Source organism: Paenibacillus cookii (genome assembly GCF_018333375.1).
Taxonomy (GTDB): domain Bacteria; phylum Bacillota; class Bacilli; order Paenibacillales; family Paenibacillaceae; genus Paenibacillus_AQ; species Paenibacillus_AQ cookii.
Genome location: NZ_BORW01000012.1, coordinates 1 through 55,890 on the forward strand (window position 1 = coordinate 1; position 55,890 = coordinate 55,890).

63 protein-coding genes (1 of these 63 only partly in view) are annotated in these 55,890 nt (G+C 53.2%); 47 read left to right on the top strand and 16 right to left on the bottom strand.

The window, feature by feature from the left end; all coding sequences use genetic code 11:
• The first annotated feature begins 320 nt into the window (after nucleotides 1-320).
• From KI367_RS12960 to KI367_RS13005, 10 genes are all read left to right on the top strand, one after another.
• Nucleotides 321-4,004, top strand: coding sequence for a nitrate reductase subunit alpha (locus KI367_RS12960; RefSeq protein WP_212950132.1), 3,684 nt, complete (start codon nucleotides 321-323; stop codon nucleotides 4,002-4,004).
• On the top strand, nucleotides 3,994-5,529 hold the full coding sequence (gene narH / locus KI367_RS12965; RefSeq protein ID WP_212950134.1) for a nitrate reductase subunit beta: 1,536 nt from the start codon (nucleotides 3,994-3,996) through the stop codon (nucleotides 5,527-5,529). Before KI367_RS12960 ends, narH begins: the two co-directional genes overlap by 11 nt.
• The gene (gene narJ, locus KI367_RS12970; RefSeq protein ID WP_036714605.1) at nucleotides 5,522-6,091 is read left to right on the top strand and encodes a nitrate reductase molybdenum cofactor assembly chaperone; all 570 of its coding nucleotides are present in this window, start codon (nucleotides 5,522-5,524) and stop codon (nucleotides 6,089-6,091) included. The genes narH and narJ overlap by 8 nt, the downstream gene beginning before the upstream one ends.
• Nucleotides 6,088-6,777: a respiratory nitrate reductase subunit gamma gene (gene narI, locus KI367_RS12975; RefSeq protein ID WP_036714607.1), complete on the top strand. Its 690-nt coding sequence runs from the start codon at nucleotides 6,088-6,090 to the stop codon at nucleotides 6,775-6,777. Before narJ ends, narI begins: the two co-directional genes overlap by 4 nt.
• A gap of 75 nt (nucleotides 6,778-6,852) precedes the next feature.
• Nucleotides 6,853-7,317, top strand: coding sequence for a GAF domain-containing protein (locus KI367_RS12980; protein ID WP_036714609.1), 465 nt, complete (start codon nucleotides 6,853-6,855; stop codon nucleotides 7,315-7,317).
• Nucleotides 7,314-8,390: a sensor histidine kinase gene (locus KI367_RS12985; protein ID WP_246536887.1), complete on the top strand. Its 1,077-nt coding sequence runs from the start codon at nucleotides 7,314-7,316 to the stop codon at nucleotides 8,388-8,390. Before KI367_RS12980 ends, KI367_RS12985 begins: the two co-directional genes overlap by 4 nt.
• Nucleotides 8,387-9,034, top strand: a complete 648-nt coding sequence (locus tag KI367_RS12990; RefSeq protein WP_036714615.1) for a response regulator transcription factor — start codon at nucleotides 8,387-8,389, stop codon at nucleotides 9,032-9,034. Before KI367_RS12985 ends, KI367_RS12990 begins: the two co-directional genes overlap by 4 nt.
• Nucleotides 9,035-9,240: 206 nt before the next feature.
• Nucleotides 9,241-10,791, top strand: coding sequence for a nitrate/nitrite transporter (locus tag KI367_RS12995; RefSeq protein WP_246536888.1), 1,551 nt, complete (start codon nucleotides 9,241-9,243; stop codon nucleotides 10,789-10,791).
• 32 nt (nucleotides 10,792-10,823) lie between these two features.
• On the top strand, nucleotides 10,824-11,840 hold the full coding sequence (gene moaA, locus KI367_RS13000; RefSeq protein ID WP_212950136.1) for a GTP 3',8-cyclase MoaA: 1,017 nt from the start codon (nucleotides 10,824-10,826) through the stop codon (nucleotides 11,838-11,840).
• Between the two features lie 6 nt (nucleotides 11,841-11,846).
• Nucleotides 11,847-12,572: a YwiC-like family protein gene (locus tag KI367_RS13005; protein ID WP_212950138.1), complete on the top strand. Its 726-nt coding sequence runs from the start codon at nucleotides 11,847-11,849 to the stop codon at nucleotides 12,570-12,572.
• A gap of 69 nt (nucleotides 12,573-12,641) precedes the next feature.
• On the opposite strand, the gene clpP is transcribed toward KI367_RS13005, so the two are convergent.
• Together clpP and KI367_RS13015 are read right to left on the bottom strand one after the other, a co-directional pair.
• On the bottom strand, nucleotides 12,642-13,229 hold the full coding sequence (gene clpP, locus KI367_RS13010; RefSeq protein WP_036715762.1) for an ATP-dependent Clp endopeptidase proteolytic subunit ClpP: 588 nt from the start codon (nucleotides 13,227-13,229) through the stop codon (nucleotides 12,642-12,644).
• 45 nt (nucleotides 13,230-13,274) lie between these two features.
• Entirely contained in the window at nucleotides 13,275-13,943 is a 669-nt protein-coding gene (locus KI367_RS13015) for an RNA polymerase sigma factor (protein ID WP_052147484.1), read from the bottom strand.
• 306 nt (nucleotides 13,944-14,249) lie between these two features.
• Here KI367_RS13015 and yunB point away from each other — a divergent pair, with 306 nt between their 5' ends.
• Nucleotides 14,250-15,104: a sporulation protein YunB gene (gene yunB / locus KI367_RS13020; protein ID WP_212950140.1), complete on the top strand. Its 855-nt coding sequence runs from the start codon at nucleotides 14,250-14,252 to the stop codon at nucleotides 15,102-15,104.
• 71 nt (nucleotides 15,105-15,175) lie between these two features.
• On the opposite strand, the gene KI367_RS13025 is transcribed toward yunB, so the two are convergent.
• Entirely contained in the window at nucleotides 15,176-16,261 is a 1,086-nt protein-coding gene (locus KI367_RS13025; RefSeq protein WP_036708947.1) for a M23 family metallopeptidase, read from the bottom strand.
• A 154-nt stretch (nucleotides 16,262-16,415) separates the two neighbouring features.
• Here KI367_RS13025 and lipA point away from each other — a divergent pair, with 154 nt between their 5' ends.
• Nucleotides 16,416-17,321, top strand: a complete 906-nt coding sequence (gene lipA, locus KI367_RS13030; RefSeq protein ID WP_052146915.1) for a lipoyl synthase — start codon at nucleotides 16,416-16,418, stop codon at nucleotides 17,319-17,321.
• 44 nt (nucleotides 17,322-17,365) lie between these two features.
• Nucleotides 17,366-17,704: a YutD family protein gene (locus tag KI367_RS13035; protein ID WP_036708952.1), complete on the top strand. Its 339-nt coding sequence runs from the start codon at nucleotides 17,366-17,368 to the stop codon at nucleotides 17,702-17,704.
• A gap of 59 nt (nucleotides 17,705-17,763) precedes the next feature.
• Here KI367_RS13035 and KI367_RS13040 read toward each other — a convergent pair whose 3' ends face one another.
• Together KI367_RS13040 and spoVV are read right to left on the bottom strand one after the other, a co-directional pair.
• On the bottom strand, nucleotides 17,764-18,567 hold the full coding sequence (locus tag KI367_RS13040; RefSeq protein ID WP_212950142.1) for an NAD kinase: 804 nt from the start codon (nucleotides 18,565-18,567) through the stop codon (nucleotides 17,764-17,766).
• Between the two features lie 69 nt (nucleotides 18,568-18,636).
• Entirely contained in the window at nucleotides 18,637-19,884 is a 1,248-nt protein-coding gene (gene spoVV, locus KI367_RS13045; RefSeq protein WP_212950144.1) for a dipicolinic acid transporter SpoVV, read from the bottom strand.
• Between the two features lie 458 nt (nucleotides 19,885-20,342).
• Here spoVV and KI367_RS13050 point away from each other — a divergent pair, with 458 nt between their 5' ends.
• Nucleotides 20,343-21,044 carry a DUF2225 domain-containing protein gene (locus KI367_RS13050; protein ID WP_036708959.1) on the top strand — a complete coding sequence of 234 codons (702 nt, stop codon included), beginning with the start codon at nucleotides 20,343-20,345 and terminating at the stop codon, nucleotides 21,042-21,044.
• A 48-nt stretch (nucleotides 21,045-21,092) separates the two neighbouring features.
• Here KI367_RS13050 and KI367_RS13055 read toward each other — a convergent pair whose 3' ends face one another.
• Nucleotides 21,093-21,323, bottom strand: a complete 231-nt coding sequence (locus tag KI367_RS13055) for a hypothetical protein (protein WP_036708961.1) — start codon at nucleotides 21,321-21,323, stop codon at nucleotides 21,093-21,095.
• Entirely contained in the window at nucleotides 21,320-21,490 is a 171-nt protein-coding gene (locus tag KI367_RS13060; protein ID WP_212950146.1) for a YycC family protein, read from the bottom strand. Before KI367_RS13060 ends, KI367_RS13055 begins: the two co-directional genes overlap by 4 nt.
• A gap of 130 nt (nucleotides 21,491-21,620) precedes the next feature.
• Between KI367_RS13060 and KI367_RS13065 the strand changes: the two genes are divergently transcribed.
• Nucleotides 21,621-23,420: a M3 family oligoendopeptidase gene (locus tag KI367_RS13065; protein ID WP_212950148.1), complete on the top strand. Its 1,800-nt coding sequence runs from the start codon at nucleotides 21,621-21,623 to the stop codon at nucleotides 23,418-23,420.
• A 275-nt stretch (nucleotides 23,421-23,695) separates the two neighbouring features.
• Nucleotides 23,696-24,103 carry a hypothetical protein gene (locus tag KI367_RS13070; protein ID WP_036708964.1) on the top strand — a complete coding sequence of 136 codons (408 nt, stop codon included), beginning with the start codon at nucleotides 23,696-23,698 and terminating at the stop codon, nucleotides 24,101-24,103.
• 144 nt (nucleotides 24,104-24,247) lie between these two features.
• Here the strand turns inward: KI367_RS13070 and KI367_RS13075 are convergent, their stop codons facing one another.
• The gene (locus KI367_RS13075) at nucleotides 24,248-24,487 is read right to left on the bottom strand and encodes an alpha/beta-type small acid-soluble spore protein (RefSeq protein ID WP_036708966.1); all 240 of its coding nucleotides are present in this window, start codon (nucleotides 24,485-24,487) and stop codon (nucleotides 24,248-24,250) included.
• Between the two features lie 246 nt (nucleotides 24,488-24,733).
• A complete protein-coding gene (locus KI367_RS13080) occupies nucleotides 24,734-25,711 on the bottom strand; it encodes an aldose 1-epimerase (protein WP_212950150.1) in 978 nt (325 codons plus the stop codon).
• Nucleotides 25,712-26,189: 478 nt separating this feature from the next.
• On the opposite strand from KI367_RS13080, the gene trpS reads away from it, so the two are divergent.
• A complete protein-coding gene (trpS, locus tag KI367_RS13085) occupies nucleotides 26,190-27,179 on the top strand; it encodes a tryptophan--tRNA ligase (protein WP_212950152.1) in 990 nt (329 codons plus the stop codon).
• 6 nt (nucleotides 27,180-27,185) lie between these two features.
• Here trpS and KI367_RS13090 read toward each other — a convergent pair whose 3' ends face one another.
• A complete protein-coding gene (locus tag KI367_RS13090) occupies nucleotides 27,186-27,362 on the bottom strand; it encodes a hypothetical protein (protein WP_197069942.1) in 177 nt (58 codons plus the stop codon).
• A 235-nt stretch (nucleotides 27,363-27,597) separates the two neighbouring features.
• On the opposite strand from KI367_RS13090, the gene KI367_RS13095 reads away from it, so the two are divergent.
• Nucleotides 27,598-27,810, top strand: a complete 213-nt coding sequence (locus KI367_RS13095) for an alpha/beta-type small acid-soluble spore protein (protein WP_036708971.1) — start codon at nucleotides 27,598-27,600, stop codon at nucleotides 27,808-27,810.
• 231 nt (nucleotides 27,811-28,041) lie between these two features.
• On the opposite strand, the gene KI367_RS13100 is transcribed toward KI367_RS13095, so the two are convergent.
• Nucleotides 28,042-29,025, bottom strand: coding sequence for a metal-dependent hydrolase (locus KI367_RS13100; protein ID WP_212950154.1), 984 nt, complete (start codon nucleotides 29,023-29,025; stop codon nucleotides 28,042-28,044).
• Nucleotides 29,026-29,330: 305 nt separating this feature from the next.
• Between KI367_RS13100 and cyoE the strand changes: the two genes are divergently transcribed.
• The gene (gene cyoE, locus KI367_RS13105) at nucleotides 29,331-30,266 is read left to right on the top strand and encodes a heme o synthase (protein ID WP_212950156.1); all 936 of its coding nucleotides are present in this window, start codon (nucleotides 29,331-29,333) and stop codon (nucleotides 30,264-30,266) included.
• Nucleotides 30,267-30,475: 209 nt separating this feature from the next.
• Nucleotides 30,476-31,087 (top strand): SCO family protein, encoded by a 612-nt coding sequence (locus KI367_RS13110; protein WP_212950157.1) that lies wholly within the window; start codon nucleotides 30,476-30,478, stop codon nucleotides 31,085-31,087.
• 99 nt (nucleotides 31,088-31,186) lie between these two features.
• Here the strand turns inward: KI367_RS13110 and KI367_RS13115 are convergent, their stop codons facing one another.
• From KI367_RS13115 to KI367_RS13125, 3 genes are all read right to left on the bottom strand, one after another.
• Nucleotides 31,187-31,537, bottom strand: a complete 351-nt coding sequence (locus KI367_RS13115) for a toprim domain-containing protein (protein WP_212950159.1) — start codon at nucleotides 31,535-31,537, stop codon at nucleotides 31,187-31,189.
• A gap of 174 nt (nucleotides 31,538-31,711) precedes the next feature.
• Complete coding sequence (locus KI367_RS13120) at nucleotides 31,712-31,870, bottom strand: hypothetical protein (protein WP_156124547.1); 159 nt, start codon at nucleotides 31,868-31,870, stop codon at nucleotides 31,712-31,714.
• A gap of 123 nt (nucleotides 31,871-31,993) precedes the next feature.
• Nucleotides 31,994-33,166, bottom strand: a complete 1,173-nt coding sequence (locus tag KI367_RS13125; protein ID WP_212950161.1) for an MFS transporter — start codon at nucleotides 33,164-33,166, stop codon at nucleotides 31,994-31,996.
• A gap of 212 nt (nucleotides 33,167-33,378) precedes the next feature.
• On the opposite strand from KI367_RS13125, the gene KI367_RS13130 reads away from it, so the two are divergent.
• Nucleotides 33,379-33,831 (top strand): hypothetical protein, encoded by a 453-nt coding sequence (locus KI367_RS13130; RefSeq protein ID WP_212950162.1) that lies wholly within the window; start codon nucleotides 33,379-33,381, stop codon nucleotides 33,829-33,831.
• 51 nt (nucleotides 33,832-33,882) lie between these two features.
• On the top strand, nucleotides 33,883-35,037 hold the full coding sequence (locus tag KI367_RS13135; RefSeq protein ID WP_212950164.1) for a transglutaminase domain-containing protein: 1,155 nt from the start codon (nucleotides 33,883-33,885) through the stop codon (nucleotides 35,035-35,037).
• Between the two features lie 113 nt (nucleotides 35,038-35,150).
• On the opposite strand, the gene KI367_RS13140 is transcribed toward KI367_RS13135, so the two are convergent.
• The gene (locus KI367_RS13140; RefSeq protein WP_197069946.1) at nucleotides 35,151-35,576 is read right to left on the bottom strand and encodes an ImmA/IrrE family metallo-endopeptidase; all 426 of its coding nucleotides are present in this window, start codon (nucleotides 35,574-35,576) and stop codon (nucleotides 35,151-35,153) included.
• A 51-nt stretch (nucleotides 35,577-35,627) separates the two neighbouring features.
• Nucleotides 35,628-36,056, bottom strand: coding sequence for a helix-turn-helix domain-containing protein (locus tag KI367_RS13145; RefSeq protein WP_212950265.1), 429 nt, complete (start codon nucleotides 36,054-36,056; stop codon nucleotides 35,628-35,630).
• 330 nt (nucleotides 36,057-36,386) lie between these two features.
• Here KI367_RS13145 and KI367_RS13150 point away from each other — a divergent pair, with 330 nt between their 5' ends.
• The 25 genes from KI367_RS13150 to KI367_RS13270 form a co-directional block, all read left to right on the top strand.
• Nucleotides 36,387-36,857 (top strand): ArpU family phage packaging/lysis transcriptional regulator, encoded by a 471-nt coding sequence (locus KI367_RS13150; RefSeq protein ID WP_212950166.1) that lies wholly within the window; start codon nucleotides 36,387-36,389, stop codon nucleotides 36,855-36,857.
• A 1,062-nt stretch (nucleotides 36,858-37,919) separates the two neighbouring features.
• Nucleotides 37,920-38,759 (top strand): hypothetical protein, encoded by an 840-nt coding sequence (locus KI367_RS13155; RefSeq protein ID WP_212950168.1) that lies wholly within the window; start codon nucleotides 37,920-37,922, stop codon nucleotides 38,757-38,759.
• Nucleotides 38,760-38,769: 10 nt separating this feature from the next.
• Complete coding sequence (locus KI367_RS13160) at nucleotides 38,770-38,976, top strand: YqzN/YkzM domain-containing protein (RefSeq protein WP_212950169.1); 207 nt, start codon at nucleotides 38,770-38,772, stop codon at nucleotides 38,974-38,976.
• Nucleotides 38,977-38,978: 2 nt separating this feature from the next.
• Nucleotides 38,979-40,445 carry a phage tail sheath family protein gene (locus KI367_RS13165; protein WP_212950171.1) on the top strand — a complete coding sequence of 489 codons (1,467 nt, stop codon included), beginning with the start codon at nucleotides 38,979-38,981 and terminating at the stop codon, nucleotides 40,443-40,445.
• Between the two features lie 86 nt (nucleotides 40,446-40,531).
• On the top strand, nucleotides 40,532-40,939 hold the full coding sequence (locus KI367_RS13170; protein ID WP_036709003.1) for a phage tail tube protein: 408 nt from the start codon (nucleotides 40,532-40,534) through the stop codon (nucleotides 40,937-40,939).
• A 36-nt stretch (nucleotides 40,940-40,975) separates the two neighbouring features.
• Nucleotides 40,976-41,410, top strand: a complete 435-nt coding sequence (locus tag KI367_RS13175; RefSeq protein ID WP_036709006.1) for a phage tail assembly chaperone — start codon at nucleotides 40,976-40,978, stop codon at nucleotides 41,408-41,410.
• A 23-nt stretch (nucleotides 41,411-41,433) separates the two neighbouring features.
• A complete protein-coding gene (locus tag KI367_RS13180; RefSeq protein WP_212950173.1) occupies nucleotides 41,434-41,571 on the top strand; it encodes a hypothetical protein in 138 nt (45 codons plus the stop codon).
• 15 nt (nucleotides 41,572-41,586) lie between these two features.
• Nucleotides 41,587-43,881, top strand: a complete 2,295-nt coding sequence (locus KI367_RS13185; protein ID WP_212950175.1) for a hypothetical protein — start codon at nucleotides 41,587-41,589, stop codon at nucleotides 43,879-43,881.
• Nucleotides 43,882-43,936: 55 nt separating this feature from the next.
• The gene (locus tag KI367_RS13190) at nucleotides 43,937-44,590 is read left to right on the top strand and encodes a LysM peptidoglycan-binding domain-containing protein (RefSeq protein ID WP_212950177.1); all 654 of its coding nucleotides are present in this window, start codon (nucleotides 43,937-43,939) and stop codon (nucleotides 44,588-44,590) included.
• A complete protein-coding gene (locus KI367_RS13195) occupies nucleotides 44,587-45,564 on the top strand; it encodes an XkdQ/YqbQ family protein (RefSeq protein WP_036709012.1) in 978 nt (325 codons plus the stop codon). The genes KI367_RS13190 and KI367_RS13195 overlap by 4 nt, the downstream gene beginning before the upstream one ends.
• A complete protein-coding gene (locus KI367_RS13200) occupies nucleotides 45,557-45,952 on the top strand; it encodes a hypothetical protein (protein ID WP_212950179.1) in 396 nt (131 codons plus the stop codon). Before KI367_RS13195 ends, KI367_RS13200 begins: the two co-directional genes overlap by 8 nt.
• Entirely contained in the window at nucleotides 45,945-46,400 is a 456-nt protein-coding gene (locus KI367_RS13205) for a DUF2634 domain-containing protein (protein ID WP_212950189.1), read from the top strand. The genes KI367_RS13200 and KI367_RS13205 overlap by 8 nt, the downstream gene beginning before the upstream one ends.
• Entirely contained in the window at nucleotides 46,400-47,554 is a 1,155-nt protein-coding gene (locus KI367_RS13210) for a baseplate J/gp47 family protein (protein WP_212950190.1), read from the top strand. Before KI367_RS13205 ends, KI367_RS13210 begins: the two co-directional genes overlap by 1 nt.
• Nucleotides 47,547-48,128 carry a YmfQ family protein gene (locus KI367_RS13215; RefSeq protein ID WP_036709016.1) on the top strand — a complete coding sequence of 194 codons (582 nt, stop codon included), beginning with the start codon at nucleotides 47,547-47,549 and terminating at the stop codon, nucleotides 48,126-48,128. Before KI367_RS13210 ends, KI367_RS13215 begins: the two co-directional genes overlap by 8 nt.
• A 2-nt stretch (nucleotides 48,129-48,130) precedes the next feature.
• Nucleotides 48,131-49,135, top strand: a complete 1,005-nt coding sequence (locus KI367_RS13220) for a hypothetical protein (RefSeq protein WP_212950192.1) — start codon at nucleotides 48,131-48,133, stop codon at nucleotides 49,133-49,135.
• Between the two features lie 20 nt (nucleotides 49,136-49,155).
• On the top strand, nucleotides 49,156-50,133 hold the full coding sequence (locus KI367_RS13225) for a Kelch repeat-containing protein (RefSeq protein ID WP_036709021.1): 978 nt from the start codon (nucleotides 49,156-49,158) through the stop codon (nucleotides 50,131-50,133).
• Nucleotides 50,134-50,145: 12 nt separating this feature from the next.
• Nucleotides 50,146-50,595 carry a hypothetical protein gene (locus KI367_RS13230; RefSeq protein ID WP_036709022.1) on the top strand — a complete coding sequence of 150 codons (450 nt, stop codon included), beginning with the start codon at nucleotides 50,146-50,148 and terminating at the stop codon, nucleotides 50,593-50,595.
• Nucleotides 50,596-50,659: 64 nt separating this feature from the next.
• On the top strand, nucleotides 50,660-50,902 hold the full coding sequence (locus tag KI367_RS13235; protein ID WP_036709025.1) for a hypothetical protein: 243 nt from the start codon (nucleotides 50,660-50,662) through the stop codon (nucleotides 50,900-50,902).
• A 17-nt stretch (nucleotides 50,903-50,919) separates the two neighbouring features.
• The gene (locus tag KI367_RS13240; RefSeq protein WP_156124548.1) at nucleotides 50,920-51,072 is read left to right on the top strand and encodes a hypothetical protein; all 153 of its coding nucleotides are present in this window, start codon (nucleotides 50,920-50,922) and stop codon (nucleotides 51,070-51,072) included.
• Nucleotides 51,069-51,272 carry a BhlA/UviB family holin-like peptide gene (locus tag KI367_RS13245; protein WP_036709027.1) on the top strand — a complete coding sequence of 68 codons (204 nt, stop codon included), beginning with the start codon at nucleotides 51,069-51,071 and terminating at the stop codon, nucleotides 51,270-51,272. The genes KI367_RS13240 and KI367_RS13245 overlap by 4 nt, the downstream gene beginning before the upstream one ends.
• A gap of 22 nt (nucleotides 51,273-51,294) precedes the next feature.
• Entirely contained in the window at nucleotides 51,295-51,579 is a 285-nt protein-coding gene (locus tag KI367_RS13250; protein WP_036709030.1) for a phage holin family protein, read from the top strand.
• Nucleotides 51,580-51,627: 48 nt separating this feature from the next.
• A complete protein-coding gene (locus KI367_RS13255; RefSeq protein ID WP_212950194.1) occupies nucleotides 51,628-52,344 on the top strand; it encodes a glycoside hydrolase family 73 protein in 717 nt (238 codons plus the stop codon).
• 364 nt (nucleotides 52,345-52,708) lie between these two features.
• Nucleotides 52,709-54,199, top strand: a complete 1,491-nt coding sequence (gene glpK / locus KI367_RS13260; protein WP_036709033.1) for a glycerol kinase GlpK — start codon at nucleotides 52,709-52,711, stop codon at nucleotides 54,197-54,199.
• 360 nt (nucleotides 54,200-54,559) lie between these two features.
• Nucleotides 54,560-55,081, top strand: a complete 522-nt coding sequence (locus KI367_RS13265) for a sigma-70 family RNA polymerase sigma factor (RefSeq protein ID WP_212950196.1) — start codon at nucleotides 54,560-54,562, stop codon at nucleotides 55,079-55,081.
• Nucleotides 55,065-55,890, top strand: partial view of an anti-sigma factor gene (locus KI367_RS13270; RefSeq protein WP_212950197.1) — the 5' portion only. It continues 356 nt past the right edge of the window; the window shows 826 of its 1,182 coding nt (coding positions 1-826); its start codon is at nucleotides 55,065-55,067; its stop codon lies beyond the right edge, outside the window. Before KI367_RS13265 ends, KI367_RS13270 begins: the two co-directional genes overlap by 17 nt.

Consider the following 55,890-nt stretch of genomic DNA (forward strand, 5'->3'; position numbering starts at 1 on the left):
TCTACTGAAGGTGGCAGGCATCCGCCTCGCTACTTTCCTGCAAAAGCGACAGAACAAAAAAAGTTGGACGGAAAACATGACGTTTTTCCGACCAACTTTTTATTTTGGGGACTTATTGGACAGCCCCTTTTTATGAACAGGCGGCTGGGGAATGCCATGCAAAATGCTGCGGATAGGCGACACCGAGGGAATTTTGGCGGGGAAATAGGAGTTTCCCTAATAGGAACCCCGGAGGGCGGCCTCCATAATAAAAGTATCCGAATGGACGACATATTGATTCCCCGATCATTGTCATTCATGCATAAGGAGTGGAGCGTCCGATGAAACGCAAACAGGGACTCAAATTTTTCAAACGATTGGAAAGTTACTCGGGCGATTGGTCCGTTCTTGAAGAAAAAAGCCGGGACTGGGAGGATATGTACCGCGGCCGCTGGTCGCACGACAAGGTCGTGCGGACGACGCACGGCGTGAACTGCACGGGTTCGTGCAGCTGGAAGGTGTTCGTCAAAAACGGCATCATCACCTGGGAGAACCAGCAGATCGACTATCCTTCCTGCGGCCCGGACATGCCGGAATTCGAGCCGCGCGGATGCCCGCGGGGCGCCTCGTTTTCATGGTACGAATACAGCCCGCTGCGGGTGAAATACCCATATATTCGCGGCAAGCTGTGGCGCTTGTGGAATGAGGCTTTGCAGGAGCATGGCGACGATCCGGTCGCCGCCTGGGCCAGCATCGCTGAAGACCCGCAAAAGTCCAAAAGCTATAAACAAGCGCGCGGAAAAGGCGGCCATGTGCGCGTATCCTGGCAGGATGCCACAAAGCTGATTTCCGCGCAGTTAATCTATACGATCCGCAAATACGGCCCCGACCGGATTGCCGGTTTTACGCCGATCCCGGCGATGTCGATGATCTCTTACGCTTCAGGGGCGAGATTCATATCCTTGCTTGGCGGCGAGATGCTCAGCTTCTATGACTGGTATGCGGACCTGCCCCCGGCTTCCCCGCAAATTTGGGGCGAGCAAACCGACGTGCCGGAATCGAGCGACTGGTACAACGCCGGTTACTTGATCATGTGGGGCTCGAACGTGCCGTTAACGCGGACGCCGGATGCCCATTTTATGACCGAAGTACGCTACAAAGGCACCAAGGTCGTATCGGTGGCGCCGGACTATGCGGAAAACGTGAAGTTCGCCGACCATTGGCTGGCCCCGAATCCGGGGACGGATGCAGCCGTCGCGCAGGCCATGACCCATGTCATTTTAAAAGAGTTTTACGAAGAGCGGCAGGAGCCGATGTTCCTGAACTACGCAAAACAGTATACGGATATGCCGTTTCTTCTCCTGCTCGAGGAATACGAAGGTGGTTATAAGGCGGGCCGGTTCCTCCGGGCAAGCGATTTGGGCGATGAGTCCCAGCACGCCGAATGGAAACCGGTCATCATCGACGAAACGTCCGGAGAGATCATCGTTCCGAACGGTACGATGGGCCAGCGCTGGGAACAGGACCAAAAGTGGAACCTGAAGCTTGAACGCAAGGACGGTTCCGTCGTTTCTCCGGCCATGTCCGTTGCAGCACAGGGAGCAGAGCCGCAGACGATCTATTTTCCATATTTCGATAACAACGCCAACGGCACGTTTGAGCGGCATATTCCGGCGAAAAAAATCCGGCTTGCCGATGGCAGCGAACGTTTGGCCGTAACGGTGTACGATCTCATGCTGAGCCAATACGGGATCGGCCGGGCGGGAAGCGGCACGGAAGGAGCAGGCGCAGGCTACGACGATGCCAATTCGTTCTACACGCCTGCCTGGCAGGAAAAGATCACCGGGGTCAAAGCCTCGGTCCTGATCCAGATTGCCCGCGAGTTCGCGCAAAACGCGCTCGATACGGGCGGACGCTCCATGATCATCATGGGGGCGGGCATCAATCACTGGTTCAACAGCGACACGATCTACCGCGCGATTTTGAACCTCGTCATTTTGACGGCTTCGCAGGGCGTAAACGGCGGAGGCTGGGCCCATTACGTGGGCCAGGAGAAATGCCGGCCGATCGAGGGATGGTCCACGGTCGCTTTCGCCAAGGATTGGCAGGGGCCGCCGCGCCAGCAAAACGCGACCTCGTTTTTCTACTTCGCCACCGATCAATGGAAATATGAGGAGATGGGCGCAGACTCCCTGAAATCGCCGACGGGCGGGGAGATCCGTTACCGGCATCCGGCGGATTATAACGTTTTGGCGGCAAGGCTGGGTTGGCTGCCGTCCTACCCGCAGTTCAACAAAAGCAGCCTGGCTTTTGCGGAAGAAGCGGCGAAACAAGGGAAAACCGCAAACGAAGAGATCGTAAAACATGCGCTTCAGGAGATCGTTTCCGGCGAAACCCGTTTTGCGGCGGAAGACCCCGACGCGCCCGAAAATTTCCCGCGTTCCCTGTTCGTGTGGCGTTCGAACCTGATCTCCAGCTCCGCCAAAGGGCAGGAGTATTTCATGAAACATCTGCTGGGAACGTCCGACGGCCTGCTTTCGGAGCCGAATGAAGACGAAAAGCCGGAAGAAATGGTCTGGCGCGAAAATACGGAGGGCAAGCTGGACCTGCTTGTGGCCCTCGATTTCCGGATGACGTCGACGCCGATGTATGCGGACGTGGTTCTGCCCGCGGCGACCTGGTACGAAAAAACCGACCTGTCGTCGACCGACATGCACCCTTTCGTCCATCCGTTTAATCCGGCGGTGGATCCGCTGTGGGAATCGCGCTCGGACTGGGACATTTACAGAACGATCGCGCAGACGTTTTCGAACATGGCGAAGACGTATCTGCCCGGCGTATACAAGGACTTGGTGAGCACTCCGCTCGCGCATGATTCCGTGAACGAAATCGCTCAGCCTTACGGGGAAGTGAAGGATTGGCGCAAAGGGGAAATCGAAGCCGTACCGGGCAAAACGATGCCGAACCTGACCGTCGTCGAACGCGATTACACGCAAATTTACGATAAATTCATTACGCTCGGACCGAATTTGGCAACGGGCAAAGTCGGGGCGCACGGCGTCAGCTTTTCGGTGGCCGAGGAATACGAAGAGCTGAAGCGCATGAACGGGACGTATGAAGACGATTCGATCAAAAGCGGGCTTCCGAAGCTCTATACCGCCAGAAACGCGGCGGATGTCATATTAAACATTTCCTCAGCTACGAACGGCCGGGTGTCGCAGCGCGCCTGGGAATCCGCCGAAAAGGACACGGGCGTGCCGTTGAAGGACATTTCGGCGGATCGCGCCGCGGAGCGGATTACCTTCCAGAGCATTACCGCCCAGCCGCGGGAAGTCATCCCGACGCCGGTGTTCAGCGGATCGAACAAAATGGGCAGAAGATACTCGCCGTTTACGACGAATATCGAGCGCCTCGTGCCGTTCCGGACGCTGACGGGCAGACAGCATTTTTATATCGACCATGAAATTTTCCGGCAGTTCGGCGAAGCGCTGCCGGTCTACAAACCGACGCTGCCGCCGATGGTGTTCGGACCTCGCGACAAACAGGTTGCCGGCGGCAAAGACACGCTTGTGCTCCGCTATCTGACGCCGCATGGCAAATGGAACATCCACAGCACGTACCAGGATAACCTGCACATGCTGACGCTGTTCCGGGGCGGACCGACGGTGTGGCTGAACGACGAAGATGCGGGGGGGAACGGGATTCGTGATAACGACTGGCTGGAGGTATACAACCGCAACGGGGTCGTGACGGCCCGGGCCGTGGTCAGCCACCGGATGCCCAAGGGAACGATGTACATGTACCATGCCCAGGATAAACATATCAACGTCCCCGGCTCCGAGATCACGAAGGAACGTGGCGGCAGCCACAACGCGCCGACCCGGATTCACGTCAAGCCGACGCAGATGGTCGGCGGATATGCCCAGCTCAGCTATGGATTCAACTACTACGGACCGATCGGCAACCAGCGGGATGTGTACGTGGCTGTCCGCAAAATGAAAGAGGTGGATTGGCTTGAAGATTAAAGCGCAAGTCGCCATGGTAATGAATCTGGACAAATGCATCGGCTGTCACACATGCAGCGTTACCTGCAAAAGCACCTGGACGAACCGGCCCGGAGCCGAATATATGTGGTTCAACAACGTCGAAACGAAACCCGGCGTCGGGTATCCGGTCCAGTGGGAGGATCAGGAGAAATACAAGGGGGGCTGGACGCTCCATAAAGGGAAGTTGCAGCTGAAATCCGGCAGCAAGCTGTCCAAAATCGCGCTCGGCAAAATTTTCTACAATCCCGATATGCCGGAAATGAAGGATTACTATGAGCCATGGACCTACAACTATGAGCATCTGACCAATGCCGGAGAGAAGAAACATCAGCCGGTGGCCCGTCCGAAATCGGCCGTCACCGGAGAAACGATGGACCTGGAATGGGGCCCGAACTGGGAAGACGACCTAGCGGGTGCCCATGTAACGGGGCCGAAGGACCCGAATATCGAAAAGATCGAGGAAGAGATCAAGTTCAACTTCGAGCAGACGTTCATGATGTATTTGCCCCGCCTGTGCGAGCACTGCCTGAATCCTAGCTGCGTCGCATCCTGCCCTTCGGGAGCGATGTACAAGCGGGACGAGGACGGAATCGTGCTGGTGGACCAGGAAGCTTGCCGCGGCTGGCGCTACTGCATGACCGGCTGCCCATACAAAAAGGTGTACTTTAACTGGAAAACGAACAAGGCAGAGAAATGCACCTTCTGTTTTCCAAGAATCGAAGCAGGGCTGCCGACGGTATGCTCGGAGACCTGCACCGGCCGCATCCGGTATTTGGGTGTGATGCTGTATGACGCCGACCGGGTGCAGGAAGCGGCTTCCACGCCGGACGAAAAGGATCTGTACCAGGCGCAATGCGATCTGTTCCTCAATCCGCTTGATCCTGCCGTCATCGGGCAGGCGCGAAAGGACGGCATCACGGAAGAATGGATCGAAGCTGCGCAGAACTCGCCTGTTTACAAGTTGGCCATTGAATACAAGTTGGCTTTCCCGCTTCATCCGGAATACCGGACGCTGCCGATGGTATGGTATGTGCCGCCGCTGAGTCCGATCATGAACTATTTTGAAGGCAGGGATTCGATCGCGAACCCGGACATGATTTTCCCGGCGATCGAAGAGATGCGCACGCCGATCCAGTACCTCGCCAATCTGCTGACGGCGGGCGACGCCGCGACGGTGAAGGAAGCCTTGCAAAAAATGGCGATGATGCGTTCCTACATGCGAGCGCAGTCGTCCGGGGCCGGGTTTGACGAAGCGCGTCTGGCACGGGTGGGCCTGACAGCCGCCCAAATCAAACAGATGTACCGTCTGCTGGCGATCGCCAAATACGAAGACCGGTTTGTCATCCCGACGTCGCATAAAGAAAGCCATATGGACGTCTACCGCTCCCAAGGGCTTGAAGGCTTCGGCGCGGCATGCGGCGGATGCGGCCCGGCAAGCCCGCAGGGCAAAACCGGCAAAGAGCTGTACGAGGAGAACTTCTACGGGGGGATCTGGCGTGATTAACATCGAAAAGCTGCATGGGCATAAAGCTGCGTTCGGATTTTTCGCCCGGATGCTGACGTACCCGGAGAAGCTTGATTTTCATCCGCTCGTATTGGAGGAGTCGATCGGTTACTCCCATCCGGCATATGCCTCGGTTCTTACCTTCTGGAATTTGATGCACGAATACAGCATGGAAAGCATCGAGGAGATGTACGTTCAAACGTTCGATTTTCAAAAGGAAACGACGCTTTACATGACCTACGCGAAATTCGGCGACGGGAAGGAGCGCGGAAAGATGCTGGTCGGGCTGAAAGAGACCTATCAGCGGTTCGGCCTGGATATCAACAGCTCCGAGCTGTCGGATTACCTGCCGCTGATGTGCGAATTTTTGTTTGCGGCCGACTGGAGGGGACGGGAAAAGGAAGCTGCGGAAAGCCTGGATCTGGTGGTCGCCGTGATGGAGGACGGTACGTATCATCTTCTTAAGGCCTTGAAAAAGCTCGAAAGCCCTTATTCCCATCTCATTCAAGGGCTGCGCGACACGTTTAAAGCATGCATCGTTCAGGAGGCTGCCGGATCATGAAGATGATGGATCAGTTTCTGTGGGTTATTTTTCCGTATATGTGCGTGGTGGTCTTTATCGTCGGCCATGTTTACCGTTACCGTACGGACCAATTCAACTGGACGGCCAAATCGAGCGAATTTATCGAGAAAAAACATTTGAAGCTCGGAAGCCTGATGTTCCATCTGGGCATCATTCCCGTCATTGGCGGGCATATCGTCGGTCTCGGCATTCCCCGGTCATGGATGGAGGCCGCGGGGATCGACGACCATCTGTACCACATCGGTGCGGTGTACGTCGGCGGGGCGTTCGGTCTGGTGACTTTGGCGGGAATGCTGCTGCTGACGGCCCGGCGGTTTACGTTCAAAAACGTGCGCCGGCTCAGCTCGGCCTCGGATTTGATCGTCAATGCGCTGCTTTTATTCATCGTGTTTATGGGCATGTACAGCACGCTGGTTACCAATTGGGCGCAGCCGGATTTCAACTACCGCGAGAGCATATCGGTTTGGTTCCGGGATCTGCTCATCTTGCGCCCCGACGTTTCGTTGATGCGAGACGTTCCGCTTAGTTTTCAAATACACGTATTAGCGGGCTTTTGCATCTTCGCCTTATGGCCGTTTACCCGGCTTGTCCATGTGTGGAGCGTTCCTTTGAATTATTTGGGCAGAAGATATATCCTGTATAGAAGGCACCGCAAATCTGCATAAAGGGACCGCCATGATAAAAAGTAGACGAGAGAAGGCGCTAACGGCCTTCTTTTCTACATCGGGGGAGTTATGACGATGAACAATCAGCCGGGCTTTCATTATCAGGAGGAAATCGACAAGCTTCGGGAACGGTTCCGATTCGATTTCGTGTCCTTGGCATGGGTACAGCCGGCTGAGGATCGGTTCGTGTTAACCTGGCAGTATGCCTCGGGAAATTTGAACGAACGTTACAAACGGATCGTGCTTCATTCCGGCAAGGGGATTGCGGGCATCGTATTCAAAACCGGCAAGCCGATGCTCATTCAAAATGTCGCGGCAGACCTGAGCTCAAGGGACTTGTTCAATTATCCGATCATCGTCGCCGAGCAGCTGAAAAGCCTGGGGGCCGTTCCGCTTTGGGAGGGAAAACGCGTCGTCGGCGTGCTGCTTGCGGGGTATCGGACGGAGGATCGGCTGGATGAATCCTCGTTCGAGCTTTTTCAGCAAGGTCTTGAAACGGAATTCGGAGCGTTCCGCGTAAAGGAGGGGGCGCACCCTTGATTCAAATGACGGAGGAGCATTTGCACGATCTGCTCAAAAAGATGTACTTGAACAGCATGGAGGCCATCTTTTTTATCGATGAGGACGGCAACGTAATCGCCATGAACCCGGCCGCGGAGAACATTTTGGACGTCGACGTGATCCGGCGGATGCGCTCGGGCGTGGATGAATCCTTTTGCCAAACCTGCAAGGGGTATACGGATGAAAAGGATCTGATCTCCTGCTCCAAATGTTATCTGGATTACCCTCAAGGGGAATTTTCCTCGTTCCAGGTGTACTTGAAAACGCGCGGCGAAGGGATCGTCCCGTATGCGGCCAGCTATCATACGATCGACGAGTCCCGCGGAATCCGGGTGCTGATGCTGCTCGATCTGACGAAACAGCAGAAGACGCAGGAAATGCTGCAGCGGATGAACATGCTGAAATACGTCATCAAAGCCCAGGAAGACGAGCGGAAAAGAATTTCGCGCGAGCTGCATGACAGCGTAGCCCAAGAGCTGCTCAGCTCGCTTGTCGACCTGCGCGTATTAAAATATATGGACGTCGGGGAAGATGCGCTCAATAAACTACGGCAGACCGAGGCGTCTCTTACCCGTTTGCTCGACGACATCCGGCATTTATCGGTCGAGCTTCGCCCCTCTTCTTTGGACGATTTAGGGCTGGAGGCCGCTTTTCGGTCGCATTTCAAATGGATCGAAAAAAATTACGGCATCCTCGTCCGGTTTTCCGCGGAGTTGGCCGCCGCCCGTTACGGCAGCGAAATTGAAACGGTCGTTTATCGCGTATGCCAGGAGGCGGTGTTAAACGCCCTGAAATATTCGGGTATGGACGAGGTCCATGTGCGGTTATGCGAGGAACAAGGCCAGCTTCTGCTGACGGTACGCGACGACGGCGTCGGATTCGACCTGAATGCCGGCGAAGCCAAGGGAACCGGCCTCGGACTGTACGGCATGCGCGAACGCGCCGAACTCGTCGGGGGGCAGTTCATGCTGCTGTCGGCTCCCGGCGGCGGGACGACCGTGCAGCTCCGCATACCGATATCTTCATTTGAGGGGGAGGCGAATGAATCATGAAAATCGTGATCGCGGATGATCACGCCGTCGTTCGCAGCGGCTTTTCCATGATCCTGAACTACCAGACGGACATGGAAGTCGTCGCGACGGCTGCCGACGGGCTGGAGGCTTACGCGATGGTGGCGAAACATCGCCCGGACGTGCTTCTGATGGACTTAAGCATGCCTCCCGGCGAGAGCGGACTGATCGCAACAGGCAAGATCAGCGCCGACTTTCCGGAAACGAAAATTTTGATATTGACGATGTACGACGATGACGATTACCTGTTCCACGTCCTTAAAAACGGCGCTTCAGGTTACGTTCTTAAAAACGCGCCCGATGAGGAGCTCGTCTCGGCCATTCGCATGGTGCATAAAGGGGGGACCTACATCCATCCCCAGATGGCGACCTCGCTGGTGCGGGAGTTCATCAAAAAAGACAGCGAAAGCGCGGACAACGATCCGTTTAACAGCCTGTCCAAACGCGAGATCGAGATTTTGCCGCTGATCGCCAAAGGGTACGGCAACAAGGAAATCGCGGAAAAATTGTACGTTTCGGTCAAGACGGTGGAGGCTCACAAGGCAAAAATCATGGAGAAGCTGAATTTGAAAAGCCGCCCGGAGCTGGTGGAATATGCGCTGAAGAAAAAGCTTCTCGATTTTTAACTTCTTGTTGGTTTTTCGCGAACTCGTAAAATGTGCAGGCCATACTTCAATTGAATCCATTCCGTTTCACCATCATCGATATATAGGGAAGTTCCCCGGCAAGGTTCAGGGAACTTCCCTATTACCTTTGTGAATACATGCACTTACAATAAGACATGGGGATCAATACAGTCAGCCATTCAATACGTTTGAAAAAGGTGATGGACGTGATCAAAAAAATGCAGCTGCCGCTGCAAACATTGAATCTGGTGCTGGGGTTTATGGTATGGGTCATCATCTCCGCGCTTCTGCCGTTCATCCGCGAGGATATATCCATTCCGGCGGACCAGCTTGCGATCCTGACGGCAATCCCGGTCGTTCTGGGTTCGATCCTGCGGATTCCGTTAGGGTATTACGCCAATGTGGTCGGGGCCAGGATCGTATTTATCGCAAGCTTTATCCTGCTGCTTTTCCCCGTCTATTTGATTAGCGCGGCTTCGTCTTTTACCCGTCTGGTCATCGGGGGGCTTTTCCTCGGAATCGGAGGGGCCGTGTTTTCGGTCGGCGTTACCTCGCTGCCCAAATATTACGCCAAAGAAAAGCTGGGGCTGGTCAACGGCATTTACGGGATGGGGAACATCGGCACGGCCGTCACCACGTTTGCCGCTCCCGTTATCGCCACGCAGATCGGGTGGAGCAGCACGGTCCGGCTGTATTTGATTTTGCTGCTGTTGTTCGCCGTCCTGAACGTTTTTTTGGGCGACCGTAAAGAAGTAAAAATAAAAACGCCGATCGTGGAGCAAATCCAAGGGGTCTACAAAAATGAAAAGCTGTGGTTTTTCTCCCTGTTTTATTTCATCACGTTCGGGTCGTTCGTAGCGTTTACGGTCTATCTGCCGAACTTTTTGGTGTCGCATTTCGAGCTCTCCAAAGTGGACGCAGGGATGCGTACGGCGGGTTTTATCGTCGTCGCCACCTGTTTGCGTCCCGTCGGCGGCTGGCTTGCGGATAAATTCAAACCGCTGTTTTTGCTCATGGCCGTTTTTGTCGGGCTGACGATCGCGGCGATTCTGCTTGCCTTCTCGCCCTCCATCGGTTTGTATACGGCCGGCTGCTTAACCATCGCCGTTGGGGCGGGTCTAGGGAACGGCATTATTTTCAAGCTGGTTCCGCTTTATTTCAACAAACAGGCCGGCATCGTCAACGGGATCGTGTCCATGATGGGCGGCTTGGGCGGATTTTTCCCGCCGCTGATGCTTTCCTTCATCCATTCGGTGACGGGTCAATACTCCATCGGCTTCATGGCGCTTTCCCAGGTTGCTTTAGCCAGTCTGGTCATCGTGGTCTGGATGTATTACCAGGATAAACTGGCGGTATCCTCCGAGGTGTTTAACTCGACGGGCCAGGGCATCCTTGTGACGGACACGAAAGGGAAAATCCATGCCGTCAACCCGGCCTTCACGGAGCTTACGGGGTATACGGAGGAAGAGATCATCGGCAAAAATCCCAAGGTGCTCAAATCCGGCCGCCAATCCCGCGAATTTTACGACCGCATGTGGGCCGAAATCATGGAGCGGGGAAGCTGGCAGGGACAGATTTGGAACCGCCGGAAAAACGGCGAGGAGTATTTAGAGCTGTTAACCATTAACGCCGTAAAGGATGATGCGGGGGACGTGGTTCATTATGTAGGCACGTTTAGCGACATTACGCGCCAGCCTCCTCACGGCAATGTCCGGCGGGATGATCCCGCGCTGACGGGGTTGCCGCTGCAGGGGTAATGACGGATATGATTCGAGGGGGGCGGCTGCCCATGGCGGCAAATATCATTCAAGACCGGCTTTCCAGGCCGATGCGGGACTTGCGGATTTCCGTGACGGATCGCTGCAATTTTCGCTGCGCGTACTGCATGCCGAAGGACATTTTCGGGGACGATTATGCGTTCTTGCCAAAAGAAAGCCTGCTGTCATGGGACGAAATCGCGCGCCTCGCGGGCCTTTATGCCAAGCTTGGCGTGCGTAAAATCCGGTTGACCGGCGGCGAACCGCTCATGCGGCGCGGCCTCCCCGATCTGATCCGAATGCTGAAGGGCATTCCGGGCATCGAGGATATCGGCTGCACGACGAACGGACTCCTGCTTGGAAAGCAGGCGCAAAGTTTGTACGATGCGGGGCTTCGGCGCCTGAACGTCAGCCTGGATGCCCTGGACCCCGAGTTGTTCGGCGCCATGAACGGCCGCGGCATCCAGCCGGCCATCATCCTTCGCCATATCGAACAGGCCAGGGAGATCGGTTTTCAGGTCAAAGTCAATATGGTCGTGCAAAAGGGAGTGAACGACCGCGAGATCGTGCCGATGGCCGGATATTGCAAATCCGAGGGGATTACGCTGCGTTTCATCGAGTTTATGGACGTCGGCAACGAAAACGGATGGAACCTCGGGCGAGTCGTGACGAAGCGTGAAATTTTCGAACGGTTGGGCGGGGACGCAACGTTGCAGCCGGTATGTCCCGACCATCCCGGGGAAGTGGCCCAGAGGTACCGTTATACAGACGGCCGGGCCGAGGTCGGCTTCATCTCCTCCGTCTCGGAAGCTTTTTGCTCCGCTTGTTCGCGGGTGAGGTTGTCTTCCGACGGGAACATGTACGCATGCCTTTTTGCTTCGGCCGGCTTCGACCTCCGCGCTCTGCTTCGCGCAGGCGCTTCGGACGACGAGCTGCTTGCAGCCATCATAAGCGTATGGGAGAAGCGGGAGGACAGGTATTCCGAAGAACGAACGGAGCACATGGCCTCTCATCGGAAGAAAATCGGGATGTCTTATATCGGGGGCTGAATGAGGATGAAAAAAAGTCATATGGTCATTCCAAGGGAACATGGCGGCTGGGCTATGCTAAGCGTCCCTTTTCTCACCGGCATGTCTGCGGCCAAACCGACGCTCCTTCATCTCCCGCTGTTTTTGGCCTGGCTGCTGCTGTACATGGCGTCGTATCCGCTGCTGCAATCGCTGAAAAAGACGAGTAACCGCGGGAGATGGCTTTCCTGGGGGATCGGATATGCGGCGGCAGCGGCCATTTTTCTTGTTCCGCTTTTGATATGGAATCCCTGGCTGGCCGGTTTCGCCCCCGTGCTGATCGTCCTTGTGTTCGTGCCGGTATGGCATGTCCGACATAAAGCCGAGCGGGCGTTCGCCAACGATATAAGCGCCATCTTGCTGTTCTGCACCGGCGGGGCGGCGGCTTACATGCTGGGCGGAGGGACCTGGGGCAGGGAACTGCTGGAGGTTATGCTCTATAATTTTTTGTATTTTACGGGCACCGTATTTTTCGTTAAATCGGTTTTCCGGGAACGAAAAAATAAACGCTGGACGGTTTACTCGCATTTGTACCACGTCATCGCGCTCCTGCTGCCGTTGTTCACCTTGAACCCGTGGATGTGCCTGGCGTTTCTTTACCCTTTGGCGAAGGCGCTGGTTTTTTCCGGCAAAACGGTAAAGCCGATGAAGGTCGGCATGATGGAGATCGCCGGATCCGTGCAATTTTTGGTTTTCTTTTTGATTTGGCTTTAAACGCGAGAAAAAGCGGCCCGAGGCAATTCATGCTTCGGGACCGCTTTTTGCCTTATTGTTTTTTCGCGCTTAGGTCAGCGGCTGCGTAATGATTTTGTCTACCATCCCGTATTCGAGGGCTTCCTGGGCGGTAAGGAAGAAGTCGCGATCGGCGTCTTTATATATCTTTTCCAGCGGTTGGCCGGTTTTTTCGGCGATGAATTTGTTGACTTTTTCTCTCGTTTTAAGGATCCGGCGGGCGGAAATTTCGATGTCGCTGGCCTGCCCCTGTGCGCCTCCTAGCGGCTGATGCAGCATAAATTCGCTGTTCGGCAGGGCATACCGTTTGCCTTTGGCGCCGCCGAGGAACAGGAATGCGCCCATGGAAGCAGCCATGCCCATGCAAATCGTGCTTACCTGCGGCTTGATGTAATCCATCGTGTCGAGGATCGCGAACCCGGATGTGATCGATCCGCCCGGGCTGTTGATGTACAGCGAAATTTCTTTGTCCGGATCGTCGGCGGCGAGGAACAGCAGCTGGGCGATGATGCTGTTCGCCACTTGGTCGTTCACCTCGGAACCGAGGAAAATGATCCGGTCTTTCAGCAACCTGGAGTATATATCATACGAGCGTTCCCCAAGACGGGATTGCTCGACGACGTAAGGAATCGTGTTCATGCATGCAGCCTCCTTCGGGTATTCAAAATGAGCCTTGCGAAAGGGCTACGCCGCACGTAAACGAAGGGATATGGGCCCGCTTCCGGATGGATGCGCACGCCGTTGCGCAGGTTCTGCTTGCTTGACCTTCCGCAGTTGGACGGCCAGCCGCTTAAGCAGCTCGGGCTGTTCCATGCGGATGGCAACGAGCAGCTGCCGCTGGAACCAATCCGCATCGACGGGCTCCCACTCCTGGGCGGAGGCGGGGGGTTCCGGAAGCTCTTCTCCGTTTACATTGTGGCGCGCCCGATGCAAAAGCGATTTGACGGCCGTTTCGCTCGTTTCGAGCGCATCGGCAATATCGGACAACTTGTATTCGAAGACATCCTTCAGCACGAAAGCAAGCAGCTGCTTGGGCGTCAATCGCTCCATCAGCGTCTCGAGTCCGCTGAGCAAAAGCTCCAGCGGTTTGTCGGAGGACGGTTCGTCTACGGACTGGCCCGTCGTTTCGCGCCCTTTTTTGCGCAGCTGGTCAATCCAGTGGTTGCGGGCGATCGTAGCCAACAGCGGGAAGCTAGGCGTTCGTTTGCCTGAAGGGTCCTTTTGGCAAAATCTCAGCGCCTTGAGCATGGAGTCGTGGGCCAAATCCTCGGCGTCCCAAGGATTGCCGGTCACGCTCAGGCAGAAGTGCTTCAGTTTCGGGTAAACGTCTTCCATTTCTTTATGGATTAACATGTTAATCACTCTCCTTGAGAGGCCTCTACATAATAAACGTTTGGGATGGCGTTAAAGGATACGGGCGCGCAAAAAAATTTACGCAGCCTTTTTCCCATTATACCCGTTCGCGCATGAAATTCCTTCTTCATCAAAGAACGGCAGCCCGTTTCCTGGCAAACCGGAAGGGGCCTGAACAGAATGATCGGCCTCGTTCGCAAAAGGCATGGGCTTCATGGCCCGGCCCGACTTTGTGGGTTATTTCGGTGGACAGGGACATATGCTGTAAGGTAGGCAACCTCTTCTTCAAAGGAGGGATGGGCGAACATGAGAAGAAGGGCGAGATGGCGAAGCAGAGGCGCCAATAAACCGCGCAGCAGACGGAAGGTATGGCTGATCGCCATATTGGTGTGCCTTATTCTTCTTCTGCAATTTTTTGCGTACGTGGAAAACCACATGAAACCCCCGATCATGCATCTGGCCAAAATCCGCATGAAGCAAATCGGAACGGACGCCATCAACGAAGCCGTCGCATCGCAGGTGGCCAAAGGGGAAAACGCGGAAGAGCTGATCGACTGGAAAATGGACTCCTCCGGCAAAGTATCCGGCTTTATGCTGAATTATGCCGAACATATGAAAATCACGTCGGAGACGTTCAAAGTCGTGCAAAATACGCTGCAAAACAAACATATGCTTTCCGAAAGCATCCCGCTGGGGCAGGCGCTGGGCAGCCCGATTCTTGCTTCCTTCGGCCCGAACGTTCCGATTCGCGTCGAACCGCAGGGGGCCGTCAAAGTGGAGCTGAACACGAGGGAAAAAGACGCCGGCATCAACATGGTGCTGGTCGAGGTTTTCATCCATGTCACCGTGGAAGTGGCGGTCGTCATTCCGTTCGACATGGAGCCGGAGGTGATCGATACGGAAATTCCCGTTTCCTATCTGATGGTCGTCGGGGACGTGCCGATGTATTACTACAACAGCCAGGGCCAACCCATCGGCAGCAACGGCGCCAATGCGCCGAACATCGCGCTGCCCGGCATTGCCGGCCAAGGGGCTTCATCCCACAAGAGCGGGTCCGGGGACCCAAGCGGGGGAGCGGCCGCGGTGCCGGGACGATCATCGACAGATTCCGGCGAAAACGCCGGGAACGCCGAGACCGGGGAAAGCCCGGCGCACAAATAAAACAATCCCCTCTCTGGCAAAGCAACCATGCCCGGCCTTGAAGAGGGGATCATTTTTTGCGTGTCTTGAATTTAACGGCCGGCTTTTCTTTTGGCCTTGATCGCCTTCCGTTCCTCCGCCTCCCAGTGGCGCAGCAACGGGTAGGGATCAAACGACCATTCGGCCAATCCGCTGTCGCGGTAAATGCCGTAATGGAGATGCGGCGGGAATTTGCCTTGGGTGCCCGGCTTGCCGTAACCGGAGCTGCCCACCCAGCCGATCGTTTGGCCGGGCGTGACGATGTCGCCCTGATTGAGGCTTTTCTCGAAGCCTTGCAAATGCGCGTAATAATGGTACCGGTTATCGAGGTCCCGAATGCCGATGCGCCAGCCCCCAAACGGGTTCCAGCCTTTCAGCTCCACGATGCCGTAGCAGGTGCTGCGGACGGGGGTTCCGTACGACGCGAAAATATCGGTTCCTTCATGGATGCGGTATCCGCCCCAGCTTCGCCCGCTGCCCCACGTGTCCCGGTACGAATACGAAGCCGAAACGGGGAGCGGAAAGGCATGTCCGGACAAATCGAGGGTTTGGAATTTTTCGTACAGCTTGGAAAACTGCAAAATGCGCTGCACCGACCGGCCGTTATGATAATACTCCCATAAGGCGATGCCAAAGTCGTCCTCGGATTGACCGTGCCGAAGAAGATAGGAGGCCATGCTGTAAAGCACGTCCATATCGTCGTTCATGTCGGCGCGTCCGTCGCCCGACCCGTCTTTGCCGTAGCCGTTGAAGATGCTGATGGAACGGGGGTTGCTGTCGTTCCGGTCGGGATTGAACATCCCGCTCCAGACCGGTTCGTTCATGTAAATGCCGGTCAGCCGTTTCGGGTGGCTGCGGTCTTTCGGATGGGCTTTGGTGAGCGTATGCTCGTACTGGTCGACCGCGGCGATCCGGTACCATGGAATCCGGGTGGTCGCCGCTATTTTATCGTAAAGCTTTTTTCGAGAGGCAAGTACGTCCTCCCGGCTCATCTTGTCCAAAGATTCGGCGGTTGTAGCGGATTCGGGATCGGGGCTCCCCAAAGCAGGACAAGCCGCGGTACCGAAAAGAATCGCTGCGGCGGTTGCGCTAATCAACAAGCGGCGCGCTTTTTTCGGCTTGAATTCGGATTTTTTCATCGTTAACCTCCTGCTGGCAGCTTTTATCGAAGTTTCCGGACGTAACGGTCATAAACTTAGATTGATACAAGGGAAGTCATTTTATCCCGGGTAGAGAAATGGAAGTATTTTGGGGTATTTCATGATATAATATGGGGCATGCAGCAGTAAAACCATGAAGCGAAAGAAGGTCAGATCATTGCCTAAACAAACCGTCAAGGAACCAAAGCCGGACTGGATTCGCATCAAACTGACAACCGGTGACAATTATCAGGAAATCAAGAGCATGATGCGCTCGAAGACACTACATACCGTGTGTGAAGAAGCGCGTTGCCCTAACATATACGAATGCTGGGCGAACCGCACGGCGACTTTTATGATTTTGGGCGATATTTGCACGCGCGCCTGCCGCTTTTGCGCGGTCAACACGGGAAAACCGACCGAGCTGGATCTGCAGGAGCCTGAGCGCGTTGCGGAAGCCGCCGAAAAAATGGGGCTGAAGCATTGCGTTGTCACAAGCGTTGCGCGGGACGATCTTTCCGACGGAGGCGCGATGATTTTTGCCGAAACGATTAAGGCTATCCGCAAACGCCTGCCGCTGTGCAGCGTCGAGGTCCTCATTCCCGACTTTATGGGGAACTGGGACGCGCTGAAGGTCGTGATGGATGCCAAACCGGATATTTTGAACCACAACATCGAAACCGTGGAGCGCATGTCGAACCGCGTCCGCGCGAAAGCGAAATATGAACGCTCATTGGAGCTGTTGAAAAAATCGAAGGAGCTGCAGCCGGATATTCCGACCAAATCGAGCATCATGCTCGGCGTAGGGGAAGAATGGGACGAGATCTTGCAGGCGATGGACGATCTTCGCGCCGTAGACTGCGACATCATGACCATCGGCCAATATCTGCAGCCGTCGCCGCAGCATCTGAACGTCGTAAAATATTATCATCCCGACGAATTTGCCAAGCTGAAGGAAGAAGGCATGAAGAGAGGCTTCAGCCACGTGGAATCCGGACCGCTCGTCCGCAGTTCCTACCATGCCCACGAGCAGGTCAAATCGGCGGCAAGCCATAAATAAAATCAATTTATTCATTTGAGCAGTGGAAGGCAGGGGGAGCACATTTGATTCTGATAGGCGGAAAAAGCTACGAGCTGCTGAAAGACCATAAAAACGGCTGGAACCCTGAAGCCTTTCGCGACCGTTACAGCGAAGTGCTGGACCGTTACGATTACATCGTCGGAGACTGGGGTTACAACCAGCTGCGGTTGAAGGGATTTTACCGGGATAAGCATCCTAAAGCCACCAAAGACACCGCTTTTTCCGGCATGGTGGACTACATTAACGAATACTGCAATTTTGGATGTGCTTACTTCGTTCTGCAAAAGAACCGGGACGTTCAGCCGAAAGAGAAGGATAAAGATAAAGAAAAGCCCGAAAAAGCAAAAGGCGGTTCCCAATAGGGAGCCGCTTTCGTTTTGCCGAAATCCATGTATGAACGGCCCGCAGGCCGCGTTACATTTTAACCCAGGAAGGCCTCCCTGACGCGGTTCCAAAACGGAAACGGGCGGTAACGGGCAAAGCTGACCTTTTCCTTCGCGACCTGGCAGCGCACCGAAATCAAATCGTCCACTTGAATGTTGATATGGTCGATCGTGAGCAGCAGCCGCTGTTCCTTTCGAGAAAAAATGTCGGTATGGTGGTGTTTCGGCAGCAGCAGGGGAGATCCCATCGTTCGGAACACGCGGTTGTTGATCGACGCGATTTCCGCAATCTGCAGCGCCTCGATCGTCGGGTGCACCATCGCGCCGCCAAGGCTTTTGTTGTACGCGGTGCTGCCGGTCGGAGTCGAGATGCATATCCCGTCGCCGCGGAACATCTCAAAGGTCTGGTCATTGATGTCCACCTGGGCGACGACCGTGCCGTCCATGCCTTTCAGCGTAAACTCGTTTAAAGCGATATAAGAAGTATTGCCCGATTTCCGGTGGATTTCCAGCTCAAGCAAAGGATATTTCACGATCCTCGGCCGGACCGAGCCGGAGTTGCTGGCGGAACTCATCAGCTCGACGAGCTGCGGGAGCTCGTCTGCCTGCCAATCGGCGTAAAAGCCGAGATGGCCGGTATGGACGCCAACAAAAGCGATATCGGGAATATGGTCGATAAACGTATGGAAAGCATGAAGCATCGTCCCGTCGCCGCCGATCGAAACGACGATCTCTGGGGATTCGGCATCGAGCCGAAAACCGTGCTTGGCCGCCATCTTGTGGAACTGCTCACTTAAATCAACGGATAACTGATCACCGCGATCCAGAACATAATATCTCAAGAGAGTTAAGCTCCTTTATTTGGGGATATAAAGATCATAAACAATATCGGAGCATAACACAACGTTATTTCACCTTTCCGCATGCAGCCGCCGCCAGATCGAGCGAACGAACGTCCATAACAGCGAGGCTGCGGTAATGAACGCGATCAAGAGGCAGAAGTACGCCAACCGGTCGGCGAACGCGCCAGGAGCCCACGCAAACCCCGGGTCCGGCACGAAGGGCTGGAATGCAGGCGCAGGCAACAGCTTGCCCATCACCGGATTCCACAGCAGCAGGACAAGCGCCGCCGCCAAAACGGCATGGATCAGGCGGGCAAACATAAACGGCAGGTAGCGCAAATTGGTGGCATGCAGGATGCTCGCGATTTGCGCATGAACCGAAAGGCCTCCCCAGGATAAAATAAACGCCGCCGCCGCCGCTTTGAAGGGCAGTGGAATGGAAGCCGCCGCTTCTCCGGCGGAACGGGCGCCAAGCGTCACCTCAAAAAGCCCGCCCACAAGGGCCTCGGACAGCGAAGCGGGAAAACCCCCGATCCTCAGCAAATGTTCCAGCACCCGGTACAAGCTTCTCATCACGCCGGCCTGGGTCAGAAGCTCCAAAAAAACCGAAAAGAATACGACTAGCCCTCCGACGACAATAATAAGCTTTAATGAGGATTCCACGGCCTGCCGCATCATTTCGCCCAAGCTCCGGCCGTCTTCCATTCTTGCATGATGCATCGCCGCAAAAGCACGCCGAATCCGGCTGCGCCGATCCTTTGCGTTTTGGGCCGATTTGCCCGAAGCCGCAGGCAGGCTGTGCCTGCTCCCGTGGAAGCGCATGAGCAGCCCGATCAAAAATCCGCCGCCGTAATGGGAAATCGCCAATATAACCGCCAGTTTGGGGTCATGGAAAAATCCTACGGAGACGGCTCCGATCAGAAAAATCGGATCCGAAGACGTCGTAAAAGCGACGAGCCGCTCGCCTTCGTCCCTGGTCACCATGTTCTGTTCCCACAGCTTGGCCGTCAGCTTGGCGCCGATCGGGTAGCCGGATACGTAACCCATGGCCGCAACGAATCCTCCGCTGCCGGGAATCCGGAACAACGGCTTCATCAGCGGGTCGAGCAGCGTCCCGAACAAATGGACGACGCCGAAGCCAAGCATGATTTCCGAAATGATAAAAAACGGGAACAAGGAAGGGAAAAGGACGTCCCACCATATCTCAAGGCCTCGCAAGGCGGATTCCAGGTATGCCCCCGGGAACAGCATCATGAGTAGAAGGAGCGCGGCAAGTGAAACGATCATGAGCGGAAGACCCAGCTTTTTTACGGACATAGTCACACCTTCCTGTTCATGGGTCAATGGAAATGAACCTGTATACCCAAAATTTATGTTTCGCATCGGACAAACAGTACAAAAAAAGTCAGAAAGCGTTTACAAAACGGGTGTTTTTTTGGCGAATGTATGTTAAAATATACAAACAAAACCTCAATTTAAAGGATTAAATTTGAATATATGGATGGAGTGATGGGATCATGAGTATTGTCGCCGGTGTTCTGGTCTGCGCCTTCGTGTATGTCATTCGCGCCTCACTGGTCCATCCTGGGGAAGAGGATTGGAGCAGCTACTAATCATTATCTTGAAGGAGCTAAACAAACGTTTAGCGCCTTTTTTTGTTTTTTGATATACTTGGAAATGAAACCATGCGCCTCTTCGGCTTTTGGGTCCTGCCTGCTTGAAACACCATGGATCCACAGACTATAGAACGAAAGACATGAAAGGAACGTGGGGATGTGGCTTTAGAACCTCTTTATACCATTAAAGTGACCTGCAGTTTTTGCGAACATGAATTTCAAACCTCGCGCGTCCGTCCCAGCTTCAAGAAAGCCATCCGGACCGATTCCGACTTTTGCGCGTATTACAAGGACGAAAATCCGGATTACTACGTCGTCAGGGTATGCCCCAAATGCGGGTTTGCCTCGACGGAAAACTCGATGGAACGGCTGAACGATTCGCAAAAAAGGCGGTTCGAAAGCAGCATCAGCAGCCGCTGGACCTGCAAGGACTTCGGAGGGCGCCGGAATTGGGAAGCGGCTTTGGAAACGTACAAGCTCGCTTTGCTCGTCGCCCAGACGATCGGTGAAAGGGAGCGGATCATCGCAAGCCTGCTTCACCACATCGCCTGGCTGTACCGGTATAAAGGAGACGAAAAACAAGAGCAGCGTTTCCTGAAATACTGCCTGGAATCATACATAAAGGTTTATGAACTCGAAGGCGTGGGCGCAAACAACGCCCGTCTTTTATATTTGATCGGGGAGCTGAACCGCAGAATCGGCGCTTTTAACGAAGCGGTCCGTTGGTTCTCGCGGGTCATCAACGACAAAAACATCATCGACGCGGCCATGATCCGGGCCTCCCGCGAACAATGGGGCGTTCTCCGCGAGCAAATGCTGGCCCGCAAACTGGAGCTGCCGTCCGAAATGAATCCGGCTTAAGCAAACAAAAACACGCATGACTCATGCGTGTTTTGCGTACAAAGACGGTTATCGGACAGGCTGGTCGAAGCGAAGATAGTCGTTATCCGTTTCGATGACGTTCAACCTGCTGCTGCAGCAGGGGAAAACCACCAGCTTTTTGCGGCCTTCGTTGACGTTTTTCAGTTCGCTTGGCTTCAGGTTCAACCTCACGTTCCGGGCACCGCAGAAAGGGCATTCATGCACATAGATGTCGCCCATCTGTTTGTCGTAAGGCCAAGTATGCGAAAAAGGGATCATGGCTTGTCCTTCTTTTCCGCTTCTTTGGCATCGGCCTGTTCTTTGCCGAGCTCGGCGATTTTTTGCAGCAAAATATGCTGCGGCATGTGCATGAGATGTTCGAGCGGCACTCCCAGTTTTTCGGACAGCTTGACGGCCGTTTCCGGCGAGATTTGCAGTGGTTTCATGGCAAGCATCCCTCCATTCGGATCTATTTCAGTCCCTTTGGGACCTGTTTGCAGGATTGTTCCCTTACGTAATACACCTTATCACGAAAACCGTTCAATTGAAATCCTATTCAAAGAAAGGTGATTGTTCATGAATAACCCATTGAAATTGACCTGGGATTTGGAATCCATTTTTCCTGGAGGTTCCTCTTCTTCGGAGTACCAAACGTTCCTGGATACGCTCGAGAAGGATCTCCGCCAGCTGAAGCAGGACGTGGAAGCCGCCCAAGCTCCGGCCAGCGTTCAGGAGACGGAAGCGTTCGACGCGATCATCGCCTCGATGAGCAGCTGCATTTCCCGCCTTTCCGAAGGCAGCGCGTTCGTCAGCTGTTTGCAGGCACAGGATCAGAGCGATAAAAAAGCCGTTCAGCTCTCCGGCCGCATCACCGGCTTGCATGCGCTGCTCAGCACGATTACCACGCAGTTCGACGATCTTCTCGCCCGCACGGACGACGATACTTGGAAAGCTTGGATGCAGCGCGAAGTGGTGCAGCCGATTTCCTTCGTCCTGAATGAAAGCAGGGATCAGGCACGCGAAAAGATGAGCCCTGAGCTGGAAAGCCTGGCGCTGGATTTGGCCGTAGACGGTTACCATGGCTGGGGCGACCATTACGATACGGTGGTCAGCCATATCAAAATCCCGTTCGAAAAAGACGGGGAGACCGTGCTGCTGTCCGCGGGACAAGCGCATAACAAACTGCATGACGCGGATAAGGAAGTTCGCGACTCCATGTTCGTCAAGTGGAAGGAAGCATGGGCCGAGAAGGCCGATTTTTGCGGGGACACGTTAAACCATCTGGGCGGCTTCCGCTTAAAGCTGTATGAGCGCCGCGGCTGGAACGAAGTATTGAAGGAGCCGCTCGCCATCAACCGCATGTCCAAGCAGACCCTGGACGCGATGTGGGGCGTCATTCAGGACAACAAGGCGATGCTGGTCAAATATATGGAACGCAAGGCCAAGCTTCTTGGCGTCGACAAACTGAGCTGGGTCGACGTCGAAGCGCCGATCGGCAAGGTTTCCTCCACCGTGTCTTACCAGGAAGCGGCGGAAACGATCGTGGAGCAGTTCCGCAAATTCAGCCCGAAAATGGCCGATTTTGCCGAAATGGCTTTTGACAAGTCGTGGATCGAGGCCGAGGACCGTCCCGGCAAACGCCCTGGCGGGTTCTGTACCTCCCTGCCTGTCAGCAAAGCGACGCGGATTTTCATGACGTACAGCGGCACGGCTTCGAACGTGTCTACGCTCGCGCATGAGCTGGGACACGGATATCACCAGCACGTGATGGACGACCTTCCGGTATTCAACCAAAACTATGCGATGAACGTGGCCGAAACGGCTTCGACGTTTGCGGAAATGATCGTTTCCGACGCCATGGTGAAAAAAGCCGGCGACGAGCAGGAAAAGCTTGCGCTGCTTGAGGACAAAATCCAGCGGAGCGTTGCGTTCTACATGAACATTCACGCCCGTTTCCTGTTCGAAACCCGCTTCTACGAAAAACGCAAAAACGGATTGCTTAGCGTCCAGGAGTTAAACGATTTGATGGAAGAAGCGCAAAAAGAAGCGTTTTGCGACGCTTTATCGGCTTATGAGCCGACATTCTGGTGCTCGAAGCTGCATTTCTACATCACCGGCGTTCCTTTCTACAATTTCCCGTACACGTTCGGATATATGTTCAGCACGGGCATCTACGCGCAGGCGCTTCAGGAAGGCAGCGGCTTCGCGGACAAATACGATGCGCTCCTGCAGGATACCGGCGCCATGACCGTCGAAGAGCTGGCGAAAAAGCATTTGAATGCGGATTTGACCGGACGGGAGTTCTGGCAAAGCGCTTCCGATCTCCTCAAACAAGACGTGGAAGAATTTTTGGCCATGACCGATTCTCTGGCTTAAGGCCTGCTTGGACTCGGCACGGAACGACAAAAACAGGAAAAACCGCCCTGAATGGCGTTTTTCCTGTTTTTTTGCGTTTGAAAGGAAAAATCAAGGATTTTGTCATATAAACCAGAATTATATCGGAATCTAGACGAAAAAAGGATCGAAAAAGCGAAAGTGTTAGGAATAAATACCCAATTATGTTTTATATTGTTGTCTGTTCTGGCACCCTGTCTTATAATGAGTCATAAGCCCTAATTATTTTGGCGAAAGTTGAAGAGAGGAAGAAGGAAATGATGAAAACTGAGCAATTATCCCTAGCAAGACAACTTGATCTGGTCTTCAAGGAACTTGAAGAAGAGCTTTCAGGCCTATCGTCAGGAACGGTGTTTGTGCAAATACGAAATAACACCATCGGCAAATTCGGGATTCGTCATCATCCGCTGGAGGGAAGAAACGGAGAGCTTCGATCCGAGGATTCCGGCCTGACTCCGGTTCAATATTCTTCATTCCGCATCATGGCGCTTGAAAGCCTGAAGTACAAACGCCACTGGACGCACGGCGAAATCAGCTATGAGTTTGCGGTCCGGCAGGGCTCGATCATCGTCGACGCCATTTTGGAGTCGAATTATAACATGGCGAATTTAATGATCCGCTATCCCAGACATACATATTCAGATTCATTGACCGAAGTTTTTTAACCAGATACCAGCTTGAAGCAAGCAAAAAAGGCAACCTCGAAGGCTGCCTTTTCTTGCGGACGTTTTGGCCGCAGGACGGCAGGTATGGCTCACGCCTTGCCGCCGACCGACATGATATCACATTATACAAATGCCGAAAGCAGATTATTGACGACCGGAAAGCTGCTGTTCTGCGATTTGTACCAGACGTTTCGTGATGTAACCTCCCAAAGAACCAGTCTCGCGGGAAGTCATGTTGCCGTAGTATCCGTCTTGAGGGATTTGAACGCCAAGCTCTTGAGCAGCTTCAAACTTCATTTGTTGAAGAGCTGCGTTAGCTTGAGGAACCACCAGGTTGTTGGAACGGTTGCCGCGTCCTTGGTTTTGTTGTCCTGCTTGACCCATGATTGTCACCTCCTTTGAACTTTATGGTGTTATTATGGTTTTAAAGATTTGAAAACATGCGGCAAAAGAGAACGAAAAACGGTGGGAATATTTTACATGCTTAAGGCCTTTGTTGAAAAATGGGGGCATCCCGATTTTTCGTCGAAAACAGCTTGTACGGTTTGACAGTCAAATTTGCGTTTTTTCGTAAAAAGGCGCCCCTTCGACATATGTCGAAAGGACGCCTTTTGCGTAATCCTTCGTATGTTAAGACCCTGCAGGGTACACCATATCAAGATGCAAGTCCATTTCAACCGCTTGCCCGGGCTCCAGCCGGATCAAGCCCGTGACATCGGGTCCCGCATCCAGATTCGGAGCGTTCGGGAGCCAGGTGTAAGGCTCGATGCACAAAAATTCCTTGGCATCGCCTTTGGTGTATAGGACCCAATGCTTATAGTATTGCGGATCCGCCGAATATTGAAGCCCGTAACCGTCGCTGCGCATCAATGTCGCAACGGCCGGCTGGCCTTGTCCGATCCGGAAAAGCGTGTCGAAATTCGTTCCTTGAAGGTTTAAACCTTCATTAAGTTGTTCCAAAGGCCCCAGCGGCAGCACTTCGCCCGTCGTCAACAAATCCTGATCCAGACCGTAGACGGCGTCCACCGGAAGTTTAAGCGTCCATTCTTCGGGTTGTCCATCCAGCAGGAACCACGTATGGTACCCGATTCCGAAAGGCACGGGCTGATCTCCCAAATGGGTCACCTTAAAATGCTGGGTCAATCTTGCCCCCTGCAAACGCATCGTGACTTCAAGCTTCATCGGTGCCGGAAACTGCCGCATCCAATTCGGATCGTCCGCGGTCAGAAATTCCGTGGTTACCGCGCAGCCTTCTTCGTCTTCTTCGATATCGCTGACTCTCCAAGGCTGCGTGCGGTGCAGACCATGGATATGGTTGTCCCCGGCCGTGTTGCGGTCGAATTGATACTGGCGGCCTTCATATTCGAAGTGCCCCCCGCGGATTCTGCCCGGAGGAATGAGCATCGGCATGCCGAAATGATAGGGTTTTTGCATATAAAATGCCAAATCGTTTTCATCGGGTGTTCTTAAGACTTGTCGGTTCTGGATGTTGTCCCAGATGGAAATCACGTTGTTCCCCAGCCACGGCAGCAGCGTGACTTCAAGCTCGCGACTATGAAGGATGTAAGTATCGTAACCATTCCATTGCCCTTTGGTCACTTGTTTCATATCGATGCTCCTTTTCCAATCTTTGAATTCAGTTCGTTTACGGTCACTTTAAGATATCATAACAGATTTTGCGACGGTTCGTAAAAAAGAGGTTTGACAATTTGACAAGTTCAGCGATATCATAGGCATTGCATAAAGGCTTTCAATGATTATACGAACACGATGACAGGGACAAGTAAGCAAAGGCGGCATAACCTTCAGAAAGCCGGTGGTTGATGCGAACCGGTGGAGCCGATTTTGCCGAATGGACCCTTGAGTGCCGAGTTGAACGGAAGCGGTAAGCTTCCCGCGTAGGCCGGCCGGCTTATTCCACGTTAAGGAATCGAAAGGCTTCCAGAACATGGGTTTTGCGTACGCTTCGTATGCATGATCGTTTCCATGCTGGCGGCAAAAAAGGGTGGCACCACGGTCTCACGTCCCTTACGGGCGATGGGGCCTTTTTTGCATACACATAAATTAACATTTGGAGGGATATTTCATGAAAAAGGTACTTTCCGGCATTCAGCCGAGCGGCAAGCTGACGCTGGGCAACTATATCGGCGCCATGAAAAACTTCGTCAAGCTGCAAAACGACTACGCCTGCAATTTCATGGTCGTCGACCTGCATGCGATCACGGTTCCTCAGGAACCGGCGGCGCTTCGCGAGCAGTCGGAGGCGGTAGCGGCCTTGTTCATCGCCGCGGGCATCGATCCCGATAAAGCCAACGTATATATGCAGTCCCATGTACCGCCGCACGCGGAGCTGGGCTGGATTCTGACGACGCTCACTTCGATGGGCGAGCTCGAACGCATGACGCAATTCAAGGACAAGGCTGCCGGAAAAGATTCGGTCGGGGCCGGCCTGTTCGTGTACCCGTCGCTTATGGCGGCCGACATTTTGGTGTACAATGCGGATCTGGTGCCCGTCGGCGAAGACCAGAAACAGCATCTGGAGCTGACCCGCGATTTGGCGGGACGGTTCAACCACCGCTATGGCGAATATTTTACGATCCCCGAGCCGTACATTCCGGAAGTGGGCGCACGCATCATGTCATTGGACGACGCTTCGAAAAAGATGAGCAAAAGCAATCCGAATCCGGGAAGTTATATCGCGCTTCTCGATACGCCGGATGAGATTCGCAAAAAAATCAGCCGCGCCACGACCGATTCCGGCAGAGAGGTCCGTTTCGACCCTGCCGAAAAACCCGAAATCAGCAACCTGATGAGCATTTTCGCGGAATGTTCGGGCATGTCGATCGCCGAGATCCAAAACAAATACGAAGGGCAAATGTACGGCGGATTTAAGAAGGATTTGGCCGAGGCGGTCGTTTCCGTGATTGAACCGCTGCAAAAGCGATACTACGAAATCCGGGAGTCCGGCGAGCTTCACGATATCCTTCAAAGAGGCGCCGAAAAAGCAACGGAAACCGCATCGCGCACGCTTTCGGACGTGAAAGAGCGGATGGGCTTCCTGCTGCCGAAAAAATAAACGGGTTTACGCTTCGTTGGAACGGTTCTTTTTGGCCTTGACCACAAAACCCCAGCCGATGTTGCAGATGGCCAGCACGCCTAACAATAGGGCGATCCATCCGTTATGGCTTATGGCAATGGCGCAGGCACCCAAAAGGAAAATGGACGAGCATGCAAACCAAAGGGACAAACCTTTACTCATGTAAAAAACCTCCAGACAAGATATGAATTCTGTTCTGTATAACTCTTAAAGACGGTGACATACTAAGCTTGCAAGTTCGTTACTCACTTGAGGATACTGCAAAGATCCGAACGGGACGTTGGGCGGGAGCAGGCTTGAGCGATGTGCTTGTGCCGGATTCGGCGCCTGAAGGGACCCGTTGCCGGATGTTTGCAAATTCCGAACTCACATGCAGAATAGAAGGGAGATTTTTATTATGGGTCAATCTCGTTCTAACAATCTGGTCGTTCCGCAAGCAAGAACAGCTTTGCAGCAAATGAAAATGGAAGCTGCGCGCGAGCTGGGGGTTCAAATTCCCCAGGACGGTTACTACGGTAACATGACCTCCCGCGAAACAGGTTCCCTTGGAGGATATATTACCAAGCGTCTGGTCCAGTTGGCCGAACAATCGTTGCAAGGCCGTCAATAATCCGATATGTCCCAGGCCCGAAGCGCATGAAGCGTTTCGGGCTTTTTAACGTGGCTCTGCGGGAGATCGTTTTAAGCAATGCAGCTCCCTGCTTGCGGTGAATCCTTCGCGCGAAAACGCTCTTACGGTGATTCTCTCGTACCGAAAAGCATTCGTCAAGCCGAAATCGGGAAGACGCCAAAAAAAGCCGCCCCCTAAAAAAGGAAGCAGCTTCGCGTTGATCAAGGCGCTTCAGCCCGAATTGATGGACAGTCTTTTATCCATTTTTTTGGCGCTGAGCCATCCAACGTACGTGTTGATCGGTTGATACTGTTTATCCATGACCAAAACGGCCACGAACGGATATTGCTTGCGGTGGCGGTAACGCACGTCGGCCCAGCGGACGACGTAACCCCAAGGCAGGTTTTCGACTTCGGCCACGGCAAACGAGGTGAAGTAAAGAAACGCCTGGACGTCGGGATGACGCTTGGAATGTTCGACGGCCGGATGCTGCTCGGTGCGGGCGTGTTTTCGCCACTCCAGCTCATTTCCGTTCAGCACCCCGATTTCGTAGCTGCCGTCTTTTAAAGCCTTGACGACATGCCATTTATGGAAGGTGACGGTCGGGATGACGTAATAACGGTCGCCTTCCTGGCGGGAAGCATCGAGACGTTTGACCTCGGCCGTTTTCATGGAATGGACGATGGTGCGCCATACGTAATACAGGGCCGTCAAAATGTATAATCCCGTGAACAGGGGAGCGGGCTGCATCGCTCCCGTGCTCCACAGCAGAACGGCCGCGGCATGCGTCGAAAAAATAAACGGATCGAAAATATGGATAATGTTCCAGGATATCCAGCGTTCCGAGAACGGGCGTGCGGCTTGCGTACCGTACGTATTGAACAAATCGCTGAACACGTGAACGCAAACGGCGATCCCGGTCCAGAGAATGATATGCCCTGCCGGCACGCTCCTGAACAACATCGCCAAAATGCCGCTGATCAGCGCGGTCCAAATGACGAGAAAAGGAAGCGAATGCGTAATGCCCCGATGGTTCTTCACGTAGAGGGCATTGCTTTTGACGCGCAAGAGCCCGTCGAAGTCGGGGGCCTGGGAGCCGATGACCGTGCCGAGAAGGACGGCGGTGGCGAGCATGGGGCTGCCGGCGACGGCGGGATCGACGTAAGCGAGTCCGGCCAAACTGAGGCCCATGACAAAATGTGTGGCTGTATCCATCTCCATGTCTCCTTCTTGTTGTTCTTATTTCCATTGTAACAAAACCTGAAAATGCATTCCTGCCCCGACGGGGCCATTCGTGTGACCATTTTGCGAATAGTGCAACAATCTTCCTTATAATAGTTACTACCCACTTTTGGATGAATATATAAGGGTTTGACCATACTAATTTGTGTCACCGAATTGTCAAAAAGGTGAAAGAATTTGCAGAGGATTGTCAAACACTTTTGGCTTTTGATATGATAAACTTTATAGCGGAGGCTTCAATTCCTCCAGAACGACAGAATAAGGAGGATTCTAAAGGCGTGGACAATCATTTAAGTTACCAGGCTCCTTCGGATTCCGCGACCCTTTCCATCAAGCAAACGCCGCCGAATTCATCGGCTACATGGAAAGATTTCATTACACTTACAAAACCCGGGATTATCCGGTCTAATTTAATTGCTGTTTTTGCAGGCTACTGGCTTGCTTCCCAGTGGGACATTCAATTCGGGAAATTGATCCTCACGCTGCTGGGAACGGTGCTCGTGATGGCCTCCGCCTGTGTATATAACAATTATTTTGATCGAGAACTCGATATGAAAATGGAACGCACACGGAACCGTACGCTTCCAGCCGGTCGCCTGAAGCCCTCGATTGTGCTATGGTATGCATTTATCCTGGGGGTCCTTGGACTGGCGGATCTTTTTATTTTTTCGGGAGTTCTTGCCGGTATTTTCGGGCTCGTCGGCATGTTCGTATATGCGATCGTGTATACCATGTGGCTGAAACGCTCATCGACATGGAGCACGTCGATCGGCGCCATCTCCGGTGCGATGCCTCCGGTCATCGGCTACGTCGCCGTGACGCAGAGCGTCGATCTCGGAGCTTTTCTTCTGTTTGCATTGCTCTTTCTGTGGCAGCCGCCGCATTTCTGGGCGCTTGGCATTCGCCGCGTTGAAGAATACAGAGCCGCGGGTTATCCGCTTTTGCCTGTAGTCAAAGGCATCAAAAGAACCAAAATCCAGATCATTCCGTATCTGGCGCTGCTTGTTCCCATTCCGATCCTGATGTATGTGTTTGGTTATACCGGCATTTATTTCGCGATTATCGGAACGCTGCTTTCGCTCTTCTGGCTGTATCTCAGCATCAAAGGTTTGACGGCTAAAGACGACGACGCTTGGGCGAAAAAATTGTTTATCTTTTCGATCAATTTTTTAACGTTGAGCCTGATCGTCATGATTTTGAATACCGTTCATTAACCAATATATAACCGGACAAATCCCATGGATGCATGGGATTTTTTCTGGAAAGCCTTCAATTTCCGACAACATCGAATACGGCCCGGGACGGCAGGGAAAAGGATTGAAATCAGGTAGAAGCTTTCGGGCGTCTACCTGAATTTACAATAACCGTTTGCTTCAAGTTGGCGGACAGCTTGCGAACGGATCGTGGGAGGAAGAATGGAACAATGTTGAAACGCTATAAATGGACATGGATTCTGCTGGCGATCATCGTCATTTTGGCGGGATATCTGGTTTATGCCGGTACGGGGATCGGGAAATCCAAGCTGCCGGTACTCGGGGAAGTCGAGGACTTTTCCTTCGAAAACGTGGACGGCAAAACGGTAACCCGCGACGACACCAAAGGAAAAGTCCGGCTTTTTTATTTCTTTTACACCAGCTGCCCGGACGTATGCCCCGTAACGACGTTCCTGCTCTCCCAGACGCAGAAGCAGCTGATTAAAGACGGAACGTTCGGCAAGGATGCGGAATTCGTTTCGATCTCCTTCGATCCCAAAGTGGATACGCGGGAAAAGATCAAAGAGTTTGCGGATAAATTTTACGTCAATTACAACGGATGGTATTTCCTGCGAGGGGAAGACCAAAAAATCAGGGATGTCGCCGAAAAGTCGTTTAAAATCGCGATCGTAGGCGACAACAAGGACAACTTCGCCCACTCCAACATCATCGCTCTGGTGGACCGCGACAATAAGGTGCGCAAGCTGTACAACGCCAACGACACCGATAACGTCACCGCGGAAGCGCTGGCCAAAGACGTCGAGGAGCTGGCGAAGCAATAAAAGCATACACGGGCAATCGTAAGCGCCGATCATTCACCTATGAGTTATAGGTTGAGTCGAAAGGCGCTTTTTTTGCGTGCATGAACGAAGAAGTGATCGTCACGGAATCGGAGGAAATTCCGGGTAAATGATGAATTCTTCAAGTCCCGCTTTTTCGAGCTGGGCAACCAGGTATTCGTCAGGCGTACCCTCGACCCCGGGATAACCTCGCCTCGTATAAATATGTCCCGCATCGGGAAACGCGTCGCGGAGCACGCCGCGGATTTTTTTGCCCGAGCTGTCGTTATCCATAAAAAGATAAACCTCTTCGTCCTTGATTTCTTTGCGCAGCGATTCGAGTTTGTTGGAATTGAGCGTGCCGAAGGTGCACACGATCCGGACGTCCTCGTGAAGCAAACGGCGGAGCTTGCTGCGGTCGTTTTTACCTTCGACGATAATGTAAATGGCCATGAGTTCACCTCGGGTAAGGAGAGACGCTGCCGTCTCCTATCGAAATTCCCCGGGAAATGTTGAAAACAAACATCGTCCCCGGTTTCTTTTAGTGTAGCTCTTTTCATGGCCGTCATGCAAAAAATAAGACGACCGGCCTTGGCAGGCAGATCGTCTATTCAGGTTTTCCCTAAACTAACACCAGAAGGCGCGCAAAATGATGACCAGCAAGATAAAGAGCACCAGAACCACTCCGACATTGCTGCCTACGCAAGGCGAAACGACCGGTGCAGTCGCTACTGGAGCAACCGGCGCTACGGGACCGCAGCCGCAGTGTCCCAAATGATGACCCATACCTATCACCCCGCTCTCGTTTATGTCGCATGACACAATGTATCCTATGTGGGTATAAGGCATAAGTTTTGTGCAATGGCCCATTCGCCCTGATTTAGGTTTTTACCCATATGGGACGATCGCTCATGAAGCCGGCGTCTGCTTCGCGTTCGGATACAGCAGGGAACCGGGCTTGCGGCTTGTCGGGATCATCATCAGCCCGAGCATCAGGAGGGCAAACGCAATAAAATACGGCGACACGAAGTCGCGAAGCTGCCCCGCCGCGATGGGCCCGATAAAAGAGCCGATCGACATGGCGATGGACTGCAGCGAAAAAACCCGGCCCAGCTTGCTGCCGCCGCTTAGTTGAATAAACAGCGAGGCCATGGCGGGGAAAATGATCCCCTTGGCCGTTCCAAGGATAAACAGCGTCACCGCAAGCGGTATGCTCTGAAAGGCTGCCAGGCCATAAAAGCAAAGCGCCAGCAGGAAAATGCCGCCCAAGACTCTTTTGAAGGGGGAGTACCGGTTGACGAAAAGCATGCTTAGCGTCAATAACGCGCCGATGCTCATGACGGAAAACAGAATGCCCGTCGACATGATGCCGTCCATGCCGGTGGCCCGCAGCGGAAGCTCGAAAAACAGAATTCCCTGCGAGCATGAGATAACGAACGGCAGAATATATATGCGCCAGGGGACCTGGAATTTGGTGGCCGGGGAAATTTGGGCGTCCATTTCCGGCGTATTGCCGGAAGGGCGAACCGCTGTTTGCAGCGTCCGCGGAAGGCTGAACATGGCCATGATGCCGGTAGCGATCAGAAGCCAGCCAAGCCCCTGGAACGTAGCCGAATACCCGGCTTTGGCAACGATAAACGCCCCTGCTGCAGGGGACACGACGGAAGCTAACGTGTGCACGACGCCGTGGCCGGACATGAATTTGCCCTGGACGACTTTATCCGAAGAAAGCGAGGCGAGCAGCGCAAGGCAGGCAGGGGAAAGAAAGGCAAGCACGAAACCGCTGACCGACCGGAGCGCCAGCAGCTGCCACGGGTAATGAACGAAAGATTGGAGCAGCAGCACGATGCCGGCCGACACGAGGCTGAATATGATGTAACGTCGGCTGCCATGTTTGTCGATCACGGTGCCTGCGATCAGATTGCCCGGCAAATGCGTCAAGGCATAGATGCCCATCATCCAGCCGATAAAAACGGGCGCCGCCCCGAGGGACACGGCAAACGGCGTTAATATGGGGTATTGGGCATGGAGATCGAAAAAAGCGAGAAACAAAAACATGTACAGCCAAATGGCGGTTTTCACTTGAGGCAGCTCCTTTCCGGCGAAGACAAGTCATAATATACCTTTACGCTTGTACGTCCCGTATTAGACCCGAATTTTCGGGTGGTTCCCGCAGCATCCTCCGAATACCGGGAGGGCGACGTGGCGGCGGGCTGACAGGCCATGTTCCGATCATGTATAATAAGAACGTCTTTATTCTGATACCAAGCTTTAGCTGATGGGAGTGAATGTGAATGAATACGCAGGTATGGTCCGATTTCTTGCAGCAAAACTGGCTGGTAATCCTTATTGCTCTCATTGTGCTGTTCGTGGTCCTGAATCTGGTGAAGACCATGGTCAAATGGGCGATTGCCGTCATCATCGTCGTGGCCTTGGTGGTGTACAGCGGCGTTTCCCTCGATCAAATCAAGGACGTGGTGAATGACGTGAAGACGGAAACCGTGGATACGCTTAAAAGCGAAGCCACGAACCTCATGATGAAGGAAGCGAAAGAGGCAAAATATACATCGGATGCGGCTGGAAACTTTACGATCACGACCCCCAACCTGGAATTGAAAGGCCAGAAGGGGAAGGAAAAGGTGGAGGTTTCGCTGCGCGGCGTTTCGCTTGGCGAGTGGAAAATCAGCGATACGGTCAAGTCGTTTATCGAGGAATCGAAGAACAACACCAATGTTACTGCGAAATAAAACAAGAAAACGATCATCGTACCAGGGCATGTCGTGGAGGGAGGTTGTCTGATGGTAGAAACATGGATCCAGAGCTTGCGGGAGTTTAACGCGGTTTCGATTTTTTTGCTGCTGATCCTGCTGGTTTCGCTGCTTCAAGGCTGGCGGCGGGGAGCGTCGCGCTCGGCCGGAAGACTCCTCTCCCTGCTGCGGGAGGGAGTTTTTATTTTAGTGGCCTTGGTGCTGTCGGTGCCGTTTACCTTATGGGCATCGCCCAAAGTGCAGGAATGGCTGACGGAATATTCGAGCACGATCCCGAACCGCGATTTGAGCGTGTGGGAGCAGATCTATTATACGTTTATGTCGTCGATGGCCGAGTTTCCGCTGCTGCGGTTTGCGGTGCTGTTCATGCTCAGCTACAGCATCATCCGTTTGTTGATGCGCTGGCTGACGGTCCTCGTATTCGGCGGCAAAGACGCTTTGTTCGTGCCGGGGACGCGCCAGTCCTCGTCGCTGTTCAGCCGATTGTCGGGCGCGGCGATCGGTCTTCTGATCGGAGCGGGACGCTGCATCGTCGTCGTGGCGCTGCTGTTCGTGTTTGCTACGCTGTACCCCGACTCTTCCTTTACCCGTTACGTGGAGGCTTCGCCTATTTATCAGGAAGGCGCCAAGCGGGTCATTGAGCCGTTATCCGGCAATTTGGTGAAGGACAAGCTGCCGGTATTTACGAAGGCGGTGGAAAAAGAGCTTAGCGGCATCATGCAGCGCAAATACGAGGTCATCGACCATGCGATTCCGGACGATATCGATGCGGCCGCCGCCGAAATCGTCAAAGGCGCCAAAACCGACGAAGACAAGGCGAGACGGCTGTATGACTGGGTCGGGACCCGAGTGCAGTACGATTACGGAAAGGTCGACGATTACGAGCAAAAAGGCATTTGGCATGAACAGACGCCGCAGGATACGTTCGATACGAAAAAAGGGGTATGCATCGACTATGCCCGCCTGTATGCGATGATGGCCCGATCGCAAGGATTGCAGGTCCGGGTCGTCACCGGGCAGGGGTATAACGGACAAGGCGGGTATGGTCCGCATGCCTGGAACGAAGTCTACTTGAGCGAGCAAAAAAAATGGGTTCCGCTGGATCCGACGTGGGCGCAAAGCGGCAACTGGTTTAATCCGCCGAATTTTGCGGCGACCCATATCCGGGACGGCATTCTGTCATAATCCGGATGCTGCCCAAAAAATGAGGAGCTGTACCGATCGGCCATCACATGGCGCGGACAGCTCCTTTTCTTTTGCTGCGGTTTGGCTCGAAGCGGTTCTTTTTTTGGCGGGACTCATGTCCGGGACATGCCCTCAAGCAAAGGGCACATTTCCGGCGGAATGCCGCTGCGCCTGCAAACGTCCTCGGCGGTTTCATCCTGACGTATGGCGACCCCTGCGGTCAACAGCAGGACGGCAAACCGGTTGGCCTGCCGCTCCAGCTTGCCCGGCGCAAAATAGGAATGCTCCTCCAGGAAAAAACGGTTAATCCCCTTATGCAGCCGGTCATGGCCCAGTTCATGCGCGCAAACGAATCGCTGCCACTCGGGGGAAAGCTGGTTGTGTATGACGATAAACCGCCTTCGCAGCTTGCGGTAATACAGTCCCTTGGTCGATTTGCCAAGGTCGGTATAACGGATCTGTATGCCAAGCGCACGCGCAAGCTCGAAGGGACAGCTTGTTTTGTATTTGCGGGTTAATTTTCGAATGATCTCGTCCACCATATTCACCTGCTTTGTCGTTTAGTCGTAAGTTGGCAGCGTGTGGAGGAGCTATTTTCCATCCGGCGTTCCGTTTGGTTTTTTCTTTCTTTTGTTCATTTGCTTGGCTTCCCAGAACAACCCGGTCAATACGTCCTTGATCCGCTGCCGGTCCTCCTCGTCCAGGGGAATTCCGTCGAACATCAGCTCGCCGTCTTCTTCCAGCATTTTTTTGAAATCGCGTTTGTCTTTGTACGTGGCCCACTCCGGCGCCTGAGCGGCATCGTGCGCGGTTCCGCTTTCCTCCAAATATCCCGCCGCCGTCATCAGCTCCCCGTAGGAAACGCCCAGGGCATCGGCCAGCTTGCGGATGGTGGGGGCTTTGGGCACGCCGCGCACGCCGTTTTCCATCCGCGAAATTTGCGAGTTGCTGATTCCCGCGGTTTCCGCCAGCTGGTTGATCGACATGCCTTTTTGTTCGCGAAGTTTTCTTAACAGCATTCCGAATTCGTTTTCCACGAGTATGTCCACTCCTTTGCATCCATCAGGACCTGTGCAAATTCGAACGGCTTGTGGAAGCGCGCGTTTTGCAGATCCTCTATTAAGAACTTACGTTCCCGCATACTACTATAACGTCTTGTTGCCAAAAGGTAAAGAAAAAGGCGGATTTCATGCCAAAAGGCATAAAAGAGGAGGGATAACCACCCGTTTTCTTCGATTTTGCCGGTTTACGGCTTGTACCAAAAAGTGGTATGTTAACATCATTATACGAACAAAAATGCGAACAAGCTACAACTATTTACTATTTTAATCTTGAAGGAGTGCATATTCATGGAACAATTTCTGCCGGAGCTGGACCGCCGCAAAACGCAAACCGCGATCGAGGCTTTGTTCGAAAAATATCGCATTTATAAAACGATCACCTTCGAAGCCAGGGAAGCCAGCATCACTGCTTCGTATACCGAACGCTTCCACGGACCGACGAACGTCACATCCGACCAGACCGCGCAAATCGCCGTTTACAACGTGGACGTGCCTGCGGCCCGCAGGGCGTACTGCGAAACGATCGAATCCGTCGTGGACCGGCTGGGGGAACGGGAACGGCTGATCATCCGGGAGCGGTACATGAAGCAGGACGATGTGTTCGATTATAAAGTGTACAACTACATTTTGGATCCGCCGGTCAGCAAGGACACGTACACGAAAATCCGGACCCGGGCGTTTTATAAGCTGGCGCTGGCCTTCGCCGATTTGGGGCTGCTTAAGCTTGACGGGCTGCAAAAGCGGGTGACGGTGGGCTAGATTCTAGATTTGTGAAGGCAAACCATTCGCATGAACGGTTCAGGTCGCTACGGTTGGGGCACCGCCAGGTATGAAGCGGCAGAATGGCGTATCTTGAGGAAGCCGTGGAAACGGCCGGGGAACAGGCGGGTAAACAGTGGTAGAAACGGGCGTAGAGACCCGCGGAAATAAAATAAAGGCAGCTACAGTCGTTGAAGCAGTTGTAGAGACAGTCGTGAATCAGTGGTTGTAATCTCCGGTGAAGCAGTTGTTCATGCAATCGTAGCTATAGTTTTGGAACGGCTGTAGAAGGAATGGAATCGTAGAAACCCGTGGAAACAACCGTGTCTACGGTCTTAGAAACAGTCGTGAATTCAGTCGCTGTAATCGCCGTGAAATCAGTCGTGGCCCCATCTTCGGACGTACTGACTGCCGCATGGATCACGAATGAATCGCACGCGCTACTCTAACGGTTGCAGCCGCCGTTATTGAGGGTAAATTGGCTCCATTTGTTTTTTAACGGATACAGTTGAGGCTATTTCTTGAAAAAGCGCCTTTTTGGAAGTGTTTCGGAGCAATTAAGCACAGTGATAACCGTTAGAATATTAAACGGGCCCTTCTTACCTACTTAGCGGTTGTGAGGTCCGTTAGAATATCGTTGAGGCTAAGATTGAAAGGATAGGGGAGAGCCCCCTGTCCTTTTTTTATTTCCAAATATCAAATCATCTATTAACGGTGTGCAGACTGCGTATATAGGAGAAAATCCTAAACAAAAATACGAACATACATTCGCGCTTTTTTCATCCGACAATACGTCTGAAACCGTCCAATTCGGCGTCAGCGCATCCGTTTGAGGGGTGTAAGATTGTATCATCGGAAATGAAATCAAGAGAACAACCGAAGACGCTAACAGTCGATGTTCAAGCCGGCCCATGTGGCCGGTTTTTGATTGGCGGTGAAATTCTCTTGGCTCATGTCCGGTGCGAATGTTGGCAGAAGGGAGGAGCCGAAAATGCAAAAGCAAGCGGTGCTTGCAGGCATGAACAGCCTTAGGGAACAAGGAGCGCTACGGCAGCCCCCGGTATGAGAGCGGCGCTCAAGCAAGCGATCGCGGACGTCGTGCCAGCGCTGAAAGACAGGCTGTACGACGTGCAGCCCCCGGCCGACGGTGCAGCGGAGCCCTACGGGGTGATCGCGTTCGGCGAGGAAATCTGGAAATCGGCCTGGGCGGGGTACCGGCAGGTGATCCGGCTTAAGCTTTACGCGGGCGACGCAGGCCTGGATCAGGCAGATCAGTGGGCGGAGTCGCTTGTCGGCGGGCTGCACCGGAAGCGGGTGGTCTACCCGGATGCAGCGCCGTTTACGCTGGTTTACCTGGGAGCGCGGGAAGCCGAAAGGCTGGAACCAACGACGGGCAAAGCGGTTCGGACGCTTCGGTTTGGCGTGTATGTTCCGGAAGCGGAGTCCGGGAGCCCGGGGGCCGGGCCGGATGAATGGTTAAGCGCTCTGGCCGGCTGGACCGGGAAAAGGTTAGGCGAGCCGTGGACGGTGTACCAAACGTCGTGGCCTTCCGGACCGGACGACCATGCCGTGCTGTGGCGGATGACGGGCTGCGAGACCAAAATGGCGGGGGCGTCGCTTTACGAGGTCCGCAAACATTTTGCAGGGCATATCGCCGCGCCGAATTCCGACGTAGAGCAGCAGGCGGCCGTTTCGCTCATCGAAGGCTTGGGAACTCAGGTGCAGCTGCCTTTGAGCACCGACCAACGCAGGTACATGTCCGTTACGGAAGCGTCGGCCGATTTGAAGGCGGATGCGTTTTTGGATGGGCAGGTGAAGCTGACGCTGGTGCAGCGGCGGATGCGGCCGGCCGAAGAGGCGGCGCTGATCCGCAGGGTAGAGATTCATCCTATTTTGAAATGAGGTGTTTGGCATGGCGGTTAAAAAAACGGCGCAAACCGAAGGAACAGCCAGTGAACCGCGTTACATGCTTTCGGAGCTGACGGATCGATCCAAAGATTTGTTTGGCGTTCAGGAAGAAGTGATGGCGGGTGCTTTTTACGGCGAAGAGGACAAGACGTTTTCGGTGGCGGAAGCAAAAGCAAAAATCGAACAATTCATGAAAGCGAAGGTGGATTAATTATGGCAGGCGGAACATGGGAAAACACGAATAAACCGGTATTGCCGGGATTGTATATGAATTTCAAGGCGGCGGCCGCTTCGGCGATCCAGGGCGGTTCCCGCGGCACGGTGCTCGTGCCGGTGAAGGCAAATTGGGGGCCAGTGCGCGAGTTCGTGGAAATCGGAAGCGAAACGGCCATTGGCCAGGTGTACTCGACGGACGCAGCGGACGGCGCGACGGCGTACAAGACGCTGTATCTCGCGCTGCTGGGCGGACCGAAAAAACTGGTCGCTTACCGTCTCGCGGATGATACTGCGGCGCAAGCCAGCCTGACGCTGCAAACGGGGGATGCCACGCCGCAAGACGCGCTCCAGCTGCAGGCGAAATATCCGGGAAGCCGCGGCAACGGCTTTACCGTAACCATTCAGCCGGCGCTTGGCGAGCCGAATGCGAAGGAACTTCGCCTGTACGAGGGTGCCAAACTGCTCGGAACTTACAAGGGAGCCGACGGCACGGCCGCCTCGATCGCCGAACAGATCAACAAGGATAACGGCAATGCCTGGATTACGGCCAAAGTGCTGGGGCAAGGCGGAACGCCTGCCGACGTGAGCGGCGCTGCTTTTACGGGAGGCGCCAGCGGCAACGGCAGACTGACGAATGCCGAGTACATCGCCATGCAGGAAGCGGCGGAAGGGCAGGATTTTGACGTGCTGGCGCTCGATTACGCCGCCGATATGGCGCTGCTGCAAAGCTTCGCGGCGTGGATCAAGCGGATGCGCCGCGAAGGCAGGGGCGTCATGGCCGTCTTTGGCGGTTCGGCTGCGGACGATACGGCCAAGGATGCCGTGAAGCTCGCTGCGTCCCGATCGCTGGCGCTCAATCATGAAGGCATCATCAATGTGGGCACGGGCGTGCGCCTCGCCGGGACGGATTACAGCTCCGCGCAGACGGCGGCTTACGTTGCGGGCCTCATTGCCGGGCAGCGGCTGAACCAGTCCGCGACGTATGCGGTGACGCCTTTTGAAGACGTGACCCGCCGCTGGACCCGTTCCGAGCAGGAGGAAGCGGTGAAAAACGGCGTGTTCCTGCTCTTTTACGACGGCCGCCAGGTTAAGGCGCTGCGCGGCATCAACAGCTTGGTGACGCCTGCCGAAGGCCAAAACAACGCCTGGAAAAAAATCCGCTCCATCCGCGTCATGGACGCGATCAACGCCGACCTTCAGCTTGCCGCCGAGCAATCGTATATCGGCAAGGTGAACAACACCGAGGAAGGCCGTTTGGCGCTCATCGGCGCCGTGAAGGAGTATTTGGCCCAGCTGTCTTTGAGTAGCGTCATCGAGCCGAACGGTTACGACGTCATTTTGGACCCGGCTTATTACGGCGACAGCGCCGTGAACACGCCGGAGCCGGATCAGGTGTTCCTGCAGTGGAACGTGAAGCTGACCGACGTGATGGAGCAACTGTTCGGAACGTTTTACGTGCAATAAGGATGGTTTTGGATTCAACAGGCTGAACGATTCAGCGGATTAAACAAACATTTCATGAACTTTTAAAATACGGGGAGGAAAAAACAATGTTGGATGCTTCAAGAGTCATTATGGGGACGTATGGCCAGGCCTATATCGACGGGGTATGGCAAACGCATATTAACAAGCTGGAAGCGAGCGTGGAGATCGAAAAGAAAGAGCTGAACCTGGTCGGCCGGGACTGGAAGGTGCATAAAAACGGCGCCAAAAAGGGCAGCGGCACGATGAGCGGCTACAAAGTCACGTCGGACATGATTCAGCGCGGGTTCTCCAAGTTCGACATTATCTCCAAGCTCGACGATCCGGAGTCTTTCGGGCATGAGCGCGTGCGCCTGATCAACTGCATGCCGGACAAAATCCAGCTTGCCAACTGGACGGCCGGCGAAGAGGTGCAGGAAGAGACGCCGTTTACGTTTGAAGGCTACGAGCTGCTCGATCCGATCGTCGGCAACTAAGGCATTTTTCGAAACCAGGGAAAAGGAGAATGAGACATGAGCGTACATGAGCATATGACGGAGGAGCAAATTTTGGACAGCCTGTTCGAGGCTGCGGAAAAATTGCCGGAAGCGACCGTCCGCATCAAACGTCTGGACATGAACATCGTGCTGCACGGGCTCACTTCGAGCAAGGTGGACAGCATCCGCGAGCGCTGCATGATCCGCCGCACGGTGAAAGGTTCGGTGGAAGAGAAGGTGGACAGCGAAACGTTTAACGCCTTGCTGATCGCGGAAGCGACCGGAAAGCTGGAAGTGAAGGGCCTGGCCCTGAACGGCTGGGGCGATCCGCGGATTACGAGCCGCATGAAGCTGTCCGGCGGGGAGCAGGCGGTGCGCCGCATGCTGCTGGCAGGCGAACTGGACGCCGTCGGCGACAAGGTGCTGGAGCTGTCCGGCTTCGGCGTCGACATCGATGACGTAAAAAACTAATCCGCTCCGGGGGAATGACGACGATGCTGTATCATCTGTGGGTACGGCATCACCTTCGTCCCGGAGATTTCTGGCGGCTGCCGCGCGGCGAGCGCCTGCTTCTGATTGCTTTTGCGGAAGAAGAGATGGACCGCCTGGCAGCCAAAATTTCGGACCGATGAGGAGGTGACATAGAGATGGCTGAAACGATGAATTACCGGATGAACCTGGTCATCGACCCGAAAAACGTCATCAAAGCCAACCGCGAGCTGCGGGCCATGGAGCGTTACTTCGAGCGCATCCAGGGCCGCGTCCTGAGAATCGGCCGAACCCGCATGGCTCCCGAGATCGTGCTGAAGGACCGGGCCTCGAAAGGGCTGGACAACCTGCTGCGCAAGCTGCAGCGGGTACGGTCGGAGGTGGTGAATGCTTCGGGTACGGTGACGTTGAAGATCCAAGGTGGAAAAGTCAAGGTAGGACCAGACGCCTCATTGCTTGTAAGCACCATTACGTCCAATACAGTGGCAATCAATAAATTGACCGCTGCACTCGGAGCAACCAAAGCAGGCGACGGGAAAAAGGAGGACCCGAAGGGATTTCTGGACCAACTGAAAGAAATATTCGGAGATCTAAAAAAAATTGGCGGGGGATTAAAAACCGCCGGGGAGATTCCCGGCAAGTTTAAGGAACTGAAGGACATATGGAACGATGCAGAAGACGAAGATGGAGGTTCTGGAGGTTCTACAGCTAAGGGCAAAAAAAACAAGAAGAATAAAAAAGGATCCAAGACCAAAAAGGGAAATAAGAAAACACCTAAAAGAAACAAGCTGGATAAAGCGGCAAATCCCAAAAAATCCGGCTCCAAAATGGGCAAAGCAACCAATCCGAAAACATTCGGGTCCAAGCTGTTCAAGACGGCAGAAAAAGGCGGGGATTTGTGGAAAACCGTGAAGTCTGCTGCGGGGGATGTCATTGGTGGCGCTAAGGGTCTGTGGAATCACGGAAAAGACTTGCTTAAAGGCACCGGCATATCTTCGAAGTTATCCTCTTGGATGAGTTCGGCTGCCGGAAAAATGAAAAACAGCAGTCTTGGCGGCAAAGCCAGCAAAGTTTTTAAAGGCGGTGCAGGCAAATTATTTAGTGCCCTTGGATTCGGATCATCGAAAGGCGCAAAAAACAAGCCCGGAAAACTGAATATTTTCGGCTCAAAGCTTGGCGAATGGACTAAAAAGGGCGCCAAAATCCTCGGTCCTGTCACCGATAGCCTAGTTGGAGGCGCTAAGGGGTTATGGGATAACGGAAAACAGCTGCTCAAAAGCGGAGGCGGATCTGCTGCCAAGGCCGTTTCGTTTGTAGGCTCCACTGCCGGGAAAATCGGGAAAAGCGGGCTGGGCATGGCAAGCAAGGTCCTAAAAGGCGGAGCAAGCAAGTTGCTCAATCTGTTTAGCCCTGATCCTAAACCTAAGAAAGCCAATACAGCGAATAAAACCAATAAAGCTAAGCCGTCAACTAACAAAGCTAAGGCAGCTAACGCTAAGAAAGGCGCCGGTTTCGGCACTAAGCTGTTCAAAATGGCCGGCAAAAGCGGAGAACTGCTTGAGACGGTTGGATCGGCCGGCGAAGACATCATCGGTGGAGCCCAAGGTCTATGGAAACACGGTAAAGAGCTTCTTTCAAGCACCGGTATTGGTTCGAAAATCAGCTCTGTTGTGAGCAAAGTCGGTAAAAGCGGCTTCGGCAGCGCGGCAGGTAAGCTTTTAGCAGGGGGCGCCAAAAAGTTGATGGGACCATTGGGATTCGTGTCTGATGCAATGTCCATCGCTTCGGCAAAACCAGGCAAAGAACGTTCAAAAGCCATCGGATCTACCATTGGCGGTGCAGCGGGCACTATGATTGGCGGAGCTCTTGGCACATTGATTCCGATTCCCGGTGTTGGCAATGCCATTGGGGCTACTCTCGGAAATATGGCCGGCAGCTTTGTAGGCGAAAAAATTGGCGGTTTAGTATCGGATTATGCGCCGAAAATTAAAGAAACGTTTTCATCCGTAACAGGGTGGTTTTCCAAGAAATTCGGCGGCAAAAGCAAACCAAAGGACAATCCGGCGGTCATGGGGCCGCCTGCACCTTCAAGCCCGATGTTGCCAGGGGCGAATACCGGTTATTCGGGAAGCGTTGCCGCTGCTCCTGGGCCAAGGCTTCAAACGGCAGCTACCGGGGGCGGGGGCACGGCAGGGGCTGCGGCCGGCGGCAAACTTCCGCAAGTCGTCCAGATCAGTCCGGAGCAGATGACGACGTTGTCGGGATTTTTGCGGGACATGAAAACCGAAACGACGACCCAATACAACCTGCCGCCTGGCGCGGTACAGGTCACGGTTCACGAGGAATATCCTGTTGATGTTGAAGGCCTGATCCAGCAGATCGGCCAACGTCTCAGAGCGGAATTCCAGAAAGCGTCGCAAAACAAAAAGCCGGTTCCTTTCGCCCAGGCTTAAGTTGAAAGATTGTCCGTTGGACAATAAACGAAGATGTAGGGAAGGGGGCGTTACGATGAACTTTGCGCTGATCGACGGCAGAGGGAAAAGATTCACTTTTCCCGTGAACCCCGAAGAAGTGACGATTTCCCGCCAAAAAGGGTACGACACGACGATGATCCTTTCTTCAGGGGAGTTTGATTTTGCGCAGGGAGACAGGGTGAAGGAAATTTCCTTCGCCTCTTTTTTTCCTAAGGAATATAATAATTCCTTTTGCCAAGTAAGCCAGGACGAGTTTATGGATCCTCAAACCGCCATGAATAAATTAAATGATTTTTTGGCGATGAAAATGCCGCTGCGTTTCGTCATATCGGAGACCGCTGTCAATGTTCTCGTGTTTGTTGTTTCGCACAATTCTACTTTTCGCGGGGGGGAGCCGGGGGACGTATATTTTGATATTACGCTGCGGACCTGGCGCGAATTAAAGGCAGCAAAGCTTGCTGGCGGTAATCAAGGAAAATCCTCCTCAACCGTCAACAAAAAGGCAAGAGTCGACCTGAAAGAAAAAAGCAAAACCTACGTCGTCAAACCGGGAGATTCCCTATCCAAAATCGCAAAACTGGAGCTTGGAAACAGCTCGGCCTGGAATAAAATCTATCAGCTGAACAAAAAGGTCATCGGAAGTAACCCGAATGCGATCAAACCTGGACAGAAGCTGGTGATGCCATGAGCTACAAGGTGATTTTGCAGAACAAATACGATTTGACTCCGCTGGTGGAGGCTATCAATCTGCGCGACTCGCTTGAGCAGGTTGCGTACCAGGGGACGGTTAATCTGGTGGTTACGCCGGATATGCCGCCGATCTCGCCGGGCATGTCCATTCGGATCAGCGGCGTTCCTTACGGCAAAACGAATTACGTGCCGCTGTTGAATCCCGGCGTTGTTTGGGAAGTGGAGACCTCGAACAATGGAATCAAACGGATGACGCTGACCATTTATGACCGCACGATCTACTTGGACAAGTCCGAGGATGAATACTTGTTTCCGGCGAAACAGACAGCATCCCAACGTTTCAAAAAATACGCTTCCGATTGGAATTTAAAAATCGCAAAGCTGCCGGATACCAAAAAAGAGCTCGGACGTTCCGTCTACCGGACGCAGTCCATCTATGCCAGCATGTTCGCCGACCTCAGGGAGACGGCCAAAGCCGGCGGAAAGCTGTATCATCCGCGGATGATTTCATCCGGGCTTGAGCTGTATGAGCTTGGGACCAACCCGGAGGTATACATTCTTGAACATGTTACGGATACGACCCAATCCCGGACGTTGGAGGGAGCGGCTACCCAGGTGAAGGTACTTGCAACGACAGCCAGCGAGTCCGGGAAAGAGGTCCCGTCCAAAGTGATGGCGATCGCCAAGAAGGACATCGACAAATATGGCCAGCTCCAGGCGATTATCCAGGACGATGAAGTCAAGTCGCAAGCAGCGGCGAAAGAGTTGGCCAAAAGCAAACTGCGCGGAATCTCGCAGACGATTTCCGTCAATGCGACCGACATCAACACGATCCGTGCCGGGGACGCAGTTTTGCTGGGCAGCATGAGGCTCATCGTCATTTCGGTCAGCAGGGAATTGGGGAATCCCGGAAGCATGTCGCTGGAACTGGGCACCTATGACGATGTGAAAAGGAGGTTTTACCTTGAATAAAGATCCATACGGACAGCTGGCGTCGGCGCTTTATTCTTCCGTCGGCAAGCATACGAGGCAGGCGCTTGGCGGCGTAGGAGCCGTTCTTGGTACGATTACCGGAACCGGTCTGAAGCTTGACGATTTTAAACACGAGTTTCAAGACTATTTGGTTGCCGAGCTGCCTGGATTGCTTTCAGTTCCGAGTCATATGGAGACAGGAACTATGATGCAGTCTGGACAACTGAATTGGGAAAACAAGCAGACGTCATTTAATTTTGATGAAACCGAAATCGAAGATGCTCGTCTTAGCTTGGCCTTAAAGCCTGGGGATCGTGTGCTGGCGGTTCGGGTGAATGGTGGGAATGATGTGGTGGTTGTATGCAAGGTGGTGAGCGGGCATGGCTAATTTGTTTCCGGAGACGGAGGACATGGTCTGGGAGGATGCGACAGAGCTGGAGACGTATGAAGGAAGCGGGGCCGTGTTCGGCCGCAGCTGGAAGTTCGATTTTGACGCAGGCGAATTTGTCATGTCGCCGACCCGTAAAATGGCCTTGGCCGATGAAAAAGAGGCTTGGGTGCTCTGGTGCGAAAAAGCGATCCGAACGCCGCGTTACCGCCACCTCATCTATTCCCGGGATTATGGCAGCGAGCTGGAGGAATTGATCGGCAGCGGCAACCGGGCGATTCAGGAAAGCGAAATCCGGCGTATGGTCTCCGAAACGCTGCTCGCGGATGCGCGGACGCAAAACGTGGATCAGTTTGTTTTCGAATGGGAAGGGGAAAGCTGTCGTTTCGCCTGCCGGATTACGAATATCCGCGATGAAGAAGCCGTATTGGAAGGGAGTGTGGGATAATGGCGGATTTGCCGCTTTATTTGCAAGATCAAACCGAAGACGAAATCATGCAGCGCATGCTGAGCCGGGTGCCCGCGGATATCGATAAATCCGAGGGCTCTTTTATTTGGGACGCGCAGGCGCCCGTGGCGTTTATGCTGTCCGAAGCGGCGATTTGGGCGCAGGAGTTGTTAAGAAGAGGATTTGCTAGTACGGCAGCGAGTGACAGCGATGATACCCGTTCCGTCGAATTAGATTTACGGACGGCCGAGCACGGTATTGCGAGACGTGAGGCGGTTGCCGCATCGGGCATCGTTTTATTTACCGGGAAACCGGGTACGCTTGTGCCTGAGGGAACCTTTGTTGCGACTCCCACTGATGAAGTATCGGGAGAGTCCTCGGTCGAATACGTCACGACAACAGCCGTCGTGTTGGATGGCTCGGGTGTTGGTACAGCGACAATTCGAGCAGTGGTCCCGGGAAAAAACGGCAATGTGCCTGCTGGCGTTATCAATGTGATGTCTTCGTCGGTTAGCGGGATTTCATCCGTATCCAATCCTGAGCCTACAAAAAGCGGGGCGGATACGGAATCCGATCAATCTTTATTAGAGCGTTTTTATGCAAAGATTCGCAGTCAAGGTACAAGCGGTAACAAGGTGCAATACATGCAATGGGCGAATGAAATCGCTGGTGTTGGCGGAGTCGAAGTGGTGCCGCTTTGGAAAGGACCGGGGACCGTTGGGTTGTATATTTTAGATACGGACAAGCGTGCTGCTAGTCCCGAGATCATTGATGCAGTCCAAAACCATATCGATCCGACCCAGGATGGGCAGGGAGAAGGATTGGCCCCGGCGGGGCCCGTCGTGACTGTTTTACCTGCGGAGGAGGTTCCCATTAGTATTTCGGTTAAAGTTCAGCGTACGCAGGAAAAGCCTTCAACCTTGGAGGAGATCAGGGAGTTGATAGCAGACGGGGTAAAAGCCTACTTGCAGCAAATTGCTTTTAATCGAAAAGATCCATTGGTACGTTATACGCGGATTGCTGCCGTTCTGCTCGATATACCGATTATCGTTGATTACTCGGATTTGACAATCAACGGCAATTCCGAACAGCAAAACATAGAAATCGGCTCAGGCCAAGTGGCTGTATTGGGGACGGTGAACGTAAGTGAATAAATGGGAAATAGACAGCTTGCGAGGACGCGAGCTGTTTTCTTATCTACCTTCGTATTACGAAAACTCTCGTGTCATGCAGTACGACATGAATGCCAAGGGCAGCGAGATGGACTTGCTATATCAGGCGTTGGATTCGGCAGCCGCTCAATTTTTTGTACGTACGGCTACATGGGGACTGAGCCGTTGGGAATTTGAGCTTGGTATCCCTACCGATCTGACTAAGCCGCTAGACCAACGTCGTGCCGTTGTCGAATCGAAACTGCGTGGAGCAGGAAAGTTCTCTGGTTCACAGGTGAAGAGCGTAGCGGAAGCTTATGATGGCGGAAGCGTAGAAGTGACCTTTCATCCGGTGGAATGGAGGTTTACTGTAAAATTCATCGATACAATCGGCATTCCACCGAATTTAGAGGACTTAAAGGCGGCAATCGAGGAAATCAAGCCTGCGCATATAGATGTAGATTATGTATTCCGCTATTACACGTACAGGGAACTGAAATTGACGGGAAAAACTTATGAGCAGGTCCTTTCAACAGGAAAAACGTATAGTGAAATCTATAATCGGGGGTTGATGTAAAGATGGCGCAAACGACAAATCTAGGGTTGCCGCTCATTGAGGAATCAATGACAGCCGATGTAGTTCGGGATTTTAATTCGCTTGCTCAGGAAATTGACAACAAAGTTATGCCGAAGGATATTGAGACTCTTAGCGTCTCTCAAATTAGTGTTTCTGACGGTGTTCGAAGCCTTAATCTGGGTTCGGTTGCGAATGAGATTCGGTTCGGAACCTCTACCAACCATGATATTAGTCTCATAACCAAAAGCTTAGAGCGTGGTCGGATCACCGCTGCGGGTTCTCTCGTTTGGCAGGACCGCATTTTGACCGGACGTGCAGGGATGCAAATCGGCCAAGACGCGTCTGCGGCGAAAAACTTTCATTTTGTTTCTGACGATGTTGGAGCAAGGACTGCTTTTCGGGTTTATAACGGAGTTTATGGTTCGGGTATACGTATGTTGGGGATTGACACAGCAGGCAACGTTACGATTGGAGCGCAGGGAGATGCACTCAACGACGAGGGATGGTCTAAGGTTGTTGATATATATAAAACCGGGAATCTCAACCTAACCATCCGAACCGATACATCTCGAGGAGTCATCGCAGTTCATGACTCAGGGTTCTATGGATCTAGCGCAGGCATGATTCTAGGAACTGTAACAAATCAGGAGCTTTCATTTGTAGTAAATAAAATCCGCCGAGCGGTTATTGGCACTGACGGATCTTTTACGGTTACGACGGGGGCGCTGGGAGTGTCCACTTCTCAAGACGCCATGACAACGTTAAGTGCAGGAAATATACCCGGAAACGGCTGGCGCATTAAGCAGATTATTAATAGTTATAACGATGGTTATGGAGGGGCAGGTCTTATATTCCGGGCAATTAGACCGACAGATGGGGCTTTTATGGATATTAAGATTAATTATCAAAAAGGCGGCGGCGACGTCATGACAGAAAGTCATGTAGTCAAATCCACATCTGCTCCGTCCGGCGGCTTCGACGGCCAAATCTGGCTTCAATACACATAAAGGAAGGGAGGCAAAAGTCTATGTCCTTAAATGTTAATGTCAGTGGAGCCTGGAAAAATGCTTCAGCGGTTCATACACGCGTTAATGGTACATGGCGCAAAGTTACCCAGGTATGGGTACGCGTTAACGGAAGCTGGAAACAGGTTTGGTCTGGTAGTGGGTTTAGAGTTGTAGCAAACCTAAATGGCCCTCGTATATGGCATTACACTGAAGCGGTTAACGGATATGTGTATGTCATCGGGGGATACTCGAGTGTAATCGAACCAGGAAAAGAGAATATAACCACGGAACGCTATGATCCGAACACGAATACATGGGCTTACATGGCAAATAACCCATATCGTAAGGTCAATGGTTGTTCCTTTGTTATCGATAACAAGATATATGTTCAAGGCGGAAATGGACAGTACTACCAAGGCGTTATATATAATCCTGCAACGAACACCTACGGGGAATATAAACAGACAAGGGCAGGGGAATCGCAATTTTCCGGTGCAATTAACGGTTATGGATATACCGCTGGGGGATTGGACGGCTCCATTTACAATAATACGTACCAATATAATCCGACGACAAATACGTCAACACTTATGGCACCAATGCCTACGGCACTTGCATATGGAGCGTCTGCTGCAGTTTTTAACAGCCTATTTACATTCGGAGGCATGGACATTAACGGCAACTGGACAAACCTCGTTTATCAATATACGCCGAGCAATAATACCTGGACTCAAAAGGCATCGGCTCCGTCGGCCGATCAGCGTCCATGCGCGTGGTCATTTAATAACAAAATTTATTTATACCGTCTGTGGAACCAACTCGACATATTCGACCCTGCCACGAATACATGGGTAACGTCAGCAGACCGTTCTCCGAGTGGTCAGTCCATCTATAGTACAAAAGCGGCCGTTGTCGGTAACAAAGCATATATTCCCGGCGGTGTGAACGCTAATAATGGCTCGTTTTCAAATCAAACGCTTGAATACACAATGGGATAAGGAGGCTTATGCATGGATTACAAAGGAAGGGAATTGAACTGCACTGAAGAAGAACTGAAAAACTTTATCGATGGATTGAACGTTATGTTTAAAGTTTATAAATTTAGCGATAAATTTAATGGCCAGAACATTCAGAACCCTACGGAACTTGAAAATGCCCGCTACTACGTTTTACAGGTTGGGGATCGGACATTCCTACAACCTCATGCTCCATTCGAAGCGGGGATCGTACCGATAACGGATGAAAACGCACATGATTATATCGAAAGACATGCGGAAATGCTGACTGACGAAGCCGTGTACGAAAAATTTGCGGTGAGGCCTGAGGATGCCCTTAAAGTTCTGGAACGAAAAAATGCTGAGCTCCAGGCCCTTGCCGACGATCTGAAACAGCGGAACGCTGCGATGCAGGATGACCAATTATTTATTCTTGAAGCGCTCGCCAATCAGAGCCTTATCTAATTTTTAGTTTGTTTAGATGAATATTCAGCTTTAATGCATTCTCAAAAAATAGGAGGGACAACAAATGCTCACAGCAAAACAACGAATGGTAAGAGGATACGGTTTTGCTATTTATGAAGATGGAACACGCTCTTTTGCAACCGTAGGCGATAGCTATCACGAGGATATTAAAGCTTATGCAGCCGGTAACTTTCCAATGGAAAAACTTGATGCGGCGCTAGCGGCACAGCGAATTACACAAGCTGAATACGACGAAACATTGGCACTTATCGGGACGATTGACGCCGAGGTTTGGTCAGGGATATAAAGGGGGTGTGAAAATAAGTGGACAATGAAAAGGATATTCGAAGATTGGCACAATTGCGTTTGCAAGAGATTCATGCCCAAATGTACTTGCTGAGCGAAGAGGCTAAAGCCATAAGCGGATTCCTCACTTTAAGAGAGGAGGAAGAAAAAAATAAGGAGGAGAGCGGATGACGGAAACGGATTTACTTAAATACTTTTTGACTCAAGGGCCATTCGCGGCCCTTTTTGTATGGCTCCTTATCTATGTGATGCGGACCAACAAAGAGCGCGAAGGCAGGCTGCAGGACTTATTAGATAAATTTTCTGACAAATATGACGTGATCATCGGCGAGCTTAGAGATATCAAGGAACATTTTCCAAGAGATTATTAACTAGAACAAGGAGCAGTGTTTTATGGATTGGAACACCATCTACAACCTGATCGATGCCAGACTCATGATTGTTATCGCCCTATGCTGGGTTATTGGATACATTCTCAAACGGACTCCACGCTTTCCAGACTGGTGCATCGCTTACGTAGTAACATTCGCAGCGGTGCTGCTCACCATCTGGCTGCTTGGTTTCGGACCCGAGTCTATCATCCAAGGCGTGCTTGCTGGGGCCTTCGCGGTTTATGGGAATCAGCTCGTCAAACAAGCCAGAAAAAAGGGAGACCAGGACAAATCGCTTTGGTTATAGCCTTGAATTTTCTTTAATCCCAACCCGGCAAGGAGGACAGCCAACATCATGGACAAAAATAGTTTTATCACTTCCATCGCCCCCTGCGCCATATCCGACATGCGGCGCTGCGGCATTCCGGCCTCCCTGACGATCGCCCAGGCCATTCTAGAATCGAATTGGGGGACAAGCGGGCTGACGCGGCAGGCGAACAATTTGTTCGGCATAAAGGGCAAAGGACCCGCTGGGAGCGTCGAGATGCCTACAACGGAATATGTACAGGGAAAAGCGGTCAAGGTAACGGCAGCGTTTCGGAAGTATAATTCCTGGACGGAGTCGATCGCGGATCATTCGAACCTGCTTTTGAACGGGACCCGCGATAATCCTGCGCGATACCACGGCGTCCTGCACGCCGATTACAAAAAAGCGGCAGAGGAGGTCTGGAAAGGCGGTTATGCCACCGATCCCAAATATCCCGCCAAGCTGATCGCCATTATGGAAGAATACAATCTCCCGCAATACGATAACCACGCGAATGCCAAAGGAGAAGAAGGAATGCAAAACGCAGAGCTTCAGAAGCAGCTTCAAGCCATGACCCAAAGGGTAGAGGATTTGCAAGAAGAAATCTCTCAAATGAAAGCAAAAGACCAAATGTCCGCCCCGCCGGTCTGGGCAGAGTCGGCACTGCAAAAGGCTTTAGCAGCCGGCATTATAGATACCCCGGATCAGGGGAGTTATGACTTCTACCGAATGCTTGCCATTTTGCAGCGATTAAAGCTGTTCTAAGATGCAGGATATCAACCGCGATCAGGAGGGAATTGATGCGATGCAACGGGCTATCCCACGAATCCAGTTCGTTGATTAACTCGGGACTGCCCTTTGCTCATTTTTTTAAAATTGGGGAGAGAATTTCGAAATCTAAGATAGTGTATTTACATAGTGCCGATTCGTCCCCTTCAGTCGGCTCTCATCCCTAATATCGCCCTCTTTCAAAATCCCCCTTCAAAACCTCCCCGTTTTCGAATAGCATAAGAAGTAGGAAGCCATTAGCAGCCACACTCACATAAGTCCATATTTAGATCTTTTCATCTCATCTTAATGATAAAGCGCTTACGAAACATCCAACATGCCAACGAAACGGGGGAGAACGATGGAAACCTACATATTGTCATTGGATCAGGGGACGACAAGCTCGCGGGCGATTTTGTTTAATCGGGCCGGCGAAGTGGTTCATATCGCGCAAAAAGAGATTACGCAGCATTTTCCGAATCCGGGATGGGTAGAGCATAACGCCAACGAAATTTGGGGGTCGATTTTGTCGGTCATCGCGTCGGTGCTGTCGGAGTCGGGCGTGAAACCGGAGCAGATCGAAGGCATCGGCATCACGAACCAGCGGGAAACGACCGTCGTGTGGGATAAGGAAACGGAAGAGCCGGTGTACCATGCGATCGTGTGGCAGTCGCGGCAGACGGGCGGCATATGCGAGGAACTGAAAGCGAAAGGATACGACGACAAGATCCGCGAAAAAACCGGGCTGCTCATCGACCCGTATTTTTCGGGAACGAAGGTCAAGTGGATTCTCGACCATGTGGAAGGCGCCCGCGAAAAAGCCGAGCAGGGCAAGCTCCTGTTCGGCACCATCGATTCCTGGCTGATCTGGAAGTTTACCGGGGGCAAACGGCATGTCACCGACTATTCCAACGCCTCCCGCACGCTGATGTACAACATCCACGAACTCCGATGGGACGACGAGCTGCTGGAAATCCTGGGCGTGCCGGCTTCGATGCTGCCGGAAGTGCGCCCATCCTCCGAAATTTACGGGCACACGGTGAAGCACCACTTTTTCGGGCAGGAGGTTCCGATTGCCGGGGCGGCCGGCGACCAGCAAGCGGCGTTGTTCGGGCAGGCTTGTTTTGACGAAGGGATGGCGAAAAACACGTACGGCACCGGCTGCTTCATGCTCAAACATACCGGCGAAACCGCGGTTCGCTCCGGGCACGGATTGTTGACCACCATCGCCTGGGGCATTAACGGACGCGTGGAATACGCGCTGGAAGGCAGCATTTTCGTGGCCGGTTCGGCGGTACAGTGGCTCCGGGACGGACTGCGGATGCTGAAGGATTCCAAAGAAAGCGAAAATTACGCAAACCGGGTCGCTAGCACGGAAGGCGTCTATGTCGTGCCTGCATTCGTAGGCCTCGGTACGCCGTATTGGGACAGCGATGTTCGCGGAGCGGTGTTTGGCTTGACCCGCGGCACGTCCAAAGAGCATTTTATCCGGGCGGTACTGGAGTCGCTTGCTTACCAGACGCGGGACGTCATCTCGGCGATGGAGGGCGATTCGGGCATCGAGCTGCGGACGCTGCGCGTGGATGGCGGGGCCGTGCAGAACAACTTCCTCATGCAATTCCAAAGCGACCTGCTTGGCGTGCCGGTGGAACGGCCGGTGATCAACGAAACGACGGCGCTGGGCGCGGCTTATTTGGCCGGACTTGCGGTCGGCTATTGGAAAAGCCAGGAGGAAATATCCGCCATGTGGGCCAAGGAGCGCCAATTCGAGCCTGCGATGGGGGAAGAGGAGCGCGATAAGCTGTATGCCGGGTGGAAAAAAGCGGTCCATGCCGCCATGGCATTCAAATAGAAGGATGAGAGGGCCCGCCAAACGGCGGGTCTCTTTTACTTTCAGCATCCTGCGATTCCGCAGAAAAGAAGAGGCGCGGGCAGGGCGTGCCTTTCCGCGGGAAGCCAGGTCTTCGCCATCGGCGCGGCATGTTTGGTTTTTCAGCACTGCTTTGGGCCGTCCGGCCGGAATCGGCATCATTCCATATTTGCCCACGACGCGGCCCTCTGCCTTTCCGATCCAGGCGGCGGGCCGTTTTTGTGCGGAAATAAACCCCGATTTGCTGGGGATTTACCATCCCTTCTTTCCGGAACATGAACATTTTTCCGAAATTTTGTAACTATTCCCCTGTTTGAAACGTGTTTAGATTGAGGGGATGAAATGGCCAAACGCAGCACGCTCGAAAGCGTATATCGAACTTATATGCCGGACGTTTACCGATATTTGCGTTCCCTTTGCGGGGACGATGCGACAGCGGAAGACTTGGTGCAGGAGACGTTTTACCGCGCTTATTTGCACCTCGAAAATTATAGGGATGAGCAGGTCAAACCTTGGCTTTTCCGCGTCGCCTACCATGCGTTGATCGACCTGAAGCGCAAAGAGAGCCGGAGCATCGCGTCTGCGGACGAGTGGTTTCATCGCTTGCCGGACGACGACGGGAATGGGCCGGAATCGGTGCTTTTGCGCAAAGAGGGGCATGACCGGCTGTTGGCATGGATTGGGGGGCTGCCGGAGATGCAGAAGCAAGCGGTGGTCCTGGTGGATCTGCATCAATTTTCGTACCAAGAGGGCGCGGAGGTCATGGGCATCACGTTGTCCCATTTTAAGGTCGTGCTGTTTCGGGCGCGGCAGCAACTGAGGAAGATCCGGGAAAAGGAGGAGCGGGATGAGCGACGATTTTAAGCAAAAGCTCCGGGATTACAAGGACGGAAAACTGTCCGGGGAGGAGCGGGAAGAGCTGGAGCGTGAACTCGAAAAGATGGAGGTCTATCAATCCTATCTGGATGAAATGATGGACCTTGAAGAACACGCGGCAAATACGAACCCCCGTCCCATATCGGACGCCGAGAAGAAAAGGCATAAACGTGAAGCCAGGCTGCTGAGAAAAGGAAAATGGAAGGCGCGGATCGGCACGGCGTTTACGTTGATCGGCTTTTTTATCGGCTTTAGCATCCTGTGTTCGATCGGCACGTCCATTTTTTATGAGGCGGGAGATCCGAGTTTTAGAGAAATCAACCGCGACGTTGTGAAATCGGCGTTTGCGGTCGGTTATCCGAATGTGACGATTCAACCTAACAGCAACGCCGGAACCTACTTTAATATGAAGATTAGCGGCAAAATGTCCAAACGCATCGGGGACGAACAACGGGAGGTCGGCGATTTTTCGGCGACGTATTCCTTTCAATGGCTCCGGCTTTATGATTTTTCCTGGTCGGACAGCAGCGTGGCCTATAAGGGATTTTTTCTTTTCCCGGGTAATCAGGGGGGCGACAGCGGGCCGGAATGGACACGGCTGGAGAAGCTGCCTGAAGGAACGGTGGCGGAGGCCTATGTTTCTTATAAAAAGCTCTATTCGACCGACGAGTTTTTGAAAAGGTTCGAGGGCAAACATTACGACCCGCTTTGGTTTGCCGTTGACAACGGGGACCCGGACATCAAACGCTTTGACGGGCTCGTCATCAACCCGATCGGTTTTCCGGCGATGCCGGTAT

Excerpts from the sequence above, each read along its gene's own strand:
- KI367_RS12960 (WP_212950132.1), top strand. The coding sequence starts at position 321 with ATGAAACGCAAACAGGGACTCAAATTTTTCAAACGATTGGAAAGTTAC.
- narI (WP_036714607.1), top strand. The coding sequence starts at position 6,088 with ATGAAGATGATGGATCAGTTTCTGTGGGTTATTTTTCCGTATATGTGC.
- KI367_RS12980 (WP_036714609.1), top strand. The coding sequence starts at position 6,853 with ATGAACAATCAGCCGGGCTTTCATTATCAGGAGGAAATCGACAAGCTT.
- KI367_RS12990 (WP_036714615.1), top strand. The coding sequence starts at position 8,387 with ATGAAAATCGTGATCGCGGATGATCACGCCGTCGTTCGCAGCGGCTTT.
- moaA (WP_212950136.1), top strand. The coding sequence starts at position 10,824 with ATGGCGGCAAATATCATTCAAGACCGGCTTTCCAGGCCGATGCGGGAC.
- KI367_RS13005 (WP_212950138.1), top strand. The coding sequence starts at position 11,847 with ATGAAAAAAAGTCATATGGTCATTCCAAGGGAACATGGCGGCTGGGCT.
- clpP (WP_036715762.1), bottom strand. The coding sequence starts at position 13,229 with ATGAACACGATTCCTTACGTCGTCGAGCAATCCCGTCTTGGGGAACGC.
- KI367_RS13015 (WP_052147484.1), bottom strand. The coding sequence starts at position 13,943 with ATGTTAATCCATAAAGAAATGGAAGACGTTTACCCGAAACTGAAGCAC.
- yunB (WP_212950140.1), top strand. The coding sequence starts at position 14,250 with ATGAGAAGAAGGGCGAGATGGCGAAGCAGAGGCGCCAATAAACCGCGC.
- KI367_RS13025 (WP_036708947.1), bottom strand. The coding sequence starts at position 16,261 with ATGAAAAAATCCGAATTCAAGCCGAAAAAAGCGCGCCGCTTGTTGATT.
- lipA (WP_052146915.1), top strand. The coding sequence starts at position 16,416 with ATGAAGCGAAAGAAGGTCAGATCATTGCCTAAACAAACCGTCAAGGAA.
- spoVV (WP_212950144.1), bottom strand. The coding sequence starts at position 19,884 with ATGTCCGTAAAAAAGCTGGGTCTTCCGCTCATGATCGTTTCACTTGCC.
- KI367_RS13055 (WP_036708961.1), bottom strand. The coding sequence starts at position 21,323 with ATGATCCCTTTTTCGCATACTTGGCCTTACGACAAACAGATGGGCGAC.
- KI367_RS13060 (WP_212950146.1), bottom strand. The coding sequence starts at position 21,490 with ATGAAACCACTGCAAATCTCGCCGGAAACGGCCGTCAAGCTGTCCGAA.
- KI367_RS13065 (WP_212950148.1), top strand. The coding sequence starts at position 21,621 with ATGAATAACCCATTGAAATTGACCTGGGATTTGGAATCCATTTTTCCT.
- KI367_RS13070 (WP_036708964.1), top strand. The coding sequence starts at position 23,696 with ATGATGAAAACTGAGCAATTATCCCTAGCAAGACAACTTGATCTGGTC.
- KI367_RS13075 (WP_036708966.1), bottom strand. The coding sequence starts at position 24,487 with ATGGGTCAAGCAGGACAACAAAACCAAGGACGCGGCAACCGTTCCAAC.
- KI367_RS13080 (WP_212950150.1), bottom strand. The coding sequence starts at position 25,711 with ATGAAACAAGTGACCAAAGGGCAATGGAATGGTTACGATACTTACATC.
- trpS (WP_212950152.1), top strand. The coding sequence starts at position 26,190 with ATGAAAAAGGTACTTTCCGGCATTCAGCCGAGCGGCAAGCTGACGCTG.
- KI367_RS13090 (WP_197069942.1), bottom strand. The coding sequence starts at position 27,362 with ATGAGTAAAGGTTTGTCCCTTTGGTTTGCATGCTCGTCCATTTTCCTT.
- KI367_RS13095 (WP_036708971.1), top strand. The coding sequence starts at position 27,598 with ATGGGTCAATCTCGTTCTAACAATCTGGTCGTTCCGCAAGCAAGAACA.
- KI367_RS13100 (WP_212950154.1), bottom strand. The coding sequence starts at position 29,025 with ATGGATACAGCCACACATTTTGTCATGGGCCTCAGTTTGGCCGGACTC.
- KI367_RS13110 (WP_212950157.1), top strand. The coding sequence starts at position 30,476 with ATGTTGAAACGCTATAAATGGACATGGATTCTGCTGGCGATCATCGTC.
- KI367_RS13115 (WP_212950159.1), bottom strand. The coding sequence starts at position 31,537 with ATGGCCATTTACATTATCGTCGAAGGTAAAAACGACCGCAGCAAGCTC.
- KI367_RS13120 (WP_156124547.1), bottom strand. The coding sequence starts at position 31,870 with ATGGGTCATCATTTGGGACACTGCGGCTGCGGTCCCGTAGCGCCGGTT.
- KI367_RS13130 (WP_212950162.1), top strand. The coding sequence starts at position 33,379 with ATGAATACGCAGGTATGGTCCGATTTCTTGCAGCAAAACTGGCTGGTA.
- KI367_RS13135 (WP_212950164.1), top strand. The coding sequence starts at position 33,883 with ATGGTAGAAACATGGATCCAGAGCTTGCGGGAGTTTAACGCGGTTTCG.
- KI367_RS13145 (WP_212950265.1), bottom strand. The coding sequence starts at position 36,056 with ATGCTGTTAAGAAAACTTCGCGAACAAAAAGGCATGTCGATCAACCAG.
- KI367_RS13150 (WP_212950166.1), top strand. The coding sequence starts at position 36,387 with ATGGAACAATTTCTGCCGGAGCTGGACCGCCGCAAAACGCAAACCGCG.
- KI367_RS13155 (WP_212950168.1), top strand. The coding sequence starts at position 37,920 with ATGAGAGCGGCGCTCAAGCAAGCGATCGCGGACGTCGTGCCAGCGCTG.
- KI367_RS13160 (WP_212950169.1), top strand. The coding sequence starts at position 38,770 with ATGGCGGTTAAAAAAACGGCGCAAACCGAAGGAACAGCCAGTGAACCG.
- KI367_RS13165 (WP_212950171.1), top strand. The coding sequence starts at position 38,979 with ATGGCAGGCGGAACATGGGAAAACACGAATAAACCGGTATTGCCGGGA.
- KI367_RS13170 (WP_036709003.1), top strand. The coding sequence starts at position 40,532 with ATGTTGGATGCTTCAAGAGTCATTATGGGGACGTATGGCCAGGCCTAT.
- KI367_RS13175 (WP_036709006.1), top strand. The coding sequence starts at position 40,976 with ATGAGCGTACATGAGCATATGACGGAGGAGCAAATTTTGGACAGCCTG.
- KI367_RS13180 (WP_212950173.1), top strand. The coding sequence starts at position 41,434 with ATGCTGTATCATCTGTGGGTACGGCATCACCTTCGTCCCGGAGATTTC.
- KI367_RS13185 (WP_212950175.1), top strand. The coding sequence starts at position 41,587 with ATGGCTGAAACGATGAATTACCGGATGAACCTGGTCATCGACCCGAAA.
- KI367_RS13190 (WP_212950177.1), top strand. The coding sequence starts at position 43,937 with ATGAACTTTGCGCTGATCGACGGCAGAGGGAAAAGATTCACTTTTCCC.
- KI367_RS13195 (WP_036709012.1), top strand. The coding sequence starts at position 44,587 with ATGAGCTACAAGGTGATTTTGCAGAACAAATACGATTTGACTCCGCTG.
- KI367_RS13205 (WP_212950189.1), top strand. The coding sequence starts at position 45,945 with ATGGCTAATTTGTTTCCGGAGACGGAGGACATGGTCTGGGAGGATGCG.
- KI367_RS13210 (WP_212950190.1), top strand. The coding sequence starts at position 46,400 with ATGGCGGATTTGCCGCTTTATTTGCAAGATCAAACCGAAGACGAAATC.
- KI367_RS13220 (WP_212950192.1), top strand. The coding sequence starts at position 48,131 with ATGGCGCAAACGACAAATCTAGGGTTGCCGCTCATTGAGGAATCAATG.
- KI367_RS13225 (WP_036709021.1), top strand. The coding sequence starts at position 49,156 with ATGTCCTTAAATGTTAATGTCAGTGGAGCCTGGAAAAATGCTTCAGCG.
- KI367_RS13230 (WP_036709022.1), top strand. The coding sequence starts at position 50,146 with ATGGATTACAAAGGAAGGGAATTGAACTGCACTGAAGAAGAACTGAAA.
- KI367_RS13235 (WP_036709025.1), top strand. The coding sequence starts at position 50,660 with ATGCTCACAGCAAAACAACGAATGGTAAGAGGATACGGTTTTGCTATT.
- KI367_RS13245 (WP_036709027.1), top strand. The coding sequence starts at position 51,069 with ATGACGGAAACGGATTTACTTAAATACTTTTTGACTCAAGGGCCATTC.
- KI367_RS13250 (WP_036709030.1), top strand. The coding sequence starts at position 51,295 with ATGGATTGGAACACCATCTACAACCTGATCGATGCCAGACTCATGATT.
- KI367_RS13255 (WP_212950194.1), top strand. The coding sequence starts at position 51,628 with ATGGACAAAAATAGTTTTATCACTTCCATCGCCCCCTGCGCCATATCC.
- glpK (WP_036709033.1), top strand. The coding sequence starts at position 52,709 with ATGGAAACCTACATATTGTCATTGGATCAGGGGACGACAAGCTCGCGG.
- KI367_RS13265 (WP_212950196.1), top strand. The coding sequence starts at position 54,560 with ATGGCCAAACGCAGCACGCTCGAAAGCGTATATCGAACTTATATGCCG.